Here is a 55,938-nt window from a genome sequence, read left to right on the forward strand (position 1 = left end):
CTCTCAACTCAATCTTAGCTTTTTTGAGGTAGATCACAAAATACGATCTTTTCCATCTTTAGACATAAAAAACGTTATTAATTTGTAACAAAAAATGGCACAATGCCCACGTAATATTACCCTTTTAGGGGATTTATTTTTACTTTCTATTGATTGGAGGATATCGTGCAAACAGTTAATGTCGATATTGCGATTGTTGGTGCTGGTGGCGGTGGTTTACGTGCAGCGATTTCCGCAGCAGAAGCAAATCCTAACCTAAAAATTGCATTAGTTTCTAAAGTATACCCGATGCGTAGCCATACCGTGGCAGCAGAAGGTGGCGCAGCGGCAGTTATCAAAGAAGAAGATTCTTACGATAAACACTTTCAAGATACCGTTGCTGGTGGGGACTGGCTTTGTGAGCAAGATGTAGTGGAATATTTCGTACAACATTCCCCTGTAGAAATGACTCAATTAGAACGTTGGGGATGCCCTTGGAGTCGTAAAGCTGATGGCGATGTAAACGTGCGTCGTTTTGGTGGAATGAAAATTGAACGTACTTGGTTCGCAGCGGATAAAACAGGTTTCCATTTACTACACACACTTTTCCAAACTTCTATTCAATATCCACAAATCCAACGTTTTGATGAACACTTCGTATTAGATATTCTTGTTGATGATGGCCATGCTCGTGGTATGGTTGCAATGAATATGATGGAAGGTTCACTTGTTCAAATTAATGCCAATGCGGTTGTGATTGCCACTGGTGGTGGTTGTCGTGCATTTAAATTTAATACCAATGGCGGCATTGTAACAGGTGACGGCTTATCTATGGCGTATCGTCATGGTGTACCACTTCGTGATATGGAGTTTGTTCAATATCATCCAACAGGCTTACCTAATACGGGTATTTTAATGACCGAAGGTTGTCGTGGCGAAGGCGGTATCTTAGTGAATAAAGATGGCTATCGCTATCTTCAAGATTATGGTCTAGGACCTGAAACGCCAATTGGCAAACCTCAAAATAAATATATGGAGCTTGGCCCTCGTGATAAAGTTTCTCAAGCATTCTGGCAAGAATGGAAAAAAGGTAATACCTTAAAAACCGCGAAAGGCGTGGATGTTGTGCATTTAGATTTACGTCATCTTGGCGAAAAATATTTACACGAGCGTCTGCCATTTATTTGTGAATTAGCAAGTGCTTATGAAGGTGTAAATCCAGTAAATGAACCAATCCCAGTTCGTCCAGTTGTTCACTATACAATGGGCGGTATTGAGGTTGATTTTAACAGCGAAACTCGTATCAAAGGTTTATTTGCTGTAGGAGAATGTGCATCTTCAGGTTTACACGGCGCAAACCGTTTAGGATCTAACTCTTTAGCTGAACTTGTTGTGTTAGGTCGTGTAGCAGGGGAATATGCGGCACAACGTGCAGTTGAGGCTCAATCGGTAAATCAAAGTGCGGTTGATGCTCAAGCAAAAGATGTTGTTGCTCGTTTAGAAGCCCTTCATAAACAGGAAGGTAATGAATCTTGGTCTGAAATCCGTGATGAAATGGGTACTGTGATGGAAGAAGGTTGTGGTATTTACCGTGACCAAGCAAGCATGCAAAAAGCAGTAGATAAAATTGCAGAATTAAAAGAACGTTACAAACGTATTCGCATATCAGATAATTCAAGCGTGTTCAATACAGATGTGCTTTACACCGTTGAGTTGGGTTACATTCTAGATGTTGCACAATCTATTGCAAATTCAGCGATTGAACGTAAAGAATCTCGTGGTGCCCATCAACGCTTAGATTACACTGAACGCGATGATGTAAATTATTTAAAACACACACTTGCTTTCTACAATGAAAATGGCGCACCGCGCATTGAATATAGCCCAGTGAAAATTACCAAATCTCAACCTGCAAAACGTGTTTACGGTGCGGAAGCAGAAGCTCAAGAAGCAGCTGCGAAAGCTAAGGAGCAAGCAAATGGCTAATTCACCAGTAATGAATGTAGAAGTATTACGCTACAATCCTGAAATCGATCAAGAGCCGCATCTAAGTACGTATCAAGTACCTTATGATAATCAAACCTCCTTGCTTGATGCATTAGGTTATATTAAGGATAAACTTGAACCCTCTCTTTCTTATCGTTGGTCTTGCCGTATGGCGATCTGCGGTTCTTGCGGGATGATGGTAAATAATAAACCGAAATTGGCTTGTAAAACGTTCTTACGTGATTATAGCGGCCATATGCGTATTGAGCCGTTAGCAAACTTCCCAATTGAACGCGACTTAGTGGTTGATTTAAGCCACTTTATCGAGAGTTTAGAGGCAATTAAACCTTATATTATTGGTAACGAAGCGCCAGCATTAGATGGTAAACCACATCCATCAAAAGAGTTGCAAGTAAGCCGTACTAAACAAACGCCAGCACAGCTTGAGAAATATCGTCAATTCTCAATGTGTATCAACTGTGGTTTATGCTATGCCGCTTGCCCTCAATTTGGTTTAAATCCTGAATTCTTAGGCCCTGCAGCTATTACTATGGCTCATCGTTATAATCTTGATAACCGTGACCATGGTAAAGCAAAACGTATGTCATTATTAAATGGTAAAAATGGGGTTTGGAGTTGTACTTTCGTTGGTTATTGCTCAGAAGTTTGTCCAAAACATGTGGATCCTGCTTCTGCAATTAACCAAGGAAAAGTGGAAAGTGCCAAAGATTATGTTATCTCTATGCTAAAACCAAAAGGCTAAGGGGAAGAATATGTCAGTAACAGTGAGTAAACGTAAAAAATATGTTCGTCCAATGACAGCGACTTGGTGGAAAAAATTGGACTTCTATAAAGCTTATATGCTACGTGAAGCGACTTCAATCTTTGCTGTATGGTTTTGTATTGTATTGCTTTATGGTGTTCTTTGTCTCGCAAGCAATCCAATACCAGGCTTAGGCATCTTGAGCTTTATTGAGTTTTTAAGAAACCCAATTGTGGTTTTCTTAAATATTATTACGCTTATCGCAACGCTTTATCATACGGTGACATATTTCTTAATGACACCAAAAGTGATGAATATCATTGTGAAAAATGAACGCTTACCACACCACGTTGTAAGAAATGCACTTTGGGCGGTAACCGCATTAGTTAGCGTGATTGCGTTAGTTTTAGTTTATATCTAAGGGGAGAAAAAATGGTTGATCAAAATCCAAAACGCTCCGGCGAACCGCCAGTATGGTTAATGTTCGGAGCAGGTGGCACAGTGAGTGCAATTTTCCTTCCTGTCGTTATTCTAATCATCGGTTTGTTATTACCATTTGGTTTAGTCGATGCGCATAATTTAATTACTTTTGCTTATTCTTGGATTGGTAAATTAGTTATTTTAGTGCTTACTATTTTTCCAATGTGGTGTGGTTTACACCGTATTCATCACGGTGTGCACGATCTTAAAGTGCATGTGCCAGCAGGTGGATTTATCTTTTATGGTTTAGCCACAATTTATACTGTTTGGGTGTTATTTGCGGTAATAAACCTGTAATAAAAATGATATAAAATAAAAAAACGAGTCTAAGACTCGTTTTTTTATTTTATATATCAAGTAAACATTTTTTAGTTTGTTTTACTTTAGAAATTTGATTGGATTTTTTATAAATGGCTCAAGCATTCAGTACCTAAATTTCCCATTTGTCTCAAAATCCAAGTTTGTTTTTTACGAACTAATAAGCTTGGCTTATTTACTTTATAAATGATTGGATTGGGCAACACCGCTGCTAAAAGAGCGGCTTCATTTTGCGATAAATTTTTAGCTGATTTTTTAAAGTAATAGCGACTTGCCGCTTCCACACCAAAAATGCCGTTCCCAAATTCTGCAATATTTAAATACACTTCTAAAATACGTTTTTTTGACCAAGTCAGCTCGAGCAACATAGTTGCTGGAACTTCTAAACCTTTTCGTAGCCAGTTTTGTCCGTGCCAAAGCATTAAGTTTTTAGCGGTTTGTTGGGAAATGGTTGATGCCCCTCTAATTCCTTTTTTAGATTTTTCGTTATACCGAATTGCTCGTTGGATAGCCTCAAAATCAAAGCCTAAATGTTCAGGAAAACGCTGATCTTCTGATGCAATCACGGCTAGCTGAATATTGGGAGAAATATTTTCTAGGCTGACCCAGTCATATTGAATTTGGTATCGAAAATCGCCTTGTAAAAGATTAGCGACTTTTTGTTGTACCATATAAGCGGAAAATGGAATAGGGACAAAGCGAAAAATCAGTAACAAAGCAAAAACGGCGAAAAAAAAACGAAAGACAACTCGCTGCCAGTTTTTTTTCCACCATTTAGGACTAAATAAGCGTGAAAGTGCGGTAAAAATTCGCTTAGTTTTTTTCAATGAGATCAAGATGTTGTTTCATCCATTGCATAAAATCAGGATCCATCGTTTTAATCATATTGGAACCTCGAGTAATGGTGGCGGCGCTTGTATTCAAGTTTTGCTGAATTTCTCGTTGTGGGAGATTTTTATCCAAGAGTTGAGAAACAATTTGCAAGCGTAATCCTACGGCATCTCGTTCATCAGCTGTTAATAATAAAGTGAGAAATTCTTGGGCTTTATCTTGCTCAAATGCTGTCTTCAGCATAGTCAAAAATGTGTTCCATTGTTCCAAATTACGACTAATATACATAATGATCACCTTATACTATTAAACTAGTATGTTTAGTATAGCCGATCCCATTCTTCATGGCGAAAAGTTTTTGGGCGTGCTTTGTTTTGTAAAATTTGGTAGTAAAAATCATAAGCGACGACATTTTGCACATAACCACGAGTTTCATAAAAAGGAATAGATGCGACAAATTCGTCTAATGCTAATTTTCCATTAGATCGTGCTAACCATTTTTCTACTCGATTTGCCCCTGCATTGTAAGCAGCTGCAATCAATATTCGATTATTAGGATATTTTCCATTGAGTTCATTCAGATGTGCTGTGCCGAGCGAAATATTATTTAATGGTTTAAATAAATCTTGTTCGCCTTGATAAGGTAGTTGATTATTCTCTGCAGTCAATTTTGCCGTGCTTGGCAGAAGTTGCATTAAGCCCCGCGCATTTGCTGAAGATTGTGCCATTGGATTCCAAGCACTTTCTTGACGAGCGATTGCCATAGCAAAAGTTTTGCTGACATTCAAATTTTGCAATGCTGCATTGAAGTATTCAGAATAAGCATTTGGCAGACGAAGGGACAGATAATCCCACGCTTTTGCCACAATAGAAGCATCAACAGCTAATTCAAACCATTGCTGATTTTTGGCATATTGTGCAAGTTTTAGCTGAGTTATGAAATCCGCATTATCCAGCATAATTCGCCAACGTTGTTTTGCTAAACCATTTCGTCCAAGTTCTCTTAATTCTGTAATCATTGCAAAAACTTGCTTAAAAGGAAATTGTTCAGCTTGAGTAAAACTTGGCGCGACAGGGACATTCAGTTGATATATTTGTTTTAATTGTATTGCCGCTAACATTGGATAAAAGCCACGCTCTTTGGAAAGTGCGGTCAGTTTTTCTGTATTTTTTGATATATCTTGTTTCGCTTCCCAGTAACGCCATTCTTGCTTACTTTTTGATTCAGCAGAAAGCAAATTCAGCCAAGAGGTTAATTCAGTTTTTTGCCAAATTGCCATTCGTAAACGGCGCTCGGTTAGATTATCAGTTTTTAATTGTTGGATTTGTTCATCACGCCATTTTTGAAAATCAGCGTTTTCATTATCAAAAAAACGATTTAAAAAAGCGACTTTCCACTGTTTAATTTCATCCTCTGAAAGCTGCCAAGTATTTGCCCATTTTTGATAAGATTCAAAATTTGGGTTATTCATTTGTTCAGGTAACGTTTTAAGATAACGTGGGAAAGCATCAATTAATACGGTTTTATCTAAAGTGTTAGGATCGTTTTTTCTTACAATTTCAGCAAGTTGTTTAGGATTTTCTACTTGATTTTGTTCTTTTTGATTCGTGTTATTTTCTTTAGCATTATCCGACGTTGCTGATGTTTGCTGTTCGTTTAAAGTGGATAGCTTTTGTAATAAGGCTTGAAATGCTGGCGTTACAAAAGGGTAATTTTGTTGCACTAATGCATTCAGTTCATTTATTGCTTGTTGTTTGCCTTGAATGTCATCACTTTTTAAAAAAGCGATTTTAGTTTCCCAAAAGCGTGCTAGTAAATCGTATTGCAAAGGATAGCCTTGCAATAAACCTATTAAGTTTTTTGTGATATTTTGAGTCGCTTCAGAAAATTGCTGTTTTTTTACCGCACTTTTTAGCAAACCTTCAACTTGCAAAAAGACTTCACGTTGTTTTAGACGTTTTAAGTAGTCTTGATGCTGTATTGACGCCCAGTTTTGTTTCTCTTGCTCAAGATTGATTGATGCTGTTGCCGTATTAGGCGAATCGGCAAAAGCAGAAAGTGCGGTAAAAATACAAAGAGAAATTAAGGCGACTTTTTTCATATTACGTTATTTAAATTAAAAGACTTTTTTAAACGGCTTTACAATAACATCCGCATATACGCCAGCTTCTACATAAGGATCTTGTGCAGCCCAGTCTTTTGCCGCTTGTAGATTTTCAAATTGAGCAATAACGGTTGAACCTGTAAAACCAGCTTCACTCGGATTTTCATCATCAATTGCAGGATTTGGGCCTGCTGTCAGTAAGCGATTTTCCGCTTGAAGTTGTTTTAAACGAGCCAAGTGTTGCTCGCGTACGGCAAGACGCTTTTCTAACGTATTGGGAATATCTTGGGCAAAAATAACATAGTACATAATGATTTCCTTTTATTTACAAGGGTTGTTCTGAAATTAAGGCTAATGCTTTTTCTAACTCTTGGTTATTTTCACGGGGAATCGTGCGAGAGCGACCATTATTATCAACTGCAACAAAAGTAAATACCGCATCGGTGACACAATAACGTTCGCCAATTGGCTCACTCGCCACTTTTTTTACCCATACTTCTACTTTAATTTTAATGGAAGAACGCCCAACTTTGAGACATTCACCGTAGCAACAAACAACATCGCCCACAGAGATTGGTTTGATAAAATTCATACTTTCAACGGCAACAGTAACCACGCGTCCGTGTGCGATTTCTTTCGCTAAAATCGCGCCGCCCATATCCATTTGAGACATAATCCAGCCACCAAAAATATCTCCGTTAGCATTGGTGTCAGAAGGCATCGCCAAAGTTCGTAGTAAAAGAACTCCTTTTGATTGGCGACCATTTTTATCAGTAAAATTGGCAGACATTATTTCTCTCCGTCTTTTGAATTTGAGCCATCTTTAGGCAAATAACGATAAATATAAACTCCCGAAATAATGGTTGCAATCACTGTCATACCAATAATTCCGAAAGATTTGAAATCAACCCAAGCCTCTTCCGACATATTATGGCTGATATAAATATTTACCAACATACAAATAATAAAGAATATTGCCCAACCAAAATTCAATGTATTCCAAGCCTTTTCGGGCAATTGTAGCTCTTTACCAAGTAACTTTTTGATTAATGGGGTTTTAAATTGAAATTGTGCGACGAGCAAAACAATAGCAAATAAGCCATTGATAATTGTCACTTTCCATTGCAAATAGCGGATTTCATTAAAGTAAGCGGTTAAAAGTCCAAAAAAAACGACCGCACTTGCCATAATTTTTTGTTGTTTTTCAACCATTCCGTATTTCCATTTTAAAATCACGATCTGCAAAATTGTTGCAACCACTAATACGATGGCTGCTTCACGTACACCACCGAGTTTGTAAGTGATAAAAAATAAAATTAAAGGGATAAAGTCAAGGAGTTGTTTCATATTGATTAATCCTTCATAAATAAGCTGTAGAAACGATAAGTCACTACTAGCATGAAAATATTAAGTAATGCGGTGAAAATGCCTATTACCATATCAAATACAGCATTATTGGAAAATGCGCTTAATTGGAAAATAAGAATTGGCACGAGAAAATAAACCAGTAGGGTGTAAATAAACAATACGCCTTTTCGAGTATTTCCTCGCATCCAAATTTTTCGGATAGTTTGCGAAAGTGCCTCTTGAGTAGAAAGATAATGTACTACCGTTAAATTTAAACGGACAAAGAACCAAACGCCAACAAGCATCGCGATAAGTGACATAATAGAGGGCGATTTTTTTGTGAGTAATGCAGCAAAGGCTTCACCAAGCCCAAGTAACATTGGTGCAACCATTAATAGATCTAACAGAATTACGCCTGCAAAACGACGCAAGGTAAGTGAGAAGGTTTCACCTAAAGTGCGGTAATTTTGTAGGCTAATTTTATGGATTGAGGTTAATCCCCAAGCTGCAATAAAGCTCGTTAAAATTTGAGTGATTGCAACTGAAAAGATAAAACTTGTGATATCTGTATTGGCGAGATTTAATACATCATTTTTATTTTCATCATTAACTGAAAAACTTAAAAGTGCACTCGCACTTTGCACAATAAATAAAATTGCGACAAATTGCAGCATAATTTTTTTCTGATTACGGAAGAAATTCCAACTGTCTTGCAATACTTGTGTAAAGTTAATTAGCATTTTTTTCTCTCTATGAAAATGGTGGCGCAATTATACAGGGTTTGCCGATTATTGCATAAATATCCTTAATTCAGAATTGAATAGATAAAACAAAAGTGGACAAATTTGCCCACTTTTCATTCATTTTATTAAGATTGCGTCAGCTTTATTTTTTCTTCGCATATTTTAACGAGTCAATGGCTACCGCTAGAATGATAATGCTACCTTTAATGATGTATTGCCAGTAAGGGTTTACACCGATGTAAGTTAAACCGTAGTTGATAACAGTAAAGATAATAACCCCAGTGATAACACCAATTACTGTACCTACCCCACCAGCAAAAGATACACCACCCACTACGCAAGCGGCGATAGCATCTAATTCATACATAAAACCTAAGTTGTTAGTTGCAGAACCGATACGACCCGCTTCAAGCATACCACCAAAGGCATAGAACATACCTGCAATCATATAGATTGCAACTAAGTTACGTGCAACGTTTACACCAGATACTTTAGCTGCTTCTGGGTTACCACCGATAGCAAATACGTTTTTACCGAAACGAGTTTTGTTCCACATAATCCATACTAATAATGCTGCAATAGCTGCATAAATCGTGATGTAAGAGAGTTTAAAGCTGCCGACTCGGAAGAATCCTTGAGCAAATGTTGAGAAATTTTCACTAAAACCTGCGATTGGAGAACCACCTACAGCATCATAGTATAGTGAGTTGAAACCATATATGATGATCATTGTACCCATGGTTGCGATGAATGGAGTTACATTTAAGTAAGCGATAACTAAACCATTCACTAAACCAATTACTGCACCGATAGCACAAACTGCGAGAATAACCACTGGAATTGGTATTTGTCCCATTTCAGGGAACACGCGGTTAATATTTTCCATTGATTGCAACATTGTTGCAGAGATAACTGCAGCCAAACCAACTTGACGACCTGCAGATAAGTCAGTCCCTTGTGTAATCAATAAACCCGCAACCCCTAAAGCAATAATTAAACGTACAGAAGATTGGGTTAAGATGTTACTGAAATTGACTAAATTTAAGAATGTCGGATCTTGTGCAATGATGATGCCGAGCAAAATCAATAACACAAAATAAATCGCATTTTGTTTTAAGAGATCAAAGGATTTGTTTTTTTCTAAGGCACTCATAATTCATTCCTTATGTTTATAAATATTTTGCCGCGAGTTGCAAAATTTCTTCTTGCGATGTTTTTGCGCTTTCAACGATACCTGCTAATTTACCGTTACTCATTACTAAAATGCGATCAGTCACACCCAGTAATTCTGGCATTTCTGATGAAATCATAATAATGCCTTTATCTTTTTTAGCGAGTTCTTGAATAAGTTGGTAAATTTCAAATTTTGCCCCAATATCGATACCACGAGTCGGCTCATCTAGCATCAAAATTTCAGGTTGAGTTAAAAGCCAACGACCAATAATGACTTTTTGTTGGTTACCACCAGAAAGAGAACCAATTGTAGTTCTGTGTGATGGTGTTTTAACATTCATTGAATCAATTACCCACTGGGTATCACTTTTCATCTTCTTCGTGCTAAGTAATTTCCACGGAGTGAGATAAGATTTCATATTTGAAATCAATGAATTAAACTCAATACTTAAATTAGAATAAATCCCCGTTGAACGACGCTCTTCAGTAACCAATGCAAAGCCATTATTAATCGCTTCAAGTGCGGTATGATTTTTCACAGTTTTTCCGTGTAACTTAATCGTTCCTTCGATTAATTCACGTACGCCAAAAATAGCTTCAACGATATCGGTACGTTTAGCCCCCACAAGTCCTGCAATACCGAGAATTTCACCTTTGCGTAATTCAAAAGATACGTCTTGAATGGATGGTTGATTTTTAGCGGTAAGATTTTCCACCTGCAAAATAACTTCTTTTGGCACGTTGGTTTTTTCAGGGAAACGCTGTGTTAATTCACGCCCTACCATCATTCCAACAATTTGTTCCATTGTAGATTCTTTCACGTTTACCGTGTTGATCCATTTACCGTCGCGTAAAATAGTAATTTCATCACAGATTTTGAAGATTTCATCCATTTTGTGAGAAATATAAATAATGCCGCAACCGCGTTGTTTTAATTTGTCGATAATTTTAAACAGATGCTCAACTTCTTTTTCAGAAAGCGAGGATGTTGGTTCATCCATGATTACGATTTTAGCGTTATACGAGAACGCCTTCGCAATTTCGATCATCTGCATTTGAGAAACTGAAAGTTTGGCGACTTTTTCTTTCGGATCTACATCAATATCCAATTCATCAAAAATCGCTTTAGTATCACGGTACATTTTGGCGTGATCAACAAAAGGACCTTTAAGTGGATAGCGTCCAAGCCATAAATTATCCATTACGCTAGTTTGGCGCACGAGGTTGAGTTCTTGGTGCACCATTGAAATACCATTTTCAAGGGCTTCTTTAGATGTTTTGAAATTGACGGGTTCGCCTAAGAAAAGAATTTCGCCTTCATCTTTGGCATAAATACCGAATAAACATTTTAGTAATGTAGATTTGCCCGCACCGTTCTCGCCCATTAAGGCATGAACAGAATGTGATCGAACCGTTAAGTTGGCGTTATCTAAAGCTTTTACGCCTGGAAAGGACTTGCAGACATTGGTCATTGTGAGCAGCACTTGGCTGTCTTTACATTGAGTTTGAGCTGTCATATCCAACCTCTTTAAAAAGGGGAAGATCCACTTCCCCTTAGATTACAACAAAAATTGATGGGAAATTATTTTAAGAAGTCACCTAAGTTGTCTTTATCCACACCAACATAAGGAATGCGTACAACACGATCTTTTAATTCCCATTTTGTGCCTTCAGTTGCAGATTTACCTTGTGCTAAATTGTTAGATAATTGAACAACTGCTTTACCTTGGTTTACACTATCGTTTAATACTGTACCCGCAAGTTCGCCTTTATTAATCAATTGTAATGCTTCTGGTAACGCATCCACACCAAAGATAGGTAATTTTTTACCGTGTGCTTTTGTTGCTTCTAACGCACCTAATGCCATACCATCGTTGTTAGAAATAATGACTTCAATGTCGTTCGCTTTAGAGCTAGATAACCAAGCATCTACTTTATCTTTCGCCATTGCAGCATCCCACATACCAGTATCAATAAATAATTGTTCAGTTTGGATACCTTTCGCATTAAGTTCTTCTATAACATATTTTGTACGCACTTCCGCATCTGGGTGACCAGGTTCGCCTTTTAATAATACAAATTGGATTTTGCCATCTTTATTTAAGTCAAGAGCTGGATTCGCTTTCCATTGTTTTGCAATTAAATCCCCTTGAATTAAGCCTGATTCTTTTGGATCAGTACCTACATAGTAAGCCTGTTCATAAGAACCGATAGCTTTTGCACCAGGGTCTTTGTTAAAGAATACGACGGGAATATTATCTGATTTTGCCTTGCCAATAATAGTTGGAGCTGCTGCTGGATCCACCAAGTTAATCGCAAGTGCTTTCACGCCTTTAGAGAGTAAGACATCAACTTGGTCATTTTGAATAGATTGTGCATTTTGAGAGTCATTCATTAAGAGTTTAATGCCACCGACTACTTTAGCTTCTTTATCAATTTCTTTGCGCATTAAAGACATAAAGTTATCATCATATTTATAAATCGTGACCCCAATACGATTATCTGCAGCAAAACTTGCAGATGCTGAACCTAATGCAATAGCGAAAGCGACGGTACTTAACACGGCTGTTTTTTTCATAATAACACTCCTATTTGGAAGGTTGATGTGGATAGATAAGGTTGTGCACATCATAAATAAATTATCGTAATTAATCTATGAGCAAATTTGCAAAAATGAAAATGATTACATAAAAAATTATGAATTTGTGATCCATGTCACAAATTAGCGCGATTCCACCGAAAAACGGCGTACCAAAGTAGGGTTAAATTGAACTACTGGAGGTGTAATTATTTTCTCGTCAGTTAGACTTAATGCTAATTTAGCCGCATAAGTTGCCATTAAATCAATAGGATAGCGAATTGTGGTTAGTTTTGGGATCAAATAACGGGCAATCGGCATATCATCAAAACCAATAATTGAAAATTGGCTTGGTACGCTGATATTGTTTTCATTGAGAACTGAAATGGCTCCCGCCGCCATTGAATCGTTATAAGCAACGACAGCCGTAAGATTTTTGTTATAACTAAGTAAATCAATCATTGCTTTTTCGCCGCCTTCAAAGTCTGGGCTATTGAGTGTTATCGCCTGTTCAATGATGGGATAATTGTGATCTTTTAATGCGGCAAGATAACCATTTCTTCTTTCAACTTCATCAAAAATGGCGTGATTTGAACCGATATATGCAATATGTTGATGCCCATAACGAATAAGCATTTCCGTGGCTAAATAAGTGCCTTTTTGGTTATCTAAACTGACACAACGATGTTCATAACCTTTAATAACACGGTTAATGATTACCATTCCTTGCACAGTATTTAAATAATGGCTTAATTCGTCATCAGATAAGGCTTTAGAATGTACAACAAGAGAACTACAACGCTTGCGTAATAAGGTATTGATTGCTTCCCGCTCTTTTTCTGCATGATGATAACCAATACCGATAAGAATCGTTTTTTGATGCGCTTCTGCTACTTTATCCACCGCTTTCACTAAAATCGCAAAAAAAGCATCCGTCACATCGGTTACCACCACGCCAATTGTATCGGTGTTTTGCACGGCAAGGGCTTGAGCATTTGCATTAGGTTGATAAGCTAACTGTGCAATAGCTTGTTCCACCGCAAGGCGTGTATTTTCACTAACAGAAAGAGAGTGATTTAATACTCGGGATACGGTAGCGACAGATACATTGGCTAATTTAGCGACATCTCGAATAGTACTCATAACTTTTTCCTTGTTATAATCTATAAATCTTATATTTTGATCATAAATAATTTACGATAAATTGAAAGCGGTTACTTTCATAAGTATGAACTAAATCATAAAAAATTTTGCTTATTTTCTTATTTTGTGACAAAGATCACGGTTTATTTACAATAATTTAGTATAAATTAATGTAATCGTTTACATTGATAAAACAGGAGTCAAAATGACCGCACTTTTTGAACCTACAGAACATCCACATCGTCGCTACAATCCGTTAATCGATCAATGGGTTTTAGTTTCGCCACATCGTGCCAAACGCCCGTGGCAAGGGCAACAGGAAAAAGTCAATGAAGAACAAAAACCAAGTTATGATCCAACTTGTTATCTTTGCCCGAGTAATAAGCGTATTACAGGGGAATTAAATCTAGATTATCGTAAACCTTATGTGTTTAAAAATGATTTTTCCGCGCTTTTAGAAGATACGCCAGCCCCTGAAAAATCCTCCGATCCTCTTTTCCAAAGTTCTCAAGCTCGTGGGGAAAGTCGAGTCATTTGTTTCTCTCCCGATCATAGTAAAACATTGCCATTATTGACCGCACTTGAGATTGAAGAAGTGATTAAAGTATGGCAGGAACAACTTCGTGAACTTGGTGCGAAATACCAATGGGTGCAAATTTTTGAAAACAAAGGGGCAGCAATGGGGTGTTCCAACCCACATCCACATGGTCAAATTTGGGCGAATAGTTTCTTGCCAAATGAAGTTGCTCGTGAAGATCGTACACAACGTGATTATTTGCTAAAACATGGCTCAGTAATGTTGGTTGATTATGTAAAACGAGAATTGGCGTTGAAAGAACGTATTGTCGTTGAAACTGAACATTGGGTCGCTTTAGTGCCTTATTGGGCTATTTGGCCATTTGAAACATTGCTTTTACCAAAAACTCATGTAAAACGTTTAACTGAATTAAGTGACGAACAATCAAAAGATCTTGCGGTTATTTTGAAAAAATTGACGACCAAATACGACAATCTCTTTGAAACCTCTTTCCCATATTCAATGGGATTTCATGCGGCACCGTTTAATGGCGAAGATAACGAACATTGGCAGCTACATGCTCATTTTTACCCTCCTCTTTTGCGTTCAGCAACCGTGCGTAAATTTATGGTGGGATATGAAATGTTAGGCGAAAACCAACGCGATTTAACGGCGGAACAGGCTGCAGAGCGATTACGTGCTTTGAGTGAAGTTCATTATAAAGAAAGAACTAAATAATATAGTCAGTTCCCCTCTTTAGCTTTAGCAAAGAGTGGTGTAGATCGAGTATAGATTTAATATAAAGGATAGAAATATGACCCCAATCCAAAATGCTCAACAAATTTTCAATAGACAGCATAAAAATTTGCCAGAAATTACCGTCTATGCACCTGGCAGAGTAAATATCATCGGCGAACATACCGACTACAACGACGGCTTTGTTATGCCTTGCGCAATTAATTTTGGTACGGCCGTTTCTGGTACAAAACGAGATGATCATATTTGGAATGTTTATGCTGCAGATCTTGATGAAACTGATGAATTTTCTCTCAATATTGAAATTCCTAAGAGTGAACACAAATGGGCTAATTATGTGCGTGGGGTGGTAAAATTTATCCAAGAACATTACCCAGATTTTCAACAAGGTGCAAATTTAGTGATTTCTGGAAATGTGCCGCTTTCTTCAGGATTAAGTTCATCTGCAGCGTTAGAAATTGCGGTGGGTAAATTCTGCCAACAACTTGGCGATTTACCACTTTCTCATACGGATATTGCATTGAATGGGCAAAAGGCTGAAAACCAATTTGTTGGAGCAAATTGTGGCAATATGGATCAGTTAATTTCTGCGCTTGGGCAGGAAAATCATTTACTGATGATCGATTGTCGTAGTCTTGAAACCACGCCAACACCCGTGCCACAAGATGTCGCTGTGATTATTGTGAATTCAAACGTACCACACGATTTGGTAACGGGCGAATACAATACTCGCCGTCAGCAATGTGAAGAGGCAGCAAAATTTTTTGGCGTGAAAGCATTACGAGATGTTTCAGTTGAGCAATTCCAAAAAAGAGAAGCAGAATTGACCGCACTTTCTCCGTTAGCAGCAAAACGCGCTCGTCATGTCGTAACAGAAAATCAACGAGTACTCGATGCAGTAGAAGCATTGAAGAAGAATGATTTGACTCGTTTAGGTGAGTTAATGGGGGAATCTCATGATTCAATGCGTGATGATTTTGAAATCACCGTGCCACAAATTGATTATTTAGTTGAATTGGCTCAACTTGTTATTGGCAAAAATGGCGGTGCGCGTATGACGGGCGGCGGTTTTGGTGGCTGTATTGTTGCACTTGCGCCGCATGATAAAGTCGATGCAGTTCGTAAAATTATTGCGGATAATTACGAGAAAACCACAGGTTTAAAAGAAACTTTTTATGTGTGTACCGCATCACAAGGTGTTCGAGTGATTTAAGAGAAAATGATGTTAGAACAAACCACTTTTAATGCGCCTGATGGTGCACCTTATCAGCTTATAACCCTGCAAAATGAAAATGGGATGCGTATTCAATTTCTGGATTGGGGCGCAACTTGGCTTTCTTGTAAAGTGCCAGTAAATGACACATTACGCGAGGTTTTATTGGGTTGTAAGGTAGAGAATTATCCCACTCATCAAAGCTATTTAGGCACAAGCGTAGGGCGTTATGCAAATCGTATTGCAAATGCACAATTTGAATTGAATGGCGAACTTATTAAATTAAGTAGTAATCAAGGAAAGCACCAGCTTCATGGTGGAGAGGGTTTTGATAAACGTCGTTGGAAAATTCAAGAGTGCGGTGAGAATTTTGTGTGTTTTTCATTACATTCAGAGCATGGCGATCAGGGTTTTCCTGGTAATGTGGATGTGTCTGTAACCTATACGCTAACAGATGATAATAGCGTAAAAATTGAATATGCAGGGATTTGTGATAAGGATACTGCATTGAACTTAACGAATCATGCTTATTTCAATTTAGAAAATGCAGAGCAAGGCAGTGACGTGCGTGAACATATATTACGTTTAAATGCTGATTTTTATCTGCCTGTAGATAATGAGGGGATTCCTAATTCTCCATTAAAGCACGTGGTGAATACAAGTTTTGACTTCCGTATTGCTAAACCCATCAAGCAAGATTTTTTACAAGGGGATCAGCAAGCAACAAAAGGTTACGATCATTCCTTTATTGTCAATAAAGCTTGGCAAAAGCCTTGTGTGTTACTAACCTCTCCAGCTGGCGATTTAAGTTTGGAAGTAAGAACCTCGCAAGCTGCATTGCAGGTTTATACGGGTAATTATCTTGCAGGTACACCAACGAGAAATGGCGAATTATATACCGATTTTTCTGGCATAGCATTAGAAACTCAATGCTTACCCGACACCCCTAATCATCCTGAATGGCAAAATTACGGCGGAATTCAAAAAGCAGGCGAGCAATATTATCATTGGACGGAGTTTAAATTTAAATAAGCCATTATTTATAATAAAAATGTCATTATAAGATCTATAAATTAGGTTCATTTCTAGCGTTAAAAGCGGTAATACACCACCAGCCCCTTAATCTAATTTAATTGGTCAAGCAATGGCTTTTTTATTTACAAAGGTTTACACTAATTTCAAATTTACTCAGGAAATCTATTATGCTTATTTCTTATTCCGACCTTAACCAACAACTTAAATCTGCTGGAATCGGCTTTAATGCAACAGAACTACACGGTTTTTTAAGTGGTTTACTTTGTGGTGGCTTAAAAGATCAAAGTTGGCTACCGCTCTTATATCAATTCAGCAATGATAATCACGCTTACCCAACAGCATTAGTTCAACCCGTTACAGAACTTTATGAAAAAATTAGTCAAACCTTATTAGATGTTGAAGGCTTTACCTTTGAACTTGGTTTAACCGAAGATGAAAATGTCTTTACACAAGCGGATAGTTTATCTGACTGGGCAAACCAGTTCTTACTTGGTCTTGGCTTAGCACAACCTGAATTAGCAAAAGAAAAAGGCGAAATTGGCGAAGCGGTTGATGATTTACAAGATATTTGCCAACTTGGTTACGATGAAGACGATAACGAAGAAGAACTAGCGGAAGCACTAGAGGAAATCATTGAATATGTTCGCACCATTGCAATGTTGTTCTATTCTCATTTCAACGAAGGAGAAATTGAGAGCAAACCTGTATTACATTAAGGAGATCTAGGATGGAATTGGCTTATATGGCTGAATTGCCTAAAGAAGAATTTGAGGAACGCCGCACACGAATATTCACTCAAATGCAACCTAATTCGGCATTATTGCTTTTTTCTGAAATCGAAAAACGCCGTAATAATGATTGTACCTATCCTTTCCGTCAAGACAGCTATTTTTGGTATTTAACAGGCTTTAATGAACCGAATGCTGCGCTGCTATTACTAAAAACAGAACAAACTGAAAAAGCCATTATTTTTCTCCGTCCACGTGATCCGTTACTTGAAACTTGGAATGGTCGCCGATTAGGTGTTGAGCTTGCACCACAACAACTTAATGTAAATGAAGCCTATTCTATTGAAGAATTTAATACCGTACTGCCAAAAATACTGAAAAATTTGACCGCACTTTACTATGTGCCAGAAATTCATACTTGGGGCGATAAATTAGTGACAGAAAGTGCGGTAAGTTTTAACGAGATTTTAGATTGGCGACCAATGCTTAGCGAAATGCGCCTTATAAAATCGCCGAATGAAATCCGCTTAATGCAACAAGCGGGGCAAATTACGGCACTTGGGCATATTAAAGCGATGAAAACAATACGTCCAAATCGCTTTGAATATGAAATTGAAAGCGAAATTTTGTATGAATTTAATCGCCATTGCGCAAGATTTCCTTCTTACAATTCCATTGTTGCAGGAGGAAATAACGCCTGTATTTTGCACTACACAGAAAATGATCGCCCACTAAATGATGGGGATTTAGTGCTGATTGATGCTGGTTGCGAATTTGCTATGTATGCGGGCGATATTACCCGCACTTTTCCTGTAAATGGAAAATTTAGTCAGCCTCAACGTGAAATTTACGAGTTAGTTTTAAAAGCACAAAAACGGGCGATTGAGTTACTTATACCGGGCAATTCCATCAAGCAAGCCAATGATGAAGTTATTCGTATTAAAACCCAAGGATTAGTGGATTTAGGCATCTTGAAAGGAGATGTGGATACACTTATTGAACAACAAGCTTATCGACAATTTTATATGCACGGATTAGGGCACTGGCTCGGTTTAGATGTGCATGATGTGGGCAGTTATGGACAAGATAAGCAACGGATACTCGAAATCGGTATGGTAATTACCGTTGAGCCAGGTATTTATATTTCAGAAGATGCTGATGTGCCAGAGCAATACAAAGGCATTGGTGTGCGCATTGAGGACAATTTACTGATGACTGAATACGGTAATAAAATCCTAACTGCAGCAGCCCCTAAAGAAATTGCAGATATTGAAAATTTAATGAATTTTTAATAAAAATGTTTAAATTGTGATCTAGTACACAGTTTTTTATTGCTCAAAATGTTAGCATTAGAACCAGTTAAAAACCGAACCAATCAGTTAAGGAGTCGATTATGTACAAACACATTTTAGTGGCAGTAGATCTTTCTGAAGAAAGTCTAGTTTTACTTAAAAAAGCAGTTGGAATTGCCAAACGCCACGACGCAAAACTTTCTATCATCCACGTTGATGTGAACTTCTCGGATCTTTATACTGGATTGATTGATGTAAATATGTCTTCAATGCAAGACAGGATTTCCACAGAAACACAAAAAGCTTTATTATATTTAGCTGAAAGTGAGGATTATCCAATTTCAGAAAAATTGAGTGGCAGCGGCGATTTAGGACAAGTTTTAAGTGATGCCATCGAACAATATGATGTGGATTTATTAGTGACGGGACATCATCAGGATTTTTGGAGTAAGTTAATGTCTTCAACACGTCAAGTGATGAATACGATTAAAATTGATATGTTGGTTGTTCCGCTTAGAGATGAATAATTAACAAGAAATTTTTTTTTGAATAATCTGAAATAACTTAAATTTTAACCGCACTTCTCAAATAGCGTCGTGAAGTGCGGTTTTATTTTGGGGTTTTGGCAAAAAGCCTTTTTATAAATTTCAAAAATATGCAAAAATAAGGCGATTTAGTTTTTATTTTATTATGGGTAACAAGGATTCTTTTTAATGAAAACAACAGCAGAAATAAGACAATCATTCCTTGATTTTTTCCATAGCAAAGGCCACCAAGTAGTTGAGAGTAGCTCACTTGTGCCGGAAAATGATCCGACTTTGCTTTTCACAAATGCGGGGATGAACCAATTTAAGGATGTATTCCTTGGAATGGATAAACGCCCTTATTCTAGAGCGACCACTGCGCAACGTTGCGTACGTGCTGGTGGTAAGCATAACGACTTAGAAAATGTTGGCTATACCGCACGTCACCATACTTTCTTTGAAATGCTCGGAAACTTCAGTTTTGGCGATTACTTTAAACAGGATGCCATTAATTTTGCTTGGGAATATTTAACTTCTCCACAATGGCTTGGTTTACCTAAAGAAAAACTCTGGGTAACAGTATATGAAACCGACGACGAAGCCTACAATATCTGGAATAAAGAAGTCGGTGTGTCTGCAGAACGTATTATTCGCATTGGTGACAATAAAGGCGCGCCTTACGCATCAGACAATTTCTGGGCAATGGGCGATACGGGTCCTTGCGGTCCTTGTACTGAAATTTTCTACGATCACGGCGATCATATTTGGGGTGGCCCTCCGGGTTCTCCAGAAGAAGATGGCGACCGTTATATCGAAATCTGGAACGTTGTGTTCATGCAATTCAACCGTTTAGCCGATGGCACAATGGAAAAATTACCACGTCCATCAGTTGACACTGGTATGGGCTTAGAGCGTATTTCTGCTGTATTGCAACACGTTAATTCAAACTACGAGATTGATATTTTCAAAACATTAATCGCTAAAACGGCTGAAGTTGTAGGTACAAAAGATTTAAGTAATAAATCATTACATGTTATTGCTGACCATATTCGTTCTTGTGCATATTTAATCGCCGATGGCGTTATTCCATCAAATGAAGGTCGTGGTTATGTATTACGTCGTATTATTCGCCGCGCAGTTCGTCACGGTCACTTATTAGGTGCCAAAGAAGCCTTTTTCTATAAACTTGTGCCAACTCTAATTGAAGTAATGGCTGAAGCTGGGAAAGATGTAAAAGCCAAACAAGCAAATGTTGAAAAACTATTACGTTTAGAAGAAGAACAGTTTGCTCGCACACTGGAACGTGGATTGAGTTTATTAGATGAAGCCCTTTCTCAAGTGAAAGATGGCATTCTTTCAGGTGAAGTTGCATTCAAACTTTATGATACTTATGGTTTCCCATTGGATTTAACGGCTGATGTATGTCGTGAACGCAATATCACTATTGATGAACAAGCCTTTGACCGTGAAATGGAAGCACAACGCACTCGCGCTCAAGCAGCGAGCCAGTTTGGTGTGGACTACAACAGCGTTATTCGTGTAGATGGCGAAACTAAGTTTGAAGGCTATACTGAAGTCGAATCTCAAGCAAAAATCACCGCACTTTTCTATGATGGAAAATCAGTAGAAAGTATCGAAGCAGGTCAAAATGCAGTCGTTATTTTAGAAAATACGCCATTTTATGCAGAATCAGGTGGTCAGATTGGCGATAGCGGATATTTAAGCGCAGAAGGTGTAACCTTTAATGTGAAAGATACCCAAAAATATGGGCAAGTATTTGGACACATTGGAGAATTAACGCAAGGAAGTTTGAAAGTTGGGCAAACTGTGAATGCGATTGTGGATGCGGAACGTCGCCATAACACATCGCTCAATCACTCCGCGACACACTTATTGCACGCGGCTTTACGTCAAGTTTTAGGTCAACATGTTGTGCAAAAAGGCTCACTTGTTTCAGATAAAGCCTTGCGTTTTGACTTTGCACAACCAGAAGCCATTACAAAAGAACAATTAACTCAAATTGAAACATTAGTAAACCAAAAAATCCGTGCTAACTTCCCTGTTCAAACGGATATTATGGATATTGATTCCGCAAAAGCGAAAGGAGCAATGGCTCTCTTTGGCGAAAAATATGGCGATAAGGTTCGTGTATTAACGATGGGCGATTTCTCAATTGAGCTTTGTGGTGGGATTCACGCAAAACGCACTGGGGATATAGGTCTATTTAAAATTATTACTGAAAACGCAGTGGCTGCAGGCGTTCGTCGTATTGAAGCTGTGACTGGTGAAAATGCGATTGAATGGTTACATAATCAACAACGAATTCTGACCCAAAGCGCGGACTTATTAAAATCAGATGTAAATACTTTAGCGGAAAAAATCCAACAACTTCAAGAAAAAGCGAAGAAAGTGGAAAAAGAATTACAAGGTCTAAAAGAAAAAGCAGCAATGCAAGCTGGTTCTGATTTTGTAAAAAGTGCGGTCAAAATCAACGGTGTTTCTGTTATTGCACAACAATTAGATGGTATAGAAACAAAATCATTACGCGTAATGGTCGATGATTTAAAAAATCAACTCGGATCAGGCGTAATTGCATTTGCATCAATATTAGATGAAAAAGTTAATCTCGTCGTTGGAGTGACAAATGATTTAACCGCCAAAATAAAAGCTGGAGAACTTGTTAATTTAATGGCTCAACAAGTTGGAGGAAAAGGCGGTGGTCGTCCAGATATGGCAATGGCAGGAGGTTCCCAACCAGAAAATGTGGCACAAGCTGTTAAAGTGGCACAAGACTGGTTAAACAAAAATCTGTAGTACAAGCTGGTTGGTGGGATGCCAACCGTTCCTTGATTGATAGGATATCTAATAAATGCAAACTAAGGAGATAAAAGATGTTAATCTTAACTCGTAAAGTTGGCGAAAGTGTACTTATTGGAGATGATATTTCTATCACGGTTTTGAGTGTACGTGGAAACCAAGTTAAACTCGGTGTTGAAGCGCCTAAAGAAGTATCCGTTCACCGAGAAGAAATTTACCAACGAATTAAACAAACGAAAGATGAACCCCATTCAGGCTCCTCTTAGTTAAACAATGGATATGATAACATGAAAGCAATTATTCCTGTCGCCGGTCTTGGCACACGTATGTTGCCCGCCACGAAGGCGATTCCGAAGGAAATGCTCACTTTGGTGGATAAACCGTTAATTCAATACGTGGTAAATGAATGTGTAGCTGCTGGCATAAAAGAAATTGTGCTGGTAACACATTCATCAAAAAATGCTATCGAAAACCATTTTGATACATCTTTTGAATTAGAAACGATGCTGGAAAAACGTGTGAAGCGTCAGCTTCTAGAAGAAGTTCGTTCTATCTGTCCAAAAAATGTAACCATTATGCACGTTCGTCAAGGTAATGCGAAAGGCTTAGGTCACGCCGTGTTATGCGGTCGTCCTTTAGTAGGAAATGAATCTTTTGCCGTTATGTTACCAGATGTATTATTAGCTGAATTTAGTGCAGATCAGAAAAAAGAAAATCTTGCTGCAATGATTCAACGCTTTAATGAAACTGGCGCAAGCCAAATTATGGTAACCTCAGTTCCGCAAGAAAATGTGAGTAGCTATGGTGTTGCAGATTGTGGTGGCATTGAGCTTAATGGCGGCGAAAGTGCAAAAATTAATAGTATTGTTGAAAAACCTTCTATTGAAGACGCACCATCAAATCTTGCTGTGGTTGGGCGTTATGTTTTTTCAGCAGCAATTTGGGACTTGTTGGAAAAAACACCAATTGGTGTTGGCGATGAAATTCAATTAACCGATGCTATTGATATGCTAATTGAAAAAGAAACCGTTGAAGCATTTCATATGACAGGGGAAACTTTTGATTGTGGCGATAAAATTGGCTATATGGAAGCTTTCGTAGAATATGGTATTCGTCACGAAAAATTAGGTAAAGAATTTAAATCCTTTATCAAAAATTTGGCAAAAACGCTATAAATAGCACCAATATAGATAAAATGGACAAAATGAGAGGTTTTGTCCATTTTGTTTTATTATTCAATAGGATATTACTACTATACATAATGGTAGAATAATTAAAATGAAAATAAAAAGGAAGAATTATGGCACTTTGGGGTGGGCGTTTTACACAAGCCGCAGACAAACGTTTTAAAGATTTTAATGATTCATTACGGTTTGATTACCGTTTGGCTGAGCAGGATATTCAAGGCTCAATTGGTTGGTCCAAAGCCTTGGTTAAAGTCAATGTATTAACTATCGAAGAACAACATCAACTTGAGCAAGCACTAAATGAACTACTTGTTGAAGTGCGGTCAAATCCGCAAGCAATTTTACAAGATGACGCTGAAGATATTCATAGTTGGGTTGAAAGTAAGCTAATTGATAAAGTAGGCAATCTTGGTAAAAAATTACATACTGGTCGTAGCCGTAACGATCAAGTGGCAGTCGATATAAAACTATGGTGCAAACAACGTGTGATTGAATTACAAGAATCCGTGCGTAATTTACAACGCCATTTAGTTCAAACCGCAGAAAACACACAACAAGCAGTAATGCCTGGCTATACCCATTTACAACGAGCTCAACCAATCACTTTTGCCCATTGGTGTATGGCATATGTGGAAATGTTCGACCGCGACTATTCACGTTTAACAGATGCTTATAATCGAATGAATACCTGCCCACTTGGTAGTGGTGCCTTGGCTGGTACGGCTTATGCTGTAGATCGTGATTCACTTGCGCACGATCTTGGTTTTGCTTTCGCAACTAGAAATAGCTTAGATAGCGTCTCTGATCGCGATCATGTCGTAGAATTACTTTCTATCGCTTCTCTTAGTATGGCACATCTTTCTCGCTTTGCTGAAGATATGATTATCTTTAACAGCGGAGAGGCAAATTTCGTAGAACTATCCGACCGCGTGACTTCTGGCTCATCATTAATGCCACAAAAGAAAAATCCTGATGCGTGCGAGTTAATTCGAGGCAAAGCAGGCAGAGTGATCGGCTCATTAACAGGCATGCTAGTTACCTTAAAAGGCTTGCCACTTGCGTATAATAAAGATATGCAAGAAGACAAAGAGGGTATTTTTGATGCCTTAGATACTTGGCAAAACTGTGTGGATATGGCAACGTTCGTATTAGATGAATTGAAAGTAAATGTTGAACGTACTCGTGAAGCTGCATTAAAAGGCTATTCAAACGCAACGGAATTAGCGGATTATTTAGTTTCTAAGGGCGTACCTTTCCGAGATTCCCATCATATCGTGGGCGAAACAGTGGTTTATGCAATCGAGAAAAGCAAAGGATTAGAAGATCTGACTATCCCTGAATTCCGCCAATTTAGTGAAGTAGTGGGAGATGATGTTTACGAGATTCTTTCCCTCCAATCTTGCTTAGACAAACGTTGTGCAAAAGGTGGCGTATCGCCATTGCGTGTTGCCGAAGCTATTGCAGAAGCCAAAATAAGATTTGCTTAATTGATATTATAATTTAGAGATCAAATTGGCTCCTACAAGCATCTAAATGCCGCCCGTTATAAGCAAAAACACTTAAATAAAATGACAAAGACAAAAAGTGCGGAAAAAACCACCGCACTTTTTATTTCAATTAGGAATATTCAATGACCAATCAACAAGACTATACTCAAGACAATGACAAACTTTACCGTTATCTTTTCCAACATCGTGCGGTTCGTGGGGAATGGGTTCGCTTAAATAAAACATTCACTGATACATTAAATACCCATCATTATCCTAAAGCAGTACAGGATTTATTGGGTGAAATGATGGTGGCGACTAATTTGCTTACTGCCACACTAAAATTTGACGGCAATATCACCGTACAAATTCAAGGCGATGGTCCATTACGCTTAGCATTAGTAAATGGCAATGATCAACAACAAATCCGCACCCTTGCTCGAGTGGATGGGGACATCACTGAAAATATGAACCTACATAATATGATTGGTAAAGGCGTATTGGTCATTACTATTGCACCAAAAGAAGGCGAACGCTATCAAGGTATAATTAGCTTGGATAAACCCACGATCACAGAATGCTTAGAAGATTATTTTGTACGTTCAGAACAGCTTAAAACTCAATTAATTATTCGCACTGGAGAATATGACGGCAAGCCAGTGGCAGCAGGGATGTTATTACAGATTATGCCTGATGGTTCTGGTACATCAGAAGATTTTGAGCATTTAACTACGCTCGCAGCAACAGTAAAAGATGAAGAATTATTTGGTCTCCCTGCAGAAGAGTTACTCTATCGTTTATATCACGAAGAAACCGTTAATCTTTATCCAGCACAAGATGTACAATTTTTCTGTGGCTGCTCTGCTGAGCGTTCTGGTTCAGCATTACTTTTAATCTCTGATGAAGAAATTGATGAAATATTAGCCGAGCATAAAGGCAGTATTGATATGCAATGTGAGTGTTGTGGCACACACTACTTCTTTAATAAAGAAGCGATTGAAAAATTAAAATCAACAAGACTTTAAAAACAATCCCGACACAATGTTGGGATTTTTGATCTATATTACAACATCACTAAAAAGAGGTAAAATTTTTAAAGAAATGTTCAAAAATGAGATCTACTTAACATTTTTTTATATTGATATCCATTAGAATAAACCACAGTTAAATTTTAATCTTACATATTAGAGGTGACTTATGACAGACTTAAATAAAGTGGTAAAAGAACTTGAAGCTCTTGGCATTTATGATGTAAAAGAAGTTGTTTACAATCCAAGCTACGAGCAATTGTTTGAAGAAGAAACTAAACCAGGTTTAGAAGGCTTTGAAAAAGGTACTTTAACTACGACTGGTGCAGTGGCAGTAGATACAGGTATCTTCACAGGTCGTTCTCCAAAAGATAAATATATCGTGTTAGATGAAAAAACCAAAGATACTGTTTGGTGGACATCTGAAGTAGCAAAAAACGACAACAAGCCAATGAACCAGGCTACTTGGCAAAGCTTAAAAGACTTGGTAACTAACCAACTTTCTCGTAAACGCTTATTTGTAGTTGATGGCTTCTGTGGTGCGAGCGAACACGACCGTATTGCAGTGCGTATTGTCACTGAAGTAGCGTGGCAAGCACATTTTGTAAAAAATATGTTTATTCGCCCAACTGAAGAACAACTCAAAAATTTTGAACCAGATTTCGTTGTAATGAACGGTTCTAAAGTCACTAATCCAAACTGGAAAGAACAGGGTTTAAATTCAGAAAACTTTGTTGCATTCAACTTAACTGAGCGTATCCAATTAATCGGTGGAACTTGGTACGGCGGCGAAATGAAAAAAGGTATGTTCTCAATGATGAACTACTTCCTACCACTTAAAGGTGTAGGTGCAATGCACTGTTCAGCTAACGTTGGTAAAGATGGCGATGTAGCAATCTTCTTCGGTTTATCTGGTACAGGTAAAACAACCCTTTCTACCGATCCAAAACGTGAATTAATCGGAGATGATGAACACGGTTGGGATGATGTTGGTATCTTTAACTTTGAAGGTGGTTGTTATGCGAAAACCATTCATCTTTCAGAAGAAAATGAACCAGATATTTACCGCGCTATCCGCCGCGATGCATTATTAGAAAACGTGGTTGTTCGTGCTGATGGTTCTGTTGATTTCGATGATGGTTCAAAAACAGAAAATACTCGCGTATCTTACCCAATTTATCACATCGATAATATTGTAAAACCAGTTTCTCGTGCAGGTCACGCAACTAAAGTTATTTTCTTAACTGCAGATGCATTTGGCGTATTACCACCAGTATCTAAATTGACACCAGAACAAACTAAATACTACTTCTTATCAGGTTTCACTGCAAAATTAGCAGGTACTGAACGTGGTATTACTGAACCAACGCCAACTTTCTCAGCATGTTTCGGTGCAGCATTCTTAACCCTTCATCCAACTCAATATGCTGAAGTATTAGTAAAACGTATGCAAGCAGCAGGTGCTGAAGCTTACTTAGTGAATACTGGTTGGAATGGTACAGGTAAACGTATCTCAATCAAAGATACTCGCGGAATCATTGATGCAATCTTAGATGGCTCAATTGAAAAAGCTGAAATGGGCGAATTGCCAATCTTCAACTTAGCAATTCCTAAAGCATTACCAGGTGTAGATTCTGCTATCTTAGATCCTCGCGATACTTACGCAGATAAAGCACAATGGCAATCAAAAGCTGAAGACTTAGCTGGTCGTTTTGTGAAAAACTTTGTTAAATATGCAACTAACGAAGAAGGTAAAGCGTTAATTGCAGCAGGTCCTAAAGCTTAATTAAAAATACTAAAAATATTAACCGCACTTTGGGTAACTGAAGTGCGGTCATTTTTTATCTGTTTTCAAGCTGATAAATGTATTCAAAAATTGACAAAAATCCAGTAAAATCACTGTGTTTTAACTTTCGTCAATTAAAAGGACAATGCAATGCTTAACCAAATCAAAAAAGATGCTCAAGATCGTATGGAAAAAAGCCTTGAAGCATTAAAAGGCCATATTTCAAAAATCCGTACCGGTCGCGCACAACCAAGTTTACTCGATGCAATTCAAGTTGAATATTATGGTGCTGCGACCCCACTTCGCCAATTAGCAAACGTAGTAGCAGAAGATGCACGTACTTTAGCTGTAACTGTTTTTGATCGTTCTTTAATCTCTGCAGTAGAAAAAGCAATTTTAACCTCAGATTTAGGTTTAAATCCATCTTCAGCTGGCACAACAATCCGCGTTCCGCTTCCTCCATTAACAGAAGAACGCCGTCGTGATTTAATCAAAATTGTGAAAGGCGAGGGTGAACAAGGTAAAGTTGCGGTTCGTAATGTGCGTCGTGATGCGAATGATAAAATCAAAGCATTATTAAAAGACAAAGAAATCAGCGAAAATGAACAACATAAAGCAGAAGAAGAAATCCAAAAAATCACAGATATTTACATTAAAAAAGTAGATGAAGTATTAGCGGATAAAGAAAAAGAATTAATGGATTTCTAATCATCAAAAATGCGAAAGGCAGACAGTTTTGTCTGCCTTTATTTTATTAGGTATGCGAATTTAGACGTACCAATGAAAATATAATCAACAAAAGTGCGGTAAAGATTCTATGCAAAAACAAAACATTGTCATTCTTGGTTCAACGGGATCAATCGGTAAAAGTACCCTTTCTGTTATCGAAAATAACCCTCAGAAATATCATGCATTTGCACTCGTAGGCGGAAAAAATGTAGAAGCAATGTTTGAACAATGCATAAAATTCCGACCGCACTTTGCGGCTCTTGATAATGTAAATGCGGCTAAAATTTTACGTGAAAAATTAATTGCACATCATATTCCAACAGAAGTATTAGCAGGACAACGAGCTATTTGTGAACTCGCAGCACACCCTGATGCCGATCAGATAATGGCATCGATTGTTGGTGCAGCAGGATTGTTACCGACTCTTTCAGCGGTTAAAGTGGGTAAACGGGTATTACTGGCAAATAAAGAATCACTGGTAACCTGCGGACAGCTTTTTATTGATGCCGTAAAAAACTATGGCGCGAAGCTTTTACCAGTAGACAGTGAACATAATGCGATCTTTCAATCGTTACCCCCAGAAGCACAAGAAAAAATTGGTTTTTGCCCACTTTCTGAATTAGGCGTAAGTAACATTATACTCACTGGTTCTGGCGGACCATTTCGTTACACACCACTCGAACAGTTCGCTAACATCACACCAGAACAAGCAATTACACACCCTAATTGGTCTATGGGTAAAAAAATCTCTGTCGATTCAGCCACAATGATGAATAAGGGCTTGGAATACATTGAGGCTCGCTGGCTTTTCAACGCAAATGCGGAAGAAATGGAAGTCATTATTCACCCACAATCTATTATCCATTCTATGGTACGGTATGTTGATGGCTCGGTCATAGCTCAAATGGGAAATCCAGATATGCGTACACCAATTGCAGAAACTATGGCATATCCTCACCGCACTTTTGCTGGAGTAGAACCACTCGATTTCTTTAAAGTCAAAGAACTGACGTTTATTGAACCTGATTTTAATCGTTATCCAAATTTAAAACTGGCTATTGATGCCTTTGCTGTGGGTCAATATGCAACAACAGCAATGAATGCAGCTAATGAAATTGCCGTACAAGCATTTTTAGATCGTCAAATTAGTTTTATGGATATTGCAAAAATTAATTCGAAAACAATTGAGAAAATTTCGCCTTATACCATTCAAAATATTGATGATGTACTCGAAATTGATGCACAAGCAAGAGAGATTGCGAAAACGCTAATTAGTAAATAGACCTAGAATAACTAGGTCTAGTTTATTCGATTTAATGGAATACAAATTCCAAAATGCACATATAGGCTGCAATACAAAATAAGATAATCGCCAATAATTTTCTTGTTAAAGCTGGATTCATTAATCCACGCAATTTCATTGAGAAGAAACTCATTCCAAATGAACCCAAGGTAACGACACCAACTACAAGAAAATTTACATACCCTAATTGACCACTTAGGCTGACATCATAAGGGAAGGCTCTTGTGAGATAACCATATAAATTACCAATACCGCCAATAATCATCATATAGTTCGTATAAACGGCAATTTGTTGCGTTTTTACCCCCTTTAATTGCCCGACAAGGGGCGCAATGATAGATCCGCCTCCAATACCTGTAATACCCGCAATTAATCCTCCGCCACAACAGCTAATGCTACCTTTCGCTCGTTCTATAGGAGACATATTAGGCACTTCTATTTGTGTTCTCGATCTGTTTAAAAATGTTTTAATTGCTAGTGCACTCAAACTAACCGTAAAAATTAAACTAATTACCACAGTAGAAAAATAAAAACTTAATTCAAAGCCAATTTGCACGCCAATAACCATCGCAATAGACCATAAAATCATATTGATATAATCAATTTTAATTTTTTGCTTATGGAAAAATAATAAATTAATCAATGCAGTACACATCACTATGGTAAGTGATGTAGCTGAAATAACTTGAATCGGCAATTCAGGAAATAATGTACGTAAAATTGGCACCATCAACACCCCACCGCCAATACCAAAAATAGCAGAAACCATATTGGTACAAATACCGCAAATCAGTAAGATAAAAATTGTGCTAAGTGCCATCTTAGATCCTATTTAAAAATTCATTTAATCATACTTCATTTTGACGTAAGAGCATATGCTCAGCTTATGATCGCTATCATATACAGTTAAAATTATTCTGTTATGATAAAAAGAATAAGGAGGATACGTAGATATGAATTCATTTCAATTAATGGCAAAACCTACTGGTTCAATTTGTAATTTAGATTGTCAATATTGCTTTTACTTGGAAAAACCTCACTTAAACCAACGGGCTATGACTAATGAAGTATTAGAAGCCTATATCAAATCCTATATTGAAACAACGCCTCAACAACAAGTTACTTTCCTATGGCAAGGCGGCGAGCCAACCCTAGCAGGTCTTGATTTCTACAAAAGAGCGGTCAATTTTCAGCATAAATATGCTAATGGCAAACAAATTGAAAATTCTCTACAAACGAATGGGGTATTACTTAATGCCGATTGGTGCCGTTTTCTTCACGATCATCACTTTCTTGTAGGGCTTTCTATAGATGGACCTAAGCACTTACACGATACCTATCGTTTAACTAAAAATGGAAAAGGCTCATTTCAACAAGTAATAAATGCTCTCGATTTACTCTATAATTACCAAGTTTCTTTTAATACGCTAACTGTGGTACATAATCTCAATGTCCAATATGCTAAAGAAATCTACCATTTCTTGAAAAGAATAGGTTCATCTTATATGCAATTTATTCCACTAATGGGCGATTACAAGCAACAAGCTACAGCAAAAGACTACGGTCAATTTTTAATTGATATTTTTGATGAATGGTATGCCAATGATGTAGGCAAAATTGGTATTCAATTTATTGAACAATGGTTTATGGCTTACCTTGGTTTACAACCAAGTTTATGTATTTTTCGTGAAACCTGCGGCGATCAATTGGTTATTGAACAAAATGGCGATATTTATAGTTGCGATCATTATGTTTATCCTGAATATAAACTCGGAAATCTTATTGAAACCCCTCTAATACAGCTCCTTGATAATAATACTAAACAAAAGAATTTTGGCGCAGCAAAATCTTTTCTTTCCGAACAGTGTAAAATCTGCAAGTTTCGCTTTGCCTGTCACGGAGGCTGCCCAAAACATCGTACAATTCAAGGATTTGGTAAAGCACATAATCAACTTTGTGAGGCATATTATTCTGCACTTTCTCATATGGATCCATATTTAAAGTCATTTGCAAAATCATTTGGCAAAATAAAATAATATTTATCTAGCTTAAAATTTTGTTAAACACTTCACATTTTTATAATTTGCTTATAGCAGAAAAATATAGAAATTTGTATAGTAATCTGAAGTTATTTATATATTAAAAGACGCCTTTATGTTTACATTGCCCTATTATTTACCACAAAACTTAAATGAATGTATTATTTCTGAGAGTAAAACTCTAGAAAAAAACAGCTTAATTTATGCACAAGGCGAGAAGCCTAAAGAATTTTATTTTTTAAAACAAGGGCTAGTTGGTCTGTATCATAGTCTAGAAAATGGCAAAGAAACATTGACTCGACTTTATCACGCTAATGAATATTTTGGTTTTCGTACTATTTTTAGTGAAACATCTTATCATTGCAGTGCAAAAGTATTAATGGAAGCCGATATCGTTAGAATATTTCCTGGTAATCACGCAAATTTTATTGCAAATAACCCTGATTTTTCTTGTTATCTTATGAAACAACTTTCTAATGAATTATATGATGCAGAACACCGAATAAGTAATACAGCTTATAAGCGTAGTTACGAACGTATTATTGATGCCATTGAAAATTTAACAGAAAGTTATCCCGATTACCCTTGGACCTACCGAGAAGTAGCGGAATTTTGTGGATGTGAAACTGAAACCGCAATTCGTATTAGTAGAGAGCTTAAAAAACAAGGAATTTTAGATAAAAATACACGACATCTACGAATATGCTCTTAAAATTTACTACTGTTCACTGATTGTAAATAATATATCTAAGTAATGATTAAATCAGATAAAGATTTTTTTAATATATAAAATAAAAAAGCCCACTATATGAAGTGAGCTTATTTTTAGAATTAATTTTTATTCCTCAGTTGTTGCCTCAGCAACTTCTGGACGATCAACTAACTCAATGTATGCCATTGGTGCATTATCGCCTGCACGGAAACCACATTTCAAAATGCGAGTGTAACCACCTGCACGTTGAGCAAAACGTGGACCTAATTCATTAAATAATTTTGCAACAGTTTCAACGTTGCGAGTACGAGCAAATGCTAAACGACGGTTAGCAACGCTATCTACTTTTGCTAATGTAATTAACGGTTCAACTACACGGCGTAATTCTTTAGCTTTAGGCAAAGTAGTCTTAATGATTTCATGACTAACTAAAGCACTTGCTAAGTTACGGAACATCGCTTGGCGATGACTACTATTACGGTTTAGTTGACGACCACTCTTACGATGGCGCATGATCTTATCCTTCTCAGAAAAATCTTAACCTATGACCAAACTAGTCTTCAGCAATACTTGCTGGTGGCCAATTTTCAAGGCGCATACCAAGTGACAAGCCACGAGAAGCAAGAACATCCTTAATTTCAGTAAGAGATTTCTTACCAAGATTAGGGGTTTTTAATAATTCTACTTCAGTACGTTGTACTAAATCACCGATATAATGAATTGTTTCTGCTTTCAAACAGTTAGCAGAACGAACTGTCAGCTCTAAATCATCTACAGGACGTAATAAAATCGGATCAAACTCCGGTTTTTCTTCCTTAATCTCAGGCTGACGAACATCACGTAAATCAACGAATGCATCAAGTTGCTCCGCCAAGATTGTTGCTGCACGACGAATTGCTTCTTCTGGCTCAAGTGCACCATTAGTTTCTAACTCAATAACGAGCTTATCCAAATCTGTACGCTGCTCAACACGAGCTGCCTCTACATTATACGTAATTCGTTCAACCGGACTATAACAAGCATCAACAAGCAAACGACCAATTGGACGCTCTTCTTGCGTATGTGTACGAGATGAAGCAGGAACATATCCTCTACCACGCTGAACACGTATACGCATACTAATTGAAGCGTTTTCATCAGTTAAATGACAAATCACATGATCTGGATTTACAATTTCAACATCACCATCATGGGTAATGTCCGCTGCAACAACAGGGCCAATTCCAGATTTATTTAATGTCAGAATAACGTCATCTTTATTCTGTACCTTAACCGCTAGACCTTTAAGGTTCAAAAGTACTTCAAGAATATCTTCTTGAACACCTTCCTTACTACTATATTCATGCAATACGCCATCAATTTCTACTTCAGTTACAGCACAACCTGGCATTGAAGACAGAAGGATACGACGCAATGCATTACCTAGAGTATGACCAAAACCACGCTCTAACGGTTCTAAGATCACTTTAGCATGTGTTGAACTAATTTGTTCAATATCTACTAAACGTGGTTTTAAAAATTCTGTAACAGAACCCTGCATTTTATCCTCTCTTTGGTTTTAAGCTTAACTATTATTTAGAGTAAAGCTCAACGATCAGATGTTCGTTAATGTCTGCTGATAAATCAGAACGTTCAGGAACACGTTTGAATACACCTTCCATTTTTGCAGAATCAACTTCTAACCATGTTGGTTTTTCTCTTTGCTCTGCTAATTCTAATGATGCTTTAATACGAGCTTGTTTTTTCGATTTTTCACGAATAGCAACTACATCATTTACAGAAACTTGGAAAGATGGAATATTAACAACACGACCATTCACAACAATTGCTTTATGGCTCACTAATTGACGAGCCTCTGCACGAGTTGCAGCAAATCCCATGCGATAAACAACGTTATCCAATCTACCTTCTAATAACACTAATAAATTTTCACCAGTGTTACCTTTCAAACGGTTTGCTTCTTTATAGTAGTTACGGAATTGACGTTCTAAAATACCATAGATACGACGAACTTTTTGTTTTTCACGTAACTGACTACCATAGTCAGACAAACGCGGTTTACGAGCACCGTGCTGACCCGGTGCTGTATCAATTTTACATTTTGAATCAATCGCACGCACGCCTGATTTAAGGAATAAATCAGTGCCTTCACGACGGCTGAGCTTGAGTTTAGGACCCAAATATCTTGCCATTTTCTTTCTCCAACTATCCTATATACGTCTTAAACACGACGTTTTTTCGGTGGACGACAACCGTTATGAGGAATCGGAGTCACATCAGTAATATTCGTGATACGGAAACCCGCTGCGTTTAACGCGCGAATTGTAGATTCACGACCTGGACCCGGACCTTTAACCATAACTTCCAAGTTCTTTAAGCCAAATTCTTTAACGATTTCAGCACAACGCTCTGCCGCAACTTGCGCTGCGAACGGAGTTGATTTACGAGAACCACGGAAACCTGAACCACCTGCAGTTGCCCAAGCTAGAGCATTACCTTGACGGTCAGTAATAGTAACGATTGTATTATTGAAAGATGCGTGAATATGTGCTACGCCATCTACAACTTGTTTTTTTACACGTTTACGTGCACGAACTGGTGTTTTAGCCATTCTTATTTACCCCGACTATTTTTTGATCGGCTTACGTGGACCCTTACGGGTACGCGCATTAGTTTTAGTACGTTGACCACGTACCGGTAAACTACGACGATGACGTAAACCACGATAACATCCTAAGTCTAAAAGACGTTTGATGTTTAGTGTTACTTCACGACGTAAGTCACCTTCAACGGTAAATTTACCAACTTCGTCACGCAGTTTGTCAATCTGCTCTTCAGACAATTCTCTGATCTTAACATCTTCAGCAATACCCGCTGCTGCACAAATAGCTTGTGAACGAGTTTTACCAATACCGTAAATTGCAGTTAAAGCGATTACAGCGTGTTTATGATCAGGAATGTTAATGCCTGCAATACGGGCCACTATGCACTCCTATATTTTAATTAATTTGATATTCTGATCTTGAAAAGCCCGTTTTCAGGATACTCAAACAGAATATCAAGGACATAAATGAGTTGAGCAGTATAACTACTCAACTGGTTCTTGGCAAGAAAAATGTTAATTAACCTTGACGTTGTTTGTGTTTAGGGTCGCTACACAATACGCGTACAACACCCTCACGTTTAACAATCTTACAGTTACGACACATTTTCTTTACGGAAGCACGAACTTTCATTGCTTATCCTTTTACTTTAAATGAACAATTATTGTCCAAAACCCTTAAGGTTTGCTTTTTTCAACGCAGATTCATATTGAGAAGACATTAAATGACTTTGAACCTGAACGATGAAATCCATAATTACAACGACTACAATTAAAAGAGATGTTCCACCGAAGTAAAATTTAACATCCCAAGCCGATGTCATAATATAAGGAACTAAACATACAAACGTTACATAGAGACCGCCAATTAATGTAAGACGAGTCATCACTTTATCAATATAACGTGATGTTTGTTCACCGGGTCTAATTCCTGGAATAAATGCACCAGATTTTTTTAGATTATCTGCTGTATCACGAGGATTATATTGCATTGCTGTATAGAAAAAACTGAAGAAAATAATTGCGACAGCATAAACAAGCAAATAAAGTGGCTGACCAGGATTCAATAACATTGATAAATTATTTAACCATTCAAATTTATCATTTTGCCCAAACCATTGTGTTAATGTAGCTGGGAATAAAATAATACTTGAAGCAAAAATTGCTGGCATTACATTTGCCATATTCACTTTCAATGGTAAATGTGTTGAATGACCACCTAAAATTTGACGACCTTGTTGACGCTTCGCATATTCAACGCGAATTCTACGTTGTCCTCTTTCAACAAAAACAACAAAATAAGTTACTGCAAATACAATAGCTGCGATCAGAAGAAGAACTAATGGATGCATCTGTCCTTGACGAGCCTGCTCAATAGTTTGAAAAATAGCCGATGGTAAACCAGCTACAATACCGCCAAAAACAAGAATTGAAATACCGTTACCAATACCTCTTTCAGTTATTTGCTCACCCAACCACATAAGGAACATTGTACCAGTGACTAAACTAACAACTGAAGTAAAGTAAAAACTAAATCCAACATTTGGCACTAAGCCAGACAACATATTTGGTAAACCTGTTGAAATAGCTACTGCCTGAATCGTTGCAAAAACAACTGTCGCATAACGAGTATATTTAGAAATTTTACGCTGACCAGCAGCACCTTCTTTCTTTAATTCTGCTAAAGCAGGAGAAACCGTTGCAAGCAATTGAATTACAATAGATGCCGATATATATGGCATGATTCCTAATGCTAAAATGGATGCACGGCTTAGAGCACCACCAGAGAACATGTTAAACATGTCAATGATAGTGCCTTTTTGTTGTTCAACTAATTGAGCTAGAACAGCCGCATCAATACCAGGAACCGGAATGAATGAACCAATTCGATAAACGATAAGTGCACCTAAAACGAAAAGTAATCGGCTTTTTAATTCACCTTTACCGCTATTAGTACTTCTTGCTTGATAACCTGGTTGTTTAGCCATTTGCTAATTATTCCTCAATTGAACCGCCAGCAGCTTCAATTGCTGCTTTTGCACCTTTAGTTACACGTAAACCGCGTACCGTTACTGCAGATTTCACTTCTCCTGCTAAAATTACTTTAGCGAATTGGATATCTTTAGTTAAGATATTTGCTGCTTTTAATGTTTCTAAAGTTACTACATTACCTTCAACTTTGGTTAATTCATTTAAACGAACTTCTGCAGTCACTGCAGATTTCATTGAAGTAAAACCAAATTTTGGTAAACGACGGTATAACGGCATTTGACCACCTTCGAAACCGCGACGAACACCGCCACCAGTACGAGATTTTTGACCTTTATGACCGCGGCCACCAGTCTTGCCTAAACCTGAACCAATACCACGACCGAGGCGTTTAGCACTATGCTTTGCACCTTCAGCCGGAGATAGAGTATTTAAACGCATCTCTTACTCCTCCACTTTAACCATGTATGAAACTTGGTTAATCATACCACGTACTGCAGGCGTATCAATTAACTCAACAGTGTGGTGCATATGGCGAAGACCAAGACCACGCAAGGTAGCTTTATGCTTCGGTAAACGAGCAATTGAGCTACGAACTTGTGTTACTTTAATAGTTTTAGCCATTATTCATTACCCCAAGATTTCATCAACAGTTTTACCGCGTTTTGCAGCAACCATTTCTGGTGATTTCATATTTGCTAATGCATCAATAGTTGCACGAACAACGTTAATTGGGTTGGTAGAACCATACGCTTTAGAAAGAACGTTACGTACACCTGCAACTTCCAATACCGCACGCATTGCACCACCAGCGATGATACCTGTACCTTCGCTTGCTGGCTGCATAAATACACGTGAACCAGTATGAACACCTTTAACTGGATGTTGTAATGTACCTTCATTTAAAGCGACATTAATCATATTGCGACGTGCTTTTTCCATCGCTTTTTGGATCGCTGCTGGAACTTCGCGCGCTTTACCATAACCAAAACCTACTCGGCCATTACCATCGCCCACCACAGTTAATGCAGTGAAACTCATAATACGACCACCTTTTACAGTTTTTGATACACGGTTTACTGCGATTAGCTTCTCTTGCAGTTCACCAACTTGTTTTTCGATGTTTGACATCTCAATTTACCTCATTAGAACTGTAGACCAGCTTCACGTGCAGCGTCCGCTAAAGTTTGGACACGACCATGATATTTAAAACCGGAACGATCAAAAGCAACAACTTGAACGCCTTTTGCTAATGCGCGTTCTGCAACAGCTTTACCTACTGCAGCAGCTGCATCTTTATTACCGGTGTATTTTACTTGCTCACGAATTGCTTTCTCAACAGTTGAAGCAGCGGCAAGCACTTCTGAACCGTTTGGTGCAATAACTTGTGCATAAATATGACGTGGAGTGCGGTGAATAACTAAACGAGTTACACCTTGCTCTCTCATCATATGACGTGCACGAGCTGCACGACGGATACGAGCTGATTTCTTATCCATAGTGTTACCTTAATTATTTCTTCTTAGCCTCTTTGATACGCACTACTTCATCAGCGTAACGTACCCCTTTACCTTTATAAGGTTCAGGACGGCGATAAGCACGAATATCTGCTGCAACTTGACCGATCAACTGTTTGTCTGTACCTTTCAACACGATTTCGGTTTGAGATGGACATTCTGCTGTAATACCTGCCGGCAAAGTGTGCTCTACTGGGTGAGAATAGCCTAAACTTAATGCAATTGCATTGCCTTTAAGTTGAGCTCTGTAACCTACACCCACCAATACTAATTTTTTAGTGAAACCTTCAGTAACACCGATAACCATTGCATTAACTAATGCACGTGCAGTACCCGATTGAGCATTTGCTTCAACAAAACCTTCACGTGGAGTGAACGTAAATTGTCCGTTATCTTGTTTTACTTCAACTGATTCATGAATTTTGCGAGATAACTCGCCATTTTTACCTTTTACTGTTAATAGCTGACCGTCGAGTTTAACTTCAACGCCGGCAGGAATATTAACAGGTGCCTTTGCAACACGAGACATTTTCCTACCTCTCTATTAAGCTACATAACAGATGATCTCACCGCCTAAACCTGCTTGACGAGCAGCGCGGTCAGTCATAACACCTTTAGATGTAGAAATAACTGCAACACCTAAACCGCCCATAACTCTTGGTAATTCATCTTTACGTTTGTAAATACGAAGACCAGGACGACTTACACGTTGGATGCTTTCTACAACTGGTTTGCCTTGGAAATATTTTAAAGTAATTTCCAATTCAGGTTTAGCACCTTCTAAAACTTTTACGCTTTCGATATAACCTTCAGCAGCTAATACATTGGCAATTGCCACTTTTAGCTTGGAAGAAGGCATATTGATTGCAACTTTGTTCGCAGCTTGACCGTTACGAATACGGGTCAGCATATCTGCGATTGGATCTTGCATACTCATTGTACTTTTTCTCCGATTCCAAAATAAAGTGGTATATTACCAGCTCGCTTTTTTAAGGCCAGGGATTTCACCGCGCATTGCAGCTTCACGAACCTTAATTCGGCTTAAACCAAACTTACGTAAAACGCCATGAGGACGTCCAGTTTGGCGGCAACGGTTACGTTGACGAGATGGGCTAGAATCACGTGGTAAAGTTTGTAACTTTAACACTGCATCCCAACGATCTTCATCAGAGGCATTGACATCAGAAATGATTTTCTTTAATTCAACACGTTTTGCGTAGAATTTTTCAGCCAATTTAACGCGTTTTACATCGCGTGCTTTCATTGATTGTTTAGCCATTATAACCTGCCTTATTTACGGAATGGGAAATTAAAGGCAGCAAGTAGTGCTTGACCTTCTTCATCATTCTTAGCAGTAGTTGTGATAGTGATATCTAAACCACGTACACGATCTACTTTATCGTAATCGATTTCAGGGAAGATGATTTGTTCACGCACACCCATGCTATAGTTACCACGACCATCGAACGATTTCGCGCTTAAACCGCGGAAGTCACGAATACGTGGAACAGCAATTGTAATTAAACGTTCAAAGAACTCCCACATACGCTCACCGCGTAGTGTTACTTTACAACCGATTGGATATCCCTGACGGATTTTAAAGCCAGCAACAGATTTACGAGCTTTAGTTACTAAAGGTTTTTGACCGCTGATTGCTGCTAAATCCGCTACTGCGTTGTCTAGCAATTTTTTGTCGGTCAATGCTTCACCCACACCCATATTCAGGGTAATCTTTTCGATTCGTGGGACTTGCATGACAGATTTGTAGCCGAATTTATTTTTTAATTCGCTTACTACTTGATCTCTGTAGTAATCATGCAGTTTCGCCATCGCATTACTCCAGTTTGTTAGATAATTTCATTGTTAGATTTGAAGAAACGTACTTTTTTGCCGTCTTCGAATCTAAAACCTACACGGTCAGCTTTATTTGTTTTAGGATTGAAAATCGCAACATTTGAAGCATCAATTGCAGCTTCTTTTTTCACTAAACCACCAGCTTTTCCTAATGCAGGAACTGGTTTCTCATGTTTAGTAATGATGTTGATACCTTCAACAAACACTTTACCGTTTGGTAACACTTTAGTTACCTTGCCACGTTTGCCCTTATCTTTACCAGTAAGAACAATTACTTCATCATTTTGACGGATTTTAGCAGCCATTACATTCCCCTTACAGTACTTCTGGAGCTAAAGAAATGATCTTCATGAATTTCTCAGAACGAAGTTCACGAGTCACTGGTCCAAAAATACGAGTACCGATTGGTTGCTCAGTGTTATTATTTAAAATTACACAAGCGTTACCATCGAAACGAATAACTGAGCCATCTGGGCGACGAACACCCTTCTTGGTGCGCACAACAACTGCTTTTAATACATCACCTTTTTTTACTTTACCGCGTGGAATTGCTTCTTTTACAGTAATTTTGATAATGTCACCAATCGCAGCATAACGACGGTGCGATCCACCTAGAACCTTGATACACATTACGCTGCGAGCGCCTGAATTATCAGCAACATCCAGCATAGTCTGTTCTTGGATCATATTAGTGCTCCGTTAAGATTAAAAAAACACCCTTTCGGGACGAACCCATCCGCACTACTCAGATAGAATGGCGGATAGGTGGCGAATTCTAACAAAAGAAAAAGAGAAAGGCAATGATAATTTACCTTTATCCTCTCAACTCGTTTATTAAAAGTGCGGTTGAAATTTACAAGATTTTGAATGTAAAAAAGCCAATGGATTAACCATTGGCCTTTCATTGTTATATTGTGAATTAAGCGATTACCGCTTTCTCAACAACGCGAACTAAAGTCCAAGATTTGGTTTTTGATAGAGGACGACATTCGCGAATCTCTACGGTATCACCAACTTTGGCTTCATTATTCTCATCGTGTACGTGTAATTTAGTTGTACGACGGATAAACTTACCATATAAAGGGTGTTTTACCTTACGTTCAATAGCAACAACGAAAGATTTTTCCATTTTGTCGCTAACAACTTTACCTTGTACGCTACGAATTTTATCAGTCATTACTCACCCGCCTTTTCGGTTAATACAGTTTTTACACGTGCAATATCACGACGCACTTGTTTAGCCTGATGGGTTTGTTGAAGCTGACCGGTGGCTGTCTGCATACGCAACTTGAATTGTTCACCTAAAAGGTTTACTAATTCAGCATTCAGCTCTTCAACACTTTTTGTACGTAAATCTTGAGCTTTCATTACATCACCGTCTTAGTTACGAAAGTGGTCTTAACTGGCAATTTAGCAGCTGCTAATGCAAATGCGTTTCTTGCTACTTCTTCAGACACACCATCCATTTCATAAAGCACTTTACCCGGTTGGATTAAGGCTACCCAGTACTCAACGTTACCTTTACCTTTACCCATACGGACTTCTAATGGTTTTTCAGTAATTGGTTTATCTGGGAATACACGAATCCAGATTTTACCTTGACGTTTTACTGCACGTGACATTGCACGACGTGCCGCTTCAATTTGACGAGCGGTTAAACGACAACGACCAACTGCTTTTAAACCGTAAGTACCGAAGCTAACTTCAGTACCGCCCGCGATACCACGGTTGCGGCCTTTGTGAACTTTACGGAATTTTGTACGTTTTGGTTGCAACATTTAGCGTTTCTCCTTACTTACGACCTTTACCGCGAGGAGCCTTTTTAGGCTTGTCGGTAGGTTGTTGTTCTGATTGCGCAACGGCAGCCATTCCACCAAGAATTTCACCTTTGAAGATCCACACTTTAACGCCGATTACGCCGTAAGTTGTGTGAGCTTCTGCAGTGTTATAATCGATGTCCGCACGAAGAGTATGTAGAGGTACACGACCTTCACGATACCATTCTGAACGTGCGATTTCTGCACCACCTAAACGACCGCTAACCTCAACTTTGATACCTTTAGCACCTAAACGCATTGCGCTTTGTACCGCACGTTTCATTGCTCGACGGAACATTACACGACGTTCTAATTGAGAAGCGATGCTATCTGCAACTAATTTCGCATCTAATTCAGGTTTTTTCACTTCAGCAATGTTGATTTGAGCAGGAACGCCAGCGATTTTAGACACTGCGTTACGTAATTTTTCAACATCTTCACCTTTTTTACCGATTACGATACCAGGACGAGCTGTGTGAATAGTTACACGAATACTTTTAGCTGGACGCTCAATAGTAATACGTGAAACTGAAGCATTTGCTAATTCTTTATTTAAGAATTTGCGTACTTTGAAATCGCCTTCAAGATTGTCAGCGAAGTCTTGTGTATTCGCGAACCAAGTAGAGCTCCAAGGTTTAACAATACCTAGGCGAATACCATGTGGATGTACTTTTTGACCCATTGCTATTCCTCTACTTATTAACGATCTGACACAACCACAGTAATGTGGCTAGTACGTTTTAAAATACGATCTGCACGACCTTTAGCACGTGGCATAACACGTTTCATGCTAGGACCTTCATCAACGAAGATTTTAGCAACTTTAAGATCATCGATATCTGCACCGTCATTGTGCTCTGCGTTTGCAATAGCTGATTCTAAAACTTTCTTCACTAAAGCTGCTGCTTTTTTGTTAGTGAAAGTTAAGATTTCTAATGCTTGCGCAACTTTTTTACCACGAATTAAATCGGCAACTAAGCGAGCTTTTTGGGCAGAAGTGCGAGCGTAACGATGTTTTGCGATAGTTTCCATCTATTTACCTCTTATTTCTTAGCTTTCTTATCTGCCGCGTGACCGCGGTATGTACGAGTCGGTGCAAATTCACCAAGCTTATGACCGATCATTTCATCAGATACATAAACAGGAACGTGCTGACGACCATTATGGACTGCGATGGTCAATCCGATCATTGATGGAATGATCATTGAACGACGGGACCAAGTTTTGATTGGTTTTTTATCCCCGCTTTCCACCGCCTTCTCTACCTTCTTCAACAAGTGTAGGTCAAGGAAAGGACCTTTCTTGAGAGAACGTGGCATGGCTAATCCTCTTTAATTTAATCTATTATTTGCCACGACGACGTACGATATATTTATCAGTACGTTTGTTGTGACGAGTTTTCTTACCTTTAGTTTGAACGCCCCAAGGAGTTACTGGGTGTTTACCAAAGTTACGACCTTCACCACCACCGTGTGGGTGATCTACTGGGTTCATTGCAGTACCACGAACTGTAGGGCGAATGCCTCTCCAGCGGTTAGCACCAGCTTTACCCAATACGCGAAGCATATGTTCTGAGTTACCAACCTCACCGATTGTTGCAACACATTCAGCTAATACTTTACGCATTTCGCCAGAACGTAAACGTAAAGTTACATAGTTGCCTTCACGTGCGATGATTTGTACATAAGCACCAGCAGAACGAGCGAGTTGACCGCCTTTACCTGGTTTTAATTCAACGTTATGTACTGTTGAACCAACTGGGATATTACGCATTGGTAATGAATTACCCACTTTAATTGGTGAGTTTATGCCAGCTTGGATTTGATCGCCTACTGACAAACCTTTAGGTGCTAAGATATAACGGCGTTCACCATCTTTATAAAGCACTAAAGCAATGTTAGCAGAACGGTTTGGATCATATTCCAAACGCTCAACAACCGCTGGGATGTCTAACTTGTTACGTTTGAAATCGATTAAACGGTAGTGTTGTTTGTGACCGCCACCAATGTGACGAGTAGTAATACGACCATAGTTGTTACGACCACCAGTTTTAGATTTAGTATCTAGAAGAGGTGCGTAAGGTTTACCCTTGTGTAATTCAGGGTTCACGATTTTAACAACGTGACGACGACCAGCGGAGGTCGGCTTACATTTAACGATAGCCATTCTCTAATTTCCTCCGATTACTCTGCACTGTCCACGAAGTCCAAATTTTGGCCTTCGGCTAAAGTTACATAAGCTTTTTTCCAGTCGCTGCGACGACCCATTTTGTTACCACGGCGTTTAGTTTTACCTTTAACAACCACAGTACGAACAGAGTCAACTTTTACTTCAAATAATTGAGCAACAGCAGCAGCAATTTCAGCTTTGTTCGCATCTAAAGCAACTTTAAGTACAACAGTGTTAGATTTTTCAGCATTGTTCGTTGCTTTTTCAGAGATGTGCGGTGCACGTAGCACGCTTAGCAAACGTTCTTGACTCATGCTAGGATCTCCTCAATTTGTTTCACAGCATCAATAGTAACAATCACTTTATCGAAAGCAATTAAGCTAACTGGATCGATACCTTGAACATCACGTACATCAACTTTATATAAGTTACGTGCTGCTAAGAATAGATTTTCATCTAAACTTGCTGTGATAATTAACGCATCTTCAACGGCTAAATCTTTTAATTTTTGTACTAAAACTTTAGTTTTTGGTGCATCTAATTCAAATTTTTCAACAACAACCAAACGGTCTTGACGAACTAATTCAGAAAGAATGCTTTTGATAGCACCACGGTACATTTTCTTGTTCACTTTTTGGCTGTGATCTTGTGGTTTAGCCGCGAAGGTTGTACCACCAGAACGCCAGATTGGTGATTTAATATCACCAGCACGAGCACGACCTGTACCTTTTTGACGCCAAGGTTTTTTACCTGAACCAGACACTTCAGCACGAGTTTTTTGCGCACGAGTACCTTGACGCGCACCTGCCGCATAAGCAACAACAACTTGGTGGATCAACGCTTCGTTAAACTCACGTCCGAAGGTAGTTTCAGAAACAGTTAGTGCGTTTGCACCTACAACTTGTAATTCCATCTCTATCTCCTAGACTTATGCTTTAACTGCTGGCTTAACGATAACATCGCCATTAATAGCACCAGGCACAGAACCTTTTACTAATAGCAATTTACGCTCAGCATCTACACGAACAACTTCAAGTGATTGAACAGTTACACGTTCAGCACCTAAATGTCCTGCCATTTTTTTACCTTTAAACACACGACCCGGAGTTTGGTTTTGACCAATAGAACCAAGTACACGATGTGATAAAGAGTTACCATGTGTAGCATCTTGAGTACGGAAATTCCAACGTTTAACACCACCTTGGAAACCTTTACCTTTAGAAGTACCGGTAATATCTACTTTTTTAACATCTGCAAAGATGTCTACATTGATTTCTTGACCTAAAGTGAATTCTTCACCTTCAGTACGAAATTCCCATAAACCGCGACCAGCTTCAACACCTGCTTTCACGAAATGGCCTGCTTCAGGTTTAGTTACACGATTCGCTTTTTTAGAACCAGTAGTAACTTGAACTGCAGTATAGCCATCGTTTTCAAGAGTTTTAACTTGAGTTACGCGGTTGGCTTCGATTTCGATAACGGTAACTGGTACAGAAACACCGTCTTCATTGAAGATACGGGTCATACCAACTTTACGACCGACTAAACCAATCATTGTAATAACCTCTTAATTAACCTAGGCTGATCTGCACGTCCACGCCGGCAGCCAAATCTAAACGCATTAATGCATCAACAGTTTTTTCTGTTGGCTCTACGATATCTACTAAACGTTTGTGAGTACGAATTTCGTATTGGTCACGTGCGTCTTTGTTTACGTGTGGAGAAATCAACACGGTGAAACGCTCTTTACGAGTTGGTAAAGGGATTGGACCACGAACTTGTGCACCAGTACGTTTAGCTGTTTCTACGATCTCCGCAGTAGATTGATCGATCAAACGGTGATCGAAAGCTTTTAAGCGGATACGGATTCTTTGGTTCTGCATTAGACCAGAGCTCCAATAAAATTTAGCTAATAAAAAACTAACACCAATCACAATTCTAACTTCAAAATAGAAAAGGAGGTGCAAGTTACCTGTTATATAGTCTCCAAATCGGAAACATTGTTAGCCTGACATATCGTCACGCTCGTTTAATAAATGATTACATTAAACGGCTCTCATATTAAGGGCTCGTAGATTCTATAGAAAGACAACCCTATTTGCAAGCTTTTATTTTAACTATTTTGTTGGCCTAAAAGCCTCTAATAATTTATCAAAAATATATTCTTCAAGATGTGTGTAGACCGTTTTTCTTTGACGACATAGTGTCACTTTCCACGGAACAGGACTTTCGATTTTACGACACAAAAATTCTTTTGAATGATAAAGCTCAGCCATAGGTAACGGTAGAATAGTTAATAATTCTTTGTTTGTTTTGACCGCACTTAGCAGAAAATCCCAACAGCTCGAATCCAAAACAATATCTGGATAACAATTATTGCGCTCAAAAGCTTCCTTCAAATGATGATGAATCATAAATGTTTGATCAAAAATTGCCATTTTCTGGTGATGTAAATCGGCCCATGTGATTTGTTGTTTTTTTGCTAAAACATGCTTTGGTGAAAGAAATAAGGCTAATTCAGAACTATGAATTTCAATTGAATCAATAATATTTTTTGATATTCGCTCGGGATATAACAACACGGCTAAATCAACTTTATCTAAAAGAAGTTCACTCTTTAGAGCATAAGCTCCAATTTCTTTAATAATGAAATTAATATCTGGATTCTTAAGAATAAGATTAGGCAATACAGAAGAAAACACGGCTGATAAAACTAAGGGAGGAATACCAATTGTTATCGTACCTTTCTTACAATCTTTTGATTTATAAAGATTTGTTCTCATATCATTGTAACGCTTGATCACTTCTTTTGCATCACGATAATAATTCTCCCCCGCAAAGGTTAGTCCAATAATTTTTCCTGATGCCCGTTTAAATATCTGAATATTTTCACGATTCTCAAACTCTGTAATCATCATACTTAATGCAGGTTGAGACACATATAAATTTTGAGACGCTCGGCTTAAATTAAAATCATTATCTACGATTGAAACAAAATATCTTAGATGCCTAATATCCATCATTTTCACCCCCCTAAGGGCTGCCATTTTTATAAAATATAGCACAAGGATTGTTTAAAACACTATCAAAATAACTTATACCCCCCTAAGAAAGATGTATTTCTTTTACGAAATTTTTTTTGCTATTTTCAATATCAATCTAGTTCCTTTATCGCCTATCAAGGATCATCACAAGAAACATATCCATTTGAAATATAAGATACTTATTTGTTGATATTCTTTCTTTTAATCTCGTTATTAGGAGGTCTCTATGACACAAAAACATCTTAAGCTTAATAATCTAAATCAACACCTACATGATGGTATGAGCATCATGTTTGGTGGATTTATGGGTATCGGCACTCCAGCCAAACTTGTCCAACAAATCTTAGATTCTGGCGTAAAGGATCTCACACTCATAGGCAATGACACAGCCTTTATTGACACTGGCGTAGGCCCTTTAATTGTAAATAATCGAGTCAAACGTTTAATTACATCCCATATTGGTACAAATCCAGAAACTGGTAAAAAAATGATTGCTGGTGAAATAGATGTAGAACTCGTTCCACAGGGTACCTTAGCTGAACGGATTCGTGCAGGTGGTGCTGGATTAGGTGGTATTTTAACACCTACGGGTGTCGGCACTGTTGTTGAAGAAGGAAAACAAAAAATTCAAATTGATGGCAAAGAATATTTGCTTGAACTCCCACTAAAAGCTGATATTGCCATTATCCATGCTCAAAAAGGTGACATGAATGGCAATTTAGCTTATGAATTATCTGCTAGAAACTTTAATCCACTCGTTGCTTTAGCAGCCAAAACTGTCATTGCCCAAGTTGATAATCTACTAGAGGTCGGTCAGTTACCCCCAGATGAAGTCATCACGCCAGCCGCATTAATTGATTACATTGTTTGTTCAGAATAAGGAGAACGCCATGAATGCAAAAGAATTAATCGCTCGCCGAATTGCGATGGAATTACATGATGGAGATATTGTTAATCTTGGTATTGGTTTACCAACACAGGTTGTTAATTATTTACCTGATAATGTCAATATTACACTTCAATCAGAAAATGGCTTTCTTGGTTTAACTGCATTTGACCCAGAAACTGCTAATTCAAACTTAGTAAATGCTGGTGGTCAGCCTTGTGGAATTAAAAAAGGCGGTGCTACTTTTGATAGTGCTTTTTCCTTCGCTTTAATTCGTGGCGGTCATGTTGATGCCTGTGTGCTAGGTGGACTTGAAGTTGATCAAGAAGCAAATCTCGCTAACTGGATGGTACCTGGCAAAATGGTACCAGGAATGGGCGGAGCAATGGACTTAGTGACGGGTGCAAAAAAAGTGATTATTGGCATGGAACATTGTGCCAAGTCAGGTTCCTCAAAAATTCTAAAGAAATGTACCTTACCGCTCACAGCAAGTAAAAAAGTTGCCATGGTGGTTACCGAATTGGCAGTATTTAACTTCATTGAAGGCAGATTAGTTCTAAAAGAACACGCTCCTCATGTGGATTTAGAAACAATTAAAGCCAAAACAGAAGCCGATTTCATTGTTGCCGATGATTTCAAAGAAATGCAAATCAGCCAAAAAGGACTTTAATTATGATTAGTCGCGTTTCTCGTTTTATGACGACATTCGTTAGTAAATACCTGCCAGACCCACTTATTTTTGCCGTGTTACTCACCTTTGTCACATTCATTTGTGCTTGGGGATTAACCGATAGTACACCTGTTGATTTAGTTAATATGTGGGGTAATGGCTTTTGGAATTTACTTGGTTTTGGTATGCAAATGGCATTAATTGTCGTAACTGGTAATGCTCTTGCAACCTCACCACAAATTCGTAAGTTTCTTTCTACAATCGCTTCAATAGCAAAAACACCAGCACAAGGTGTTGTCTTAGTTACGTTTATGGGTTCAATTGCCTGTATCATTAACTGGGGCTTCGGTTTGGTCGTTGGTGCGATGTTTGCAAAAGAAGTCGCACGGAGAATAAAAGGCAGTGACTACGCCTTACTGATTGCCTGTGCCTATATTGCATTTATGACATGGGGTGGAGGTTTTTCAGGCTCAATGCCACTTTTAGCCGCAACACCAGGCAACCCAGTTGCTCATTTAATGGTGAGCGAAAGCAACCCACAAGGTATTATTCCTGCAGTTAGTACGCTTTTCTCTGGGTACAATATTTTTATCACGTTAAGTTTAGTCATTTGCTTGCCTTTCATTACCTATATGATGATGCCCAAAAATGGCGAAGCAAAAAGTATTGATCCAAAACTTATTGCGCCCGATCCAACATTTGATAAAAAATTGGATAAAGATGCAACACTTGCTGAAAAAATGGAAGAAAGCCGCTTCTTAGCCTATACAATCGGGGCATTAGGATATAGTTACCTCGGTATGTATTTCTACAAAAACGGATTCAATCTCACAATTAATAATGTAAACCTTATTTTCTTAATCACAGGAATTGTGCTTCATGGCTCGCCAATGGCCTATATGCGAGCAATTATTAATGCCACACGAAGCACAGCAGGGATCTTAGTGCAATTCCCATTCTATGCGGGTGTGCAACTAATGATGGAGCATTCAGGCTTAGGTGGTTTAATCACCGAATTCTTTATCAATGTTGCTAACAAAGATTCTTTCCCATTATTAACCTTCTTTAGTTCTGCTTTTATTAACTTTGCAGTGCCTTCTGGTGGCGGTCACTGGGTCATCCAAGGACCATTTGTTATCCCTGCTGCTCAAGCATTAGGTGCAGATCTAGGTAAGTCTACAATGGCAATTGCCTATGGTGAGCAGTGGATGAACATGGCTCAGCCATTTTGGGCATTACCAGCACTGGGTATCGCAGGGCTTGGCGTGAGAGATATTATGGGCTTCTGCATGACCGCACTTATCTTCACCGCACCAATTTTTATTATTGGTTTATATTTCTTATAGAAAAGGAGTTAAAAATGGAAAATGTTGTTATTATTAGTGCAGTTAGAACACCGATCGGCAGCTTTAATGGTGCATTATCTTCCGTAAGTGCGGTTGATTTAGGTGCAATTGTGATACAAGAAGCCATCAAGCGTGCCAACATTGAAAGTGCATTAGTTAATGAAGTCATCATGGGGAACGTATTACAAGCAGGACTAGGGCAAAATCCAGCCCGTCAAGCAGCATTAAAAGCAGGAATAGAGAAAGAAATCCCTTCTTTAACAATCAATAAAGTATGTGGATCTGGTCTAAAAAGTGTCGCATTAGGTGCACAGTCTATTACCAGTGGTGATGCTGATATTGTTGTTGTGGGTGGCATGGAAAATATGAGCCAAGCACCTTATCTTTTAGATAGCAAAGTACGACAAGGCGTCAAAATGGGTAATCTCACATTAAGGGACACAATGATTGAAGACGGACTAACTTGTGCTAGCAATCACTATCATATGGGGATTACTGCCGAAAATATTGCAGAACAATATGGCATTAGCCGCCAAGCACAAGATGAACTCGCATTACGTTCACAAACCTTAGCATCTCAAGCCGTGCAATTAGGTGTATTTGATAAGGAAATTGTCCCTGTTATGGTAAAAACTCGCAAAGGTGACATTATTGTTTCACGAGACGAGTATCCTAAAGCAGATACTACAGCTGAAGGTTTAGCTAAATTAAAACCTGCTTTCAAAAAAGAGGGTACTGTCACCGCAGGTAACGCTTCTGGCATTAATGATGGTGCTGCAGCACTTATTTTAGTTAGCGAAAGCAAAGCTCATGCACTTGGATTAAAAGCCATTGCAAAAATTAGAAGCTATGCCAGCGGTGGGGTAGATCCATCTGTTATGGGATTAGGTCCAGTTCCAGCAACGCAAAAAGCATTGAAAAAAGCAGGAATAAATCTTGATGATATCGATCTGATAGAAGCAAATGAAGCCTTTGCCTCACAGTTCTTAGGTGTTGGCAAAGATCTCAATTTGGATATGAATAAAACCAATATTCATGGTGGAGCTATCGCACTTGGGCATCCAATCGGCGCGAGTGGTGCAAGGATTTTAGTAACGTTATTGCACAATCTTATCGAAAAAGATAAAAAACTTGGGCTTGCTACACTTTGTATTGGCGGTGGTCAAGGTATTTCTATGATTGTAGAACGCTTATAACCATTTACTTCCTAAACTACAACAGCGAAATATTTCACTTCTAACTAAAAAAGCGAATTTCTTTTAAGAAATTCGCTTTTCTTTTGATATCCAATTATTCTTTCCTCTCCATCATCGCAATATGCCTTGTCGCGGCAATCCACGCCCCAACATAGCCCATAATTAAACAGCACACTAATAGGAATATAAATTCGCCAACGCCTAATCCATTCAAACTGAATTGGACGGCAAAAATATCCGTTACATATTTCACTGCAGAAGTAAAATAGCTGATAATAAAACTACTAAAAATTGCAGCGGCTAATCCACCTAATACAGCATAAATCATCCCTGTATAAAGGTAAGGACGAAGAATAAATTGATCTGTTGCACCAAGCAATTTCATCACATCAATACTTGATCGGCTACTATACACATCAGAGCGGATACTGTTACCAATAACCAAGAATACCGCTATCGCCATTAATACAGTACAGAAAATTGCCACGTGAGCAATTAACCAAGAAAGTGCGGTTAATTTTTCCATCCAATCATTATCCAAGCGAACTTCTTGTACCCCTTTGATTTTATTTAAATTGGTACGTAACTCATCACGTTTTTCTGACACATTAAATTCGCTCGTCGGTTTTACTATCACGACCGCAGGTAATGGATTATCATCTAAAATTTCTAATTCTTCGCCAAAGCCAGACCAGCTTTTAAATTCCTTTAAACTTTCTTGGCGAGAAACATAATTAAGGGATTCCACCCCATTTTGTTGGCGGATTTTTTCCACCACCAAATTTGCGTCTTCTTCACTTAAGTTTTTATGCAGATAAATCGTCAATTCACTTTCAGGATAAAATTGTGTGGTCGCTAAATGTAAATTTTTCCACATTAAATAGCTCACGGTTGGGATCGTCAGAGATACAGCAATCACCAAAATCGTGAGCAGCGTGCCAAATTTACGTTGCCATAAATCCGCCCATACTGCACGCAAAGTATAGGCTGTTTGAACAAAAACAGATGCATCCGGTCGGCTCATGATTATTCCTTAATAACGTAAATAACCTTGTTCAAGCACAAGACAAGGTTTTGGTTTTTGTTGAATTAAATTAATGTCGTGAGTAGCAATTAACACTGTCATTCCGAGACGATTAAATTCTTCAAACAAATTAAAAATGCCTAAAGAAAGTTCATCGTCTAAATTACCCGTTGGTTCATCTGCTAGTAAGAGCTGAGGTTTATGCACAATCGCACGCGCAATATCAACACGTTGCTGCTCCCCTCCAGAAATTTGTGGTGGCAAATAGTGCGCTTTATTACGCAATCCTACACGATCTAAAGATGCCATAGCACGTGTATGCGCATCTTTTGGATGCATACCTGCAATAATCAACGGCAATGCCACATTTTCCACCACAGTACGATCTGTTAATAAACGATAATCTTGATGAACCATACCAATTTGGCGACGCAAAAACGGAATTTCATATTTTGACAAACGAGTAATATCGTGTCCGTTAAACCAAATCTGACCTGCGTTGGCTTTTTCCATCCCCATAATAAGCTTGAGTAATGTACTTTTCCCTGCGCCTGAATGCCCAACCAAATAAGTCATACTTCCCACTGGAAGATGAAAATTCAAGCCTTGTAACGCAGGCTGCGTTGCACCGTGATAGGCTTTAGAAACATTTGAGAACTTAATCACAATTTTTCCTTATTCTTTTTATTCTTCTTCATGAACGAATAATGCCTCAATAAATTCCTTGGCATTAAACTCACGTAAATCTTCTATTTTCTCGCCCACGCCAATATAACGAATAGGCAACTTAAACTGATCGGCTATGGCAAAAATCACGCCGCCTTTTGCCGTGCCGTCTAATTTTGTGAGTGAAATTCCTGTTAAACCCACAGCTTCATTAAATAATTTCGCTTGGCTAATGGCATTTTGTCCTGTGCCAGCATCCAGCGTAAGCATAATTTCATGTGGCGCAGTTTCGTCATATTTTTTCATAACACGAACAATTTTTTTCAGTTCGTCCATTAAGTTATTTTTATTTTGCAAACGACCCGCCGTATCCGCAATAAGAATATCAATATTGCGTGCAGCCGCTGATTGCATCGCATCAAAAATCACCGATGCAGAATCAGAACCCGTGCTTTGCGCAACAACTGGAATATGATTACGTTCTCCCCAAACTTGAAGCTGCTCAACAGCCGCTGCACGGAAAGTATCGCCCGCCGCAAGCATCACTGATTTTCCTTCAGCCTGAAATTTACGTGCGAGCTTACCAATTGTCGTCGTTTTACCCACACCATTTACGCCCACCATTAAAATCACATAAGGTTTTTTCGTGCTATCAATCTCTAACGGTTGTGCTACTGACTCAAGAATATCCGCCATTTCTACTTTTAATTGCTGATATAAAAGCTCGGCATCTTGTAATTCTTTGCGGCTTGCATGTTCAGTCAAATTTTTGATGATTTTACTTGTTGTCGGCACGCCAATATCCGCAATCAAAAGTTGTTCTTCCAATTCTTCAAACAACTCATCATCAATTTTCTTTCCTAAGAAAAAGCTACGAAAACCCGCGCCAACATTTTGTTTAGTTTTCAGTAATCCCTTAACTAAACGACTAAAAAAGCCCCCTTCACTTGGTTTTCCGCGAGTTTCAATTTCAACAACGGGCTGAAGATCATCTTCTAAATTTTTCGCTTCGATGATTTCTTCGACTGGCTCAAGTGCAACTGGCTCAAGTGCGGTTGAAATTTCCTGTATTTTTTCTTCTTCGACTAAATCATTAGCTTCAAATTTTTCAATAGACGGCTCGACATCTTTAATCTTTTCTTCTTCAATTATTGGCTCTATTTTAGGTTCATCTTGCTTTTTATTACGCCCAAATAACGATGCCCAAAATCCGCCTTTTTTATTTTCTTCAGCCATAAAATGCTCTCTTAACTGTAATCCGATAAAAATGTCGTTCATTCTAGCAAAAAATCGTCTAAACTAAGCAAAATTTTCAATAAAAATCGAATCTTTATGAAAAAAATACAAACGCCAAATGCAAAGGGCGAGGTTCGCATTATTGCTGGGCTATGGCGAGGTCGAAAACTTCCAGTATTAAATTCTGAAGGCTTACGCCCAACTGGCGATAGAGTGAAAGAAACGCTTTTTAATTGGTTAATGCCTTACATTCATCAGTCTGTATGTTTAGATGGCTTTGCGGGGAGTGGTTCGTTAGGTTTTGAAGCACTTTCTCGCCAAGCGAAAAAAGTGACTTTTTTAGAATTGGATAAAACCGTTGCCAATCAATTAAAAAAGAATTTACAAACACTCAAATGCTCATCAGAACAGGCTGAAGTAATTAATCAAAGTAGTTTGGATTTTCTAAAACAGCCACAAAATCAACCGCACTTTGATGTGGTGTTTTTAGATCCACCTTTTCATTTTAATTTGGCAGAACAAGCAATTAGTTTACTTTGTGAAAATAATTGGCTAAAACCCAATGCGTTAATTTACGTAGAAACAGAGAAAGATAAACCGCTTATTACTCCTGAAAACTGGACGTTATTGAAAGAAAAAACGACGGGAATGGTGAGTTATCGTTTATATCAGAATTAGAGAAAAAATTATGTTAGATATTGTTTTATATGAACCAGAAATCCCACAAAATACCGGTAACATTATCCGCCTTTGTGCCAATACAGGATTTCGCTTGCACTTAATTGAACCCCTAGGTTTCACTTGGGATGATAAACGCTTACGCCGCTCAGGTTTGGATTATCACGAATTTGCGGAAATCAAACGCCACAAGACTTTTGCAGCCTTTTTAGAAAGCGAAAAACCCCAACGTCTCTTGGCACTCACAACAAAAGGCAGTCCAGCACATAGCCAAGTAAAATTTGAACTTGGGGATTATTTAATGTTTGGCCCAGAAACTCGTGGCATTCCGATGTCAATTTTAAATGAAATGCCGCTGGAACAAAAAATCCGCATTCCAATGACAGCCAATAGCCGCAGTATGAACTTGTCTAATTCGGTTGCAGTAACGGTTTATGAAGCGTGGCGACAATTAGGCTATAAAGGTGCGGTAAATTTACCAGAAGTAAAATAAACAAAAAAGTGCGGTTAAAATTTAATAAGATTTTTAACCGCACTTTTGTTATTTAAATGGAACTTGTTTTCCGAACATTTTTATTTTTACTCGTCCAAATTCATTTTTTATTTTTTCTAAAATAGAAAACTTACGTTGATTTCCGTGCACTC

The 55,938-nt window shown here is 38.2% G+C and carries 71 protein-coding genes (1 of these 71 cut by a window edge); 26 read left to right on the top strand and 45 right to left on the bottom strand.

The window, feature by feature from the left end:
* Positions 1-165 precede the first annotated feature (165 nt).
* From frdA to frdD, 4 genes are read left to right on the top strand one after another with little or no spacing between them, the layout of a single operon-like run.
* Complete coding sequence (frdA, locus tag ACPT8Q_RS00535) at positions 166-1,965, top strand: fumarate reductase (quinol) flavoprotein subunit (RefSeq protein ID WP_021034728.1); 1,800 nt, start codon at positions 166-168, stop codon at positions 1,963-1,965.
* Positions 1,958-2,728: a succinate dehydrogenase/fumarate reductase iron-sulfur subunit gene (locus ACPT8Q_RS00540; RefSeq protein ID WP_005639269.1), complete on the top strand. Its 771-nt coding sequence runs from the start codon at positions 1,958-1,960 to the stop codon at positions 2,726-2,728. The genes frdA and ACPT8Q_RS00540 overlap by 8 nt, the downstream gene beginning before the upstream one ends.
* 10 nt (positions 2,729-2,738) lie before the next feature.
* Positions 2,739-3,149, top strand: a complete 411-nt coding sequence (frdC, locus tag ACPT8Q_RS00545) for a fumarate reductase subunit FrdC (protein ID WP_061671283.1) — start codon at positions 2,739-2,741, stop codon at positions 3,147-3,149.
* A gap of 11 nt (positions 3,150-3,160) precedes the next feature.
* Positions 3,161-3,505 carry a fumarate reductase subunit FrdD gene (gene frdD / locus ACPT8Q_RS00550; protein ID WP_061671284.1) on the top strand — a complete coding sequence of 115 codons (345 nt, stop codon included), beginning with the start codon at positions 3,161-3,163 and terminating at the stop codon, positions 3,503-3,505.
* 107 nt (positions 3,506-3,612) lie between these two features.
* Here the strand turns inward: frdD and mtgA are convergent, their stop codons facing one another.
* From mtgA to ACPT8Q_RS00605, 11 genes are all read right to left on the bottom strand, one after another.
* On the bottom strand, positions 3,613-4,353 hold the full coding sequence (gene mtgA / locus ACPT8Q_RS00555; RefSeq protein WP_061671285.1) for a monofunctional biosynthetic peptidoglycan transglycosylase: 741 nt from the start codon (positions 4,351-4,353) through the stop codon (positions 3,613-3,615).
* Positions 4,340-4,645, bottom strand: coding sequence for a trp operon repressor (gene trpR / locus ACPT8Q_RS00560; RefSeq protein WP_041175277.1), 306 nt, complete (start codon positions 4,643-4,645; stop codon positions 4,340-4,342). The genes mtgA and trpR overlap by 14 nt, the downstream gene beginning before the upstream one ends.
* A 32-nt stretch (positions 4,646-4,677) precedes the next feature.
* The gene (locus tag ACPT8Q_RS00565) at positions 4,678-6,459 is read right to left on the bottom strand and encodes a transglycosylase SLT domain-containing protein (protein WP_061671286.1); all 1,782 of its coding nucleotides are present in this window, start codon (positions 6,457-6,459) and stop codon (positions 4,678-4,680) included.
* Positions 6,460-6,474: 15 nt separating this feature from the next.
* On the bottom strand, positions 6,475-6,771 hold the full coding sequence (locus ACPT8Q_RS00570; RefSeq protein ID WP_005648344.1) for a YciI family protein: 297 nt from the start codon (positions 6,769-6,771) through the stop codon (positions 6,475-6,477).
* Between the two features lie 16 nt (positions 6,772-6,787).
* The gene (gene yciA / locus ACPT8Q_RS00575; RefSeq protein WP_005652441.1) at positions 6,788-7,252 is read right to left on the bottom strand and encodes an acyl-CoA thioester hydrolase YciA; all 465 of its coding nucleotides are present in this window, start codon (positions 7,250-7,252) and stop codon (positions 6,788-6,790) included.
* The gene (locus tag ACPT8Q_RS00580; protein ID WP_005655641.1) at positions 7,252-7,809 is read right to left on the bottom strand and encodes a septation protein A; all 558 of its coding nucleotides are present in this window, start codon (positions 7,807-7,809) and stop codon (positions 7,252-7,254) included. Before ACPT8Q_RS00580 ends, yciA begins: the two co-directional genes overlap by 1 nt.
* A gap of 5 nt (positions 7,810-7,814) precedes the next feature.
* The gene (locus ACPT8Q_RS00585; RefSeq protein WP_005648352.1) at positions 7,815-8,549 is read right to left on the bottom strand and encodes a hypothetical protein; all 735 of its coding nucleotides are present in this window, start codon (positions 8,547-8,549) and stop codon (positions 7,815-7,817) included.
* Between the two features lie 145 nt (positions 8,550-8,694).
* Complete coding sequence (gene mglC / locus ACPT8Q_RS00590; RefSeq protein WP_005652434.1) at positions 8,695-9,705, bottom strand: galactose/methyl galactoside ABC transporter permease MglC; 1,011 nt, start codon at positions 9,703-9,705, stop codon at positions 8,695-8,697.
* Between the two features lie 16 nt (positions 9,706-9,721).
* Positions 9,722-11,242: a galactose/methyl galactoside ABC transporter ATP-binding protein MglA gene (gene mglA, locus ACPT8Q_RS00595; RefSeq protein ID WP_061671287.1), complete on the bottom strand. Its 1,521-nt coding sequence runs from the start codon at positions 11,240-11,242 to the stop codon at positions 9,722-9,724.
* Between the two features lie 65 nt (positions 11,243-11,307).
* Positions 11,308-12,303, bottom strand: coding sequence for a galactose/glucose ABC transporter substrate-binding protein MglB (gene mglB / locus ACPT8Q_RS00600; RefSeq protein ID WP_005655633.1), 996 nt, complete (start codon positions 12,301-12,303; stop codon positions 11,308-11,310).
* A gap of 144 nt (positions 12,304-12,447) precedes the next feature.
* Positions 12,448-13,446: a substrate-binding domain-containing protein gene (locus ACPT8Q_RS00605; RefSeq protein WP_005652428.1), complete on the bottom strand. Its 999-nt coding sequence runs from the start codon at positions 13,444-13,446 to the stop codon at positions 12,448-12,450.
* A gap of 205 nt (positions 13,447-13,651) precedes the next feature.
* Between ACPT8Q_RS00605 and galT the strand changes: the two genes are divergently transcribed.
* The 14 genes from galT (at position 13,652) to ispC (ending at position 29,827) form a co-directional block, all read left to right on the top strand.
* On the top strand, positions 13,652-14,701 hold the full coding sequence (galT, locus tag ACPT8Q_RS00610; RefSeq protein WP_061671288.1) for a galactose-1-phosphate uridylyltransferase: 1,050 nt from the start codon (positions 13,652-13,654) through the stop codon (positions 14,699-14,701).
* A 76-nt stretch (positions 14,702-14,777) separates the two neighbouring features.
* Positions 14,778-15,932, top strand: coding sequence for a galactokinase (gene galK, locus ACPT8Q_RS00615; protein WP_061671289.1), 1,155 nt, complete (start codon positions 14,778-14,780; stop codon positions 15,930-15,932).
* A 9-nt stretch (positions 15,933-15,941) separates the two neighbouring features.
* Complete coding sequence (gene galM, locus ACPT8Q_RS00620; RefSeq protein ID WP_061671290.1) at positions 15,942-16,964, top strand: galactose-1-epimerase; 1,023 nt, start codon at positions 15,942-15,944, stop codon at positions 16,962-16,964.
* 170 nt (positions 16,965-17,134) lie between these two features.
* Positions 17,135-17,683, top strand: a complete 549-nt coding sequence (locus ACPT8Q_RS00625; RefSeq protein ID WP_061671291.1) for a YecA family protein — start codon at positions 17,135-17,137, stop codon at positions 17,681-17,683.
* A gap of 11 nt (positions 17,684-17,694) precedes the next feature.
* Positions 17,695-18,987, top strand: coding sequence for a Xaa-Pro aminopeptidase (gene pepP, locus ACPT8Q_RS00630; protein ID WP_061671292.1), 1,293 nt, complete (start codon positions 17,695-17,697; stop codon positions 18,985-18,987).
* A gap of 101 nt (positions 18,988-19,088) precedes the next feature.
* On the top strand, positions 19,089-19,514 hold the full coding sequence (gene uspA / locus ACPT8Q_RS00635; RefSeq protein WP_050948729.1) for a universal stress protein UspA: 426 nt from the start codon (positions 19,089-19,091) through the stop codon (positions 19,512-19,514).
* 186 nt (positions 19,515-19,700) lie between these two features.
* Entirely contained in the window at positions 19,701-22,325 is a 2,625-nt protein-coding gene (gene alaS, locus ACPT8Q_RS00640) for an alanine--tRNA ligase (RefSeq protein ID WP_050948730.1), read from the top strand.
* A 77-nt stretch (positions 22,326-22,402) separates the two neighbouring features.
* Positions 22,403-22,594, top strand: a complete 192-nt coding sequence (gene csrA, locus ACPT8Q_RS00645) for a carbon storage regulator CsrA (protein ID WP_050822941.1) — start codon at positions 22,403-22,405, stop codon at positions 22,592-22,594.
* Positions 22,595-22,615: 21 nt separating this feature from the next.
* On the top strand, positions 22,616-23,503 hold the full coding sequence (gene galU / locus ACPT8Q_RS00650) for a UTP--glucose-1-phosphate uridylyltransferase GalU (RefSeq protein WP_005632779.1): 888 nt from the start codon (positions 22,616-22,618) through the stop codon (positions 23,501-23,503).
* Positions 23,504-23,628: 125 nt separating this feature from the next.
* The gene (gene argH, locus ACPT8Q_RS00655; protein WP_050948731.1) at positions 23,629-25,002 is read left to right on the top strand and encodes an argininosuccinate lyase; all 1,374 of its coding nucleotides are present in this window, start codon (positions 23,629-23,631) and stop codon (positions 25,000-25,002) included.
* A gap of 143 nt (positions 25,003-25,145) precedes the next feature.
* Entirely contained in the window at positions 25,146-26,027 is an 882-nt protein-coding gene (gene hslO / locus ACPT8Q_RS00660; RefSeq protein WP_050948732.1) for an Hsp33 family molecular chaperone HslO, read from the top strand.
* A gap of 172 nt (positions 26,028-26,199) precedes the next feature.
* Positions 26,200-27,816, top strand: a complete 1,617-nt coding sequence (pckA, locus tag ACPT8Q_RS00665) for a phosphoenolpyruvate carboxykinase (ATP) (RefSeq protein WP_032824375.1) — start codon at positions 26,200-26,202, stop codon at positions 27,814-27,816.
* A 150-nt stretch (positions 27,817-27,966) separates the two neighbouring features.
* Complete coding sequence (gene frr, locus ACPT8Q_RS00670) at positions 27,967-28,524, top strand: ribosome recycling factor (protein WP_005632773.1); 558 nt, start codon at positions 27,967-27,969, stop codon at positions 28,522-28,524.
* 109 nt (positions 28,525-28,633) lie between these two features.
* Entirely contained in the window at positions 28,634-29,827 is a 1,194-nt protein-coding gene (gene ispC, locus ACPT8Q_RS00675; protein ID WP_050948733.1) for a 1-deoxy-D-xylulose-5-phosphate reductoisomerase, read from the top strand.
* A gap of 31 nt (positions 29,828-29,858) precedes the next feature.
* Here ispC and ACPT8Q_RS00680 read toward each other — a convergent pair whose 3' ends face one another.
* Positions 29,859-30,668, bottom strand: a complete 810-nt coding sequence (locus ACPT8Q_RS00680; protein ID WP_050948734.1) for a sulfite exporter TauE/SafE family protein — start codon at positions 30,666-30,668, stop codon at positions 29,859-29,861.
* Between the two features lie 133 nt (positions 30,669-30,801).
* Here ACPT8Q_RS00680 and ACPT8Q_RS00685 point away from each other — a divergent pair, with 133 nt between their 5' ends.
* Entirely contained in the window at positions 30,802-31,884 is a 1,083-nt protein-coding gene (locus tag ACPT8Q_RS00685; RefSeq protein ID WP_021034702.1) for an anaerobic sulfatase maturase, read from the top strand.
* Between the two features lie 118 nt (positions 31,885-32,002).
* A complete protein-coding gene (locus tag ACPT8Q_RS00690; RefSeq protein ID WP_021034701.1) occupies positions 32,003-32,599 on the top strand; it encodes a Crp/Fnr family transcriptional regulator in 597 nt (198 codons plus the stop codon).
* Between the two features lie 126 nt (positions 32,600-32,725).
* On the opposite strand, the gene rplQ is transcribed toward ACPT8Q_RS00690, so the two are convergent.
* From rplQ to ACPT8Q_RS00835, 29 genes are all read right to left on the bottom strand, one after another.
* Positions 32,726-33,112, bottom strand: coding sequence for a 50S ribosomal protein L17 (gene rplQ / locus ACPT8Q_RS00695; RefSeq protein ID WP_005648400.1), 387 nt, complete (start codon positions 33,110-33,112; stop codon positions 32,726-32,728).
* 40 nt (positions 33,113-33,152) lie between these two features.
* The gene (locus ACPT8Q_RS00700) at positions 33,153-34,139 is read right to left on the bottom strand and encodes a DNA-directed RNA polymerase subunit alpha (RefSeq protein ID WP_005690395.1); all 987 of its coding nucleotides are present in this window, start codon (positions 34,137-34,139) and stop codon (positions 33,153-33,155) included.
* A 31-nt stretch (positions 34,140-34,170) separates the two neighbouring features.
* On the bottom strand, positions 34,171-34,791 hold the full coding sequence (gene rpsD, locus ACPT8Q_RS00705) for a 30S ribosomal protein S4 (RefSeq protein WP_005648404.1): 621 nt from the start codon (positions 34,789-34,791) through the stop codon (positions 34,171-34,173).
* A 29-nt stretch (positions 34,792-34,820) separates the two neighbouring features.
* Positions 34,821-35,210 (bottom strand): 30S ribosomal protein S11, encoded by a 390-nt coding sequence (gene rpsK / locus ACPT8Q_RS00710; protein ID WP_005543603.1) that lies wholly within the window; start codon positions 35,208-35,210, stop codon positions 34,821-34,823.
* A gap of 15 nt (positions 35,211-35,225) precedes the next feature.
* Positions 35,226-35,582: a 30S ribosomal protein S13 gene (gene rpsM, locus ACPT8Q_RS00715; RefSeq protein WP_005648406.1), complete on the bottom strand. Its 357-nt coding sequence runs from the start codon at positions 35,580-35,582 to the stop codon at positions 35,226-35,228.
* 139 nt (positions 35,583-35,721) lie between these two features.
* A complete protein-coding gene (gene rpmJ / locus ACPT8Q_RS00720; protein WP_005625868.1) occupies positions 35,722-35,835 on the bottom strand; it encodes a 50S ribosomal protein L36 in 114 nt (37 codons plus the stop codon).
* Between the two features lie 28 nt (positions 35,836-35,863).
* Positions 35,864-37,189: a preprotein translocase subunit SecY gene (gene secY / locus ACPT8Q_RS00725; RefSeq protein ID WP_425622278.1), complete on the bottom strand. Its 1,326-nt coding sequence runs from the start codon at positions 37,187-37,189 to the stop codon at positions 35,864-35,866.
* 7 nt (positions 37,190-37,196) lie between these two features.
* Entirely contained in the window at positions 37,197-37,631 is a 435-nt protein-coding gene (rplO, locus tag ACPT8Q_RS00730; RefSeq protein WP_005648410.1) for a 50S ribosomal protein L15, read from the bottom strand.
* 3 nt (positions 37,632-37,634) lie between these two features.
* Complete coding sequence (rpmD, locus tag ACPT8Q_RS00735; protein ID WP_005543631.1) at positions 37,635-37,814, bottom strand: 50S ribosomal protein L30; 180 nt, start codon at positions 37,812-37,814, stop codon at positions 37,635-37,637.
* A 6-nt stretch (positions 37,815-37,820) separates the two neighbouring features.
* On the bottom strand, positions 37,821-38,321 hold the full coding sequence (gene rpsE, locus ACPT8Q_RS00740; protein ID WP_005625871.1) for a 30S ribosomal protein S5: 501 nt from the start codon (positions 38,319-38,321) through the stop codon (positions 37,821-37,823).
* Between the two features lie 14 nt (positions 38,322-38,335).
* Entirely contained in the window at positions 38,336-38,689 is a 354-nt protein-coding gene (gene rplR / locus ACPT8Q_RS00745; RefSeq protein ID WP_005690393.1) for a 50S ribosomal protein L18, read from the bottom strand.
* Positions 38,690-38,702: 13 nt separating this feature from the next.
* Positions 38,703-39,236, bottom strand: coding sequence for a 50S ribosomal protein L6 (rplF, locus tag ACPT8Q_RS00750; protein WP_005690391.1), 534 nt, complete (start codon positions 39,234-39,236; stop codon positions 38,703-38,705).
* 15 nt (positions 39,237-39,251) lie between these two features.
* Positions 39,252-39,644 (bottom strand): 30S ribosomal protein S8, encoded by a 393-nt coding sequence (rpsH, locus tag ACPT8Q_RS00755; RefSeq protein WP_050948735.1) that lies wholly within the window; start codon positions 39,642-39,644, stop codon positions 39,252-39,254.
* Positions 39,645-39,680: 36 nt separating this feature from the next.
* Positions 39,681-39,986 carry a 30S ribosomal protein S14 gene (rpsN, locus tag ACPT8Q_RS00760; protein ID WP_005625879.1) on the bottom strand — a complete coding sequence of 102 codons (306 nt, stop codon included), beginning with the start codon at positions 39,984-39,986 and terminating at the stop codon, positions 39,681-39,683.
* 11 nt (positions 39,987-39,997) lie between these two features.
* Positions 39,998-40,537: a 50S ribosomal protein L5 gene (gene rplE, locus ACPT8Q_RS00765; protein ID WP_005625881.1), complete on the bottom strand. Its 540-nt coding sequence runs from the start codon at positions 40,535-40,537 to the stop codon at positions 39,998-40,000.
* A 17-nt stretch (positions 40,538-40,554) separates the two neighbouring features.
* On the bottom strand, positions 40,555-40,866 hold the full coding sequence (gene rplX, locus ACPT8Q_RS00770; RefSeq protein WP_005635734.1) for a 50S ribosomal protein L24: 312 nt from the start codon (positions 40,864-40,866) through the stop codon (positions 40,555-40,557).
* 10 nt (positions 40,867-40,876) lie between these two features.
* Positions 40,877-41,248, bottom strand: a complete 372-nt coding sequence (gene rplN / locus ACPT8Q_RS00775; protein WP_005548786.1) for a 50S ribosomal protein L14 — start codon at positions 41,246-41,248, stop codon at positions 40,877-40,879.
* Positions 41,249-41,480: 232 nt separating this feature from the next.
* Positions 41,481-41,738: a 30S ribosomal protein S17 gene (gene rpsQ, locus ACPT8Q_RS00780; protein ID WP_005625886.1), complete on the bottom strand. Its 258-nt coding sequence runs from the start codon at positions 41,736-41,738 to the stop codon at positions 41,481-41,483.
* Positions 41,738-41,929, bottom strand: coding sequence for a 50S ribosomal protein L29 (gene rpmC, locus ACPT8Q_RS00785; RefSeq protein WP_005625888.1), 192 nt, complete (start codon positions 41,927-41,929; stop codon positions 41,738-41,740). The genes rpsQ and rpmC overlap by 1 nt, the downstream gene beginning before the upstream one ends.
* Complete coding sequence (gene rplP / locus ACPT8Q_RS00790; RefSeq protein WP_005625890.1) at positions 41,929-42,339, bottom strand: 50S ribosomal protein L16; 411 nt, start codon at positions 42,337-42,339, stop codon at positions 41,929-41,931. Before rplP ends, rpmC begins: the two co-directional genes overlap by 1 nt.
* Before the next feature lie 13 nt (positions 42,340-42,352).
* The gene (gene rpsC / locus ACPT8Q_RS00795) at positions 42,353-43,060 is read right to left on the bottom strand and encodes a 30S ribosomal protein S3 (protein ID WP_021034699.1); all 708 of its coding nucleotides are present in this window, start codon (positions 43,058-43,060) and stop codon (positions 42,353-42,355) included.
* 17 nt (positions 43,061-43,077) lie between these two features.
* Positions 43,078-43,410, bottom strand: coding sequence for a 50S ribosomal protein L22 (gene rplV / locus ACPT8Q_RS00800; RefSeq protein ID WP_005625897.1), 333 nt, complete (start codon positions 43,408-43,410; stop codon positions 43,078-43,080).
* An 11-nt stretch (positions 43,411-43,421) separates the two neighbouring features.
* On the bottom strand, positions 43,422-43,697 hold the full coding sequence (gene rpsS / locus ACPT8Q_RS00805) for a 30S ribosomal protein S19 (protein WP_005539416.1): 276 nt from the start codon (positions 43,695-43,697) through the stop codon (positions 43,422-43,424).
* A 25-nt stretch (positions 43,698-43,722) separates the two neighbouring features.
* Positions 43,723-44,544 carry a 50S ribosomal protein L2 gene (gene rplB, locus ACPT8Q_RS00810; RefSeq protein WP_050948736.1) on the bottom strand — a complete coding sequence of 274 codons (822 nt, stop codon included), beginning with the start codon at positions 44,542-44,544 and terminating at the stop codon, positions 43,723-43,725.
* Positions 44,545-44,561: 17 nt separating this feature from the next.
* On the bottom strand, positions 44,562-44,861 hold the full coding sequence (gene rplW / locus ACPT8Q_RS00815) for a 50S ribosomal protein L23 (RefSeq protein WP_005632756.1): 300 nt from the start codon (positions 44,859-44,861) through the stop codon (positions 44,562-44,564).
* Positions 44,858-45,460, bottom strand: a complete 603-nt coding sequence (gene rplD, locus ACPT8Q_RS00820) for a 50S ribosomal protein L4 (protein ID WP_050846563.1) — start codon at positions 45,458-45,460, stop codon at positions 44,858-44,860. Before rplD ends, rplW begins: the two co-directional genes overlap by 4 nt.
* Before the next feature lie 15 nt (positions 45,461-45,475).
* Entirely contained in the window at positions 45,476-46,102 is a 627-nt protein-coding gene (gene rplC / locus ACPT8Q_RS00825; protein WP_050948737.1) for a 50S ribosomal protein L3, read from the bottom strand.
* 16 nt (positions 46,103-46,118) lie between these two features.
* Positions 46,119-46,430: a 30S ribosomal protein S10 gene (rpsJ, locus tag ACPT8Q_RS00830; RefSeq protein WP_001181005.1), complete on the bottom strand. Its 312-nt coding sequence runs from the start codon at positions 46,428-46,430 to the stop codon at positions 46,119-46,121.
* Positions 46,431-46,664: 234 nt separating this feature from the next.
* Positions 46,665-47,567: a LysR family transcriptional regulator gene (locus ACPT8Q_RS00835; protein ID WP_032822986.1), complete on the bottom strand. Its 903-nt coding sequence runs from the start codon at positions 47,565-47,567 to the stop codon at positions 46,665-46,667.
* A gap of 250 nt (positions 47,568-47,817) precedes the next feature.
* Here ACPT8Q_RS00835 and atoD point away from each other — a divergent pair, with 250 nt between their 5' ends.
* The 4 genes from atoD to ACPT8Q_RS00855 are packed head-to-tail and all read left to right on the top strand — an operon-like array spanning position 47,818 to position 51,689.
* Positions 47,818-48,471 carry an acetate CoA-transferase subunit alpha gene (atoD, locus tag ACPT8Q_RS00840; protein ID WP_005648442.1) on the top strand — a complete coding sequence of 218 codons (654 nt, stop codon included), beginning with the start codon at positions 47,818-47,820 and terminating at the stop codon, positions 48,469-48,471.
* A gap of 10 nt (positions 48,472-48,481) precedes the next feature.
* Entirely contained in the window at positions 48,482-49,147 is a 666-nt protein-coding gene (locus ACPT8Q_RS00845) for a 3-oxoacid CoA-transferase subunit B (protein WP_038440343.1), read from the top strand.
* A 2-nt stretch (positions 49,148-49,149) separates the two neighbouring features.
* Entirely contained in the window at positions 49,150-50,493 is a 1,344-nt protein-coding gene (locus ACPT8Q_RS00850; protein WP_005652362.1) for a TIGR00366 family protein, read from the top strand.
* A 14-nt stretch (positions 50,494-50,507) separates the two neighbouring features.
* Complete coding sequence (locus ACPT8Q_RS00855) at positions 50,508-51,689, top strand: acetyl-CoA C-acetyltransferase (protein WP_050948738.1); 1,182 nt, start codon at positions 50,508-50,510, stop codon at positions 51,687-51,689.
* A 94-nt stretch (positions 51,690-51,783) separates the two neighbouring features.
* On the opposite strand, the gene ftsX is transcribed toward ACPT8Q_RS00855, so the two are convergent.
* From ftsX to ftsY, 3 genes are read right to left on the bottom strand one after another with little or no spacing between them, the layout of a single operon-like run.
* Positions 51,784-52,713 (bottom strand): permease-like cell division protein FtsX, encoded by a 930-nt coding sequence (ftsX, locus tag ACPT8Q_RS00860; protein WP_050948739.1) that lies wholly within the window; start codon positions 52,711-52,713, stop codon positions 51,784-51,786.
* A gap of 9 nt (positions 52,714-52,722) precedes the next feature.
* Complete coding sequence (ftsE, locus tag ACPT8Q_RS00865) at positions 52,723-53,379, bottom strand: cell division ATP-binding protein FtsE (protein WP_005635730.1); 657 nt, start codon at positions 53,377-53,379, stop codon at positions 52,723-52,725.
* Positions 53,380-53,397: 18 nt separating this feature from the next.
* Complete coding sequence (gene ftsY, locus ACPT8Q_RS00870) at positions 53,398-54,615, bottom strand: signal recognition particle-docking protein FtsY (protein ID WP_050948740.1); 1,218 nt, start codon at positions 54,613-54,615, stop codon at positions 53,398-53,400.
* A 96-nt stretch (positions 54,616-54,711) separates the two neighbouring features.
* Here ftsY and rsmD point away from each other — a divergent pair, with 96 nt between their 5' ends.
* Positions 54,712-55,293 carry a 16S rRNA (guanine(966)-N(2))-methyltransferase RsmD gene (gene rsmD / locus ACPT8Q_RS00875; RefSeq protein WP_014551074.1) on the top strand — a complete coding sequence of 194 codons (582 nt, stop codon included), beginning with the start codon at positions 54,712-54,714 and terminating at the stop codon, positions 55,291-55,293.
* Between the two features lie 10 nt (positions 55,294-55,303).
* Positions 55,304-55,786, top strand: coding sequence for a tRNA (uridine(34)/cytosine(34)/5-carboxymethylaminomethyluridine(34)-2'-O)-methyltransferase TrmL (gene trmL, locus ACPT8Q_RS00880; RefSeq protein WP_005685948.1), 483 nt, complete (start codon positions 55,304-55,306; stop codon positions 55,784-55,786).
* A 48-nt stretch (positions 55,787-55,834) separates the two neighbouring features.
* Here trmL and ACPT8Q_RS00885 read toward each other — a convergent pair whose 3' ends face one another.
* A protein-coding gene (locus ACPT8Q_RS00885) for a glycosyltransferase family 25 protein (RefSeq protein WP_050948741.1) crosses the window boundary here: on the bottom strand, positions 55,835-55,938 show its 3' end. The gene runs 667 nt beyond the window's last position; only the last 104 of its 771 coding nucleotides appear in the window; its start codon lies beyond the right edge, outside the window; the stop codon is at positions 55,835-55,837.

Source organism: Haemophilus sp. HN_Hi10 (genome assembly GCF_049821985.1).
Lineage (GTDB): Bacteria > Pseudomonadota > Gammaproteobacteria > Enterobacterales > Pasteurellaceae > Haemophilus > Haemophilus influenzae_D.

Bases quoted from the DNA above. Each gene is read 5' to 3' on its own strand.
- ACPT8Q_RS00850 (WP_005652362.1), top strand. From the start codon at position 49,150: ATGATTAGTCGCGTTTCTCGTTTTATGACGACATTCGTTAGTAAATAC.
- rpsD (WP_005648404.1), bottom strand. From the start codon at position 34,791: ATGGCAAGATATTTGGGTCCTAAACTCAAGCTCAGCCGTCGTGAAGGC.
- ispC (WP_050948733.1), top strand. From the start codon at position 28,634: ATGCAAAAACAAAACATTGTCATTCTTGGTTCAACGGGATCAATCGGT.
- rplP (WP_005625890.1), bottom strand. From the start codon at position 42,339: ATGTTGCAACCAAAACGTACAAAATTCCGTAAAGTTCACAAAGGCCGC.
- rpsH (WP_050948735.1), bottom strand. From the start codon at position 39,644: ATGAGTATGCAAGATCCAATCGCAGATATGCTGACCCGTATTCGTAAC.
- ACPT8Q_RS00845 (WP_038440343.1), top strand. From the start codon at position 48,482: ATGAATGCAAAAGAATTAATCGCTCGCCGAATTGCGATGGAATTACAT.
- ftsY (WP_050948740.1), bottom strand. From the start codon at position 54,615: ATGGCTGAAGAAAATAAAAAAGGCGGATTTTGGGCATCGTTATTTGGG.
- mglA (WP_061671287.1), bottom strand. From the start codon at position 11,242: ATGACAGCTCAAACTCAATGTAAAGACAGCCAAGTGCTGCTCACAATG.
- rplE (WP_005625881.1), bottom strand. From the start codon at position 40,537: ATGGCGAAACTGCATGATTACTACAGAGATCAAGTAGTAAGCGAATTA.
- rpsQ (WP_005625886.1), bottom strand. From the start codon at position 41,738: ATGACTGATAAAATTCGTAGCGTACAAGGTAAAGTTGTTAGCGACAAA.
- pckA (WP_032824375.1), top strand. From the start codon at position 26,200: ATGACAGACTTAAATAAAGTGGTAAAAGAACTTGAAGCTCTTGGCATT.
- csrA (WP_050822941.1), top strand. From the start codon at position 22,403: ATGTTAATCTTAACTCGTAAAGTTGGCGAAAGTGTACTTATTGGAGAT.
- rpsC (WP_021034699.1), bottom strand. From the start codon at position 43,060: ATGGGTCAAAAAGTACATCCACATGGTATTCGCCTAGGTATTGTTAAA.
- ACPT8Q_RS00605 (WP_005652428.1), bottom strand. From the start codon at position 13,446: ATGAGTACTATTCGAGATGTCGCTAAATTAGCCAATGTATCTGTCGCT.
- alaS (WP_050948730.1), top strand. From the start codon at position 19,701: ATGAAAACAACAGCAGAAATAAGACAATCATTCCTTGATTTTTTCCAT.
- galU (WP_005632779.1), top strand. From the start codon at position 22,616: ATGAAAGCAATTATTCCTGTCGCCGGTCTTGGCACACGTATGTTGCCC.
- mglB (WP_005655633.1), bottom strand. From the start codon at position 12,303: ATGAAAAAAACAGCCGTGTTAAGTACCGTCGCTTTCGCTATTGCATTA.
- rplX (WP_005635734.1), bottom strand. From the start codon at position 40,866: ATGGCTGCTAAAATCCGTCAAAATGATGAAGTAATTGTTCTTACTGGT.
- ACPT8Q_RS00580 (WP_005655641.1), bottom strand. From the start codon at position 7,809: ATGAAACAACTCCTTGACTTTATCCCTTTAATTTTATTTTTTATCACT.
- rplD (WP_050846563.1), bottom strand. From the start codon at position 45,460: ATGGAATTACAAGTTGTAGGTGCAAACGCACTAACTGTTTCTGAAACT.
- yciA (WP_005652441.1), bottom strand. From the start codon at position 7,252: ATGTCTGCCAATTTTACTGATAAAAATGGTCGCCAATCAAAAGGAGTT.
- rpsK (WP_005543603.1), bottom strand. From the start codon at position 35,210: ATGGCTAAAACACCAGTTCGTGCACGTAAACGTGTAAAAAAACAAGTT.
- trmL (WP_005685948.1), top strand. From the start codon at position 55,304: ATGTTAGATATTGTTTTATATGAACCAGAAATCCCACAAAATACCGGT.
- rplB (WP_050948736.1), bottom strand. From the start codon at position 44,544: ATGGCTATCGTTAAATGTAAGCCGACCTCCGCTGGTCGTCGTCACGTT.
- ACPT8Q_RS00540 (WP_005639269.1), top strand. From the start codon at position 1,958: ATGGCTAATTCACCAGTAATGAATGTAGAAGTATTACGCTACAATCCT.
- galK (WP_061671289.1), top strand. From the start codon at position 14,778: ATGACCCCAATCCAAAATGCTCAACAAATTTTCAATAGACAGCATAAA.
- rplF (WP_005690391.1), bottom strand. From the start codon at position 39,236: ATGTCTCGTGTTGCAAAGGCACCTGTTAATATTCCTGCCGGCGTTGAA.
- trpR (WP_041175277.1), bottom strand. From the start codon at position 4,645: ATGTATATTAGTCGTAATTTGGAACAATGGAACACATTTTTGACTATG.
- mglC (WP_005652434.1), bottom strand. From the start codon at position 9,705: ATGAGTGCCTTAGAAAAAAACAAATCCTTTGATCTCTTAAAACAAAAT.
- ACPT8Q_RS00585 (WP_005648352.1), bottom strand. From the start codon at position 8,549: ATGCTAATTAACTTTACACAAGTATTGCAAGACAGTTGGAATTTCTTC.
- rpmJ (WP_005625868.1), bottom strand. From the start codon at position 35,835: ATGAAAGTTCGTGCTTCCGTAAAGAAAATGTGTCGTAACTGTAAGATT.
- rpmD (WP_005543631.1), bottom strand. From the start codon at position 37,814: ATGGCTAAAACTATTAAAGTAACACAAGTTCGTAGCTCAATTGCTCGT.
- rpsJ (WP_001181005.1), bottom strand. From the start codon at position 46,430: ATGCAGAACCAAAGAATCCGTATCCGCTTAAAAGCTTTCGATCACCGT.
- rpsN (WP_005625879.1), bottom strand. From the start codon at position 39,986: ATGGCTAAACAATCAATGAAAGCACGCGATGTAAAACGCGTTAAATTG.
- hslO (WP_050948732.1), top strand. From the start codon at position 25,146: ATGACCAATCAACAAGACTATACTCAAGACAATGACAAACTTTACCGT.
- ftsX (WP_050948739.1), bottom strand. From the start codon at position 52,713: ATGAGCCGACCGGATGCATCTGTTTTTGTTCAAACAGCCTATACTTTG.
- rplR (WP_005690393.1), bottom strand. From the start codon at position 38,689: ATGGATAAGAAATCAGCTCGTATCCGTCGTGCAGCTCGTGCACGTCAT.
- ACPT8Q_RS00855 (WP_050948738.1), top strand. From the start codon at position 50,508: ATGGAAAATGTTGTTATTATTAGTGCAGTTAGAACACCGATCGGCAGC.
- ACPT8Q_RS00690 (WP_021034701.1), top strand. From the start codon at position 32,003: ATGTTTACATTGCCCTATTATTTACCACAAAACTTAAATGAATGTATT.
- ACPT8Q_RS00680 (WP_050948734.1), bottom strand. From the start codon at position 30,668: ATGGCACTTAGCACAATTTTTATCTTACTGATTTGCGGTATTTGTACC.
- ACPT8Q_RS00685 (WP_021034702.1), top strand. From the start codon at position 30,802: ATGAATTCATTTCAATTAATGGCAAAACCTACTGGTTCAATTTGTAAT.
- ACPT8Q_RS00570 (WP_005648344.1), bottom strand. From the start codon at position 6,771: ATGTACTATGTTATTTTTGCCCAAGATATTCCCAATACGTTAGAAAAG.
- pepP (WP_061671292.1), top strand. From the start codon at position 17,695: ATGGAATTGGCTTATATGGCTGAATTGCCTAAAGAAGAATTTGAGGAA.
- argH (WP_050948731.1), top strand. From the start codon at position 23,629: ATGGCACTTTGGGGTGGGCGTTTTACACAAGCCGCAGACAAACGTTTT.
- galT (WP_061671288.1), top strand. From the start codon at position 13,652: ATGACCGCACTTTTTGAACCTACAGAACATCCACATCGTCGCTACAAT.
- rplQ (WP_005648400.1), bottom strand. From the start codon at position 33,112: ATGCGCCATCGTAAGAGTGGTCGTCAACTAAACCGTAATAGTAGTCAT.
- uspA (WP_050948729.1), top strand. From the start codon at position 19,089: ATGTACAAACACATTTTAGTGGCAGTAGATCTTTCTGAAGAAAGTCTA.
- frdD (WP_061671284.1), top strand. From the start codon at position 3,161: ATGGTTGATCAAAATCCAAAACGCTCCGGCGAACCGCCAGTATGGTTA.
- ACPT8Q_RS00565 (WP_061671286.1), bottom strand. From the start codon at position 6,459: ATGAAAAAAGTCGCCTTAATTTCTCTTTGTATTTTTACCGCACTTTCT.
- atoD (WP_005648442.1), top strand. From the start codon at position 47,818: ATGACACAAAAACATCTTAAGCTTAATAATCTAAATCAACACCTACAT.
- rplC (WP_050948737.1), bottom strand. From the start codon at position 46,102: ATGATTGGTTTAGTCGGTCGTAAAGTTGGTATGACCCGTATCTTCAAT.
- galM (WP_061671290.1), top strand. From the start codon at position 15,942: ATGTTAGAACAAACCACTTTTAATGCGCCTGATGGTGCACCTTATCAG.
- ACPT8Q_RS00700 (WP_005690395.1), bottom strand. From the start codon at position 34,139: ATGCAGGGTTCTGTTACAGAATTTTTAAAACCACGTTTAGTAGATATT.
- rplV (WP_005625897.1), bottom strand. From the start codon at position 43,410: ATGGAAACTATCGCAAAACATCGTTACGCTCGCACTTCTGCCCAAAAA.
- rpsS (WP_005539416.1), bottom strand. From the start codon at position 43,697: ATGCCACGTTCTCTCAAGAAAGGTCCTTTCCTTGACCTACACTTGTTG.
- frr (WP_005632773.1), top strand. From the start codon at position 27,967: ATGCTTAACCAAATCAAAAAAGATGCTCAAGATCGTATGGAAAAAAGC.
- rpmC (WP_005625888.1), bottom strand. From the start codon at position 41,929: ATGAAAGCTCAAGATTTACGTACAAAAAGTGTTGAAGAGCTGAATGCT.
- ACPT8Q_RS00835 (WP_032822986.1), bottom strand. From the start codon at position 47,567: ATGGATATTAGGCATCTAAGATATTTTGTTTCAATCGTAGATAATGAT.
- frdC (WP_061671283.1), top strand. From the start codon at position 2,739: ATGTCAGTAACAGTGAGTAAACGTAAAAAATATGTTCGTCCAATGACA.
- rpsE (WP_005625871.1), bottom strand. From the start codon at position 38,321: ATGTCAAACATCGAAAAACAAGTTGGTGAACTGCAAGAGAAGCTAATC.
- rplO (WP_005648410.1), bottom strand. From the start codon at position 37,631: ATGCGTTTAAATACTCTATCTCCGGCTGAAGGTGCAAAGCATAGTGCT.
- rplW (WP_005632756.1), bottom strand. From the start codon at position 44,861: ATGAGTCAAGAACGTTTGCTAAGCGTGCTACGTGCACCGCACATCTCT.
- secY (WP_425622278.1), bottom strand. From the start codon at position 37,189: ATGGCTAAACAACCAGGTTATCAAGCAAGAAGTACTAATAGCGGTAAA.
- rsmD (WP_014551074.1), top strand. From the start codon at position 54,712: ATGAAAAAAATACAAACGCCAAATGCAAAGGGCGAGGTTCGCATTATT.
- ACPT8Q_RS00625 (WP_061671291.1), top strand. From the start codon at position 17,135: ATGCTTATTTCTTATTCCGACCTTAACCAACAACTTAAATCTGCTGGA.
- rplN (WP_005548786.1), bottom strand. From the start codon at position 41,248: ATGATCCAAGAACAGACTATGCTGGATGTTGCTGATAATTCAGGCGCT.